The organism is Saccharospirillum alexandrii (assembly GCF_043641555.1).
GTDB classification, from domain to species: Bacteria; Pseudomonadota; Gammaproteobacteria; order Pseudomonadales; family Natronospirillaceae; genus Saccharospirillum; species Saccharospirillum alexandrii_A.
Map to the genome: position 1 here is coordinate 350,430 of NZ_JBHZRJ010000004.1, position 56,881 is coordinate 407,310.

53 protein-coding genes and 1 riboswitch (1 of these 54 running past the window's edge) are annotated in these 56,881 nt (G+C 56.8%); of the genes, 28 read left to right on the plus strand and 25 right to left on the minus strand.

Going from position 1 to position 56,881, the window contains the following annotated elements:
- Positions 1 to 468 carry the 5' portion of a 2,5-didehydrogluconate reductase DkgB gene (dkgB, locus tag ACHUE7_RS16120; protein ID WP_394170898.1) on the minus strand. It extends 348 nt beyond the left edge of the window, so 468 of the gene's 816 nt are visible here — the first part of the coding sequence; its start codon is at positions 466 to 468; its stop codon lies off the left edge, out of view.
- A gap of 149 nt (positions 469 to 617) precedes the next feature.
- Here dkgB and ACHUE7_RS16125 point away from each other — a divergent pair, with 149 nt between their 5' ends.
- Positions 618 to 1,112, plus strand: a complete 495-nt coding sequence (locus ACHUE7_RS16125; protein WP_394170900.1) for a c-type cytochrome — start codon at positions 618 to 620, stop codon at positions 1,110 to 1,112.
- A 7-nt stretch (positions 1,113 to 1,119) separates the two neighbouring features.
- On the opposite strand, the gene ACHUE7_RS16130 is transcribed toward ACHUE7_RS16125, so the two are convergent.
- On the minus strand, positions 1,120 to 1,929 hold the full coding sequence (locus ACHUE7_RS16130; protein WP_394170901.1) for a hypothetical protein: 810 nt from the start codon (positions 1,927 to 1,929) through the stop codon (positions 1,120 to 1,122).
- 195 nt (positions 1,930 to 2,124) lie between these two features.
- On the opposite strand from ACHUE7_RS16130, the gene ACHUE7_RS16135 reads away from it, so the two are divergent.
- Together ACHUE7_RS16135 and ACHUE7_RS16140 are read left to right on the plus strand one after the other, a co-directional pair.
- Complete coding sequence (locus ACHUE7_RS16135; RefSeq protein ID WP_394170902.1) at positions 2,125 to 3,156, plus strand: YjgN family protein; 1,032 nt, start codon at positions 2,125 to 2,127, stop codon at positions 3,154 to 3,156.
- Between the two features lie 54 nt (positions 3,157 to 3,210).
- Complete coding sequence (locus tag ACHUE7_RS16140) at positions 3,211 to 4,236, plus strand: M48 family metallopeptidase (protein WP_394170903.1); 1,026 nt, start codon at positions 3,211 to 3,213, stop codon at positions 4,234 to 4,236.
- A 330-nt stretch (positions 4,237 to 4,566) separates the two neighbouring features.
- On the opposite strand, the gene ACHUE7_RS16145 is transcribed toward ACHUE7_RS16140, so the two are convergent.
- The 6 genes from ACHUE7_RS16145 to ACHUE7_RS16170 form a co-directional block, all read right to left on the minus strand.
- Positions 4,567 to 7,041, minus strand: a complete 2,475-nt coding sequence (locus ACHUE7_RS16145; protein WP_394170904.1) for a heavy metal translocating P-type ATPase — start codon at positions 7,039 to 7,041, stop codon at positions 4,567 to 4,569.
- Between the two features lie 162 nt (positions 7,042 to 7,203).
- On the minus strand, positions 7,204 to 8,397 hold the full coding sequence (locus tag ACHUE7_RS16150) for an amidase (RefSeq protein ID WP_394170905.1): 1,194 nt from the start codon (positions 8,395 to 8,397) through the stop codon (positions 7,204 to 7,206).
- Between the two features lie 29 nt (positions 8,398 to 8,426).
- Positions 8,427 to 10,019 carry a gamma-glutamyltransferase family protein gene (locus tag ACHUE7_RS16155; protein WP_394170906.1) on the minus strand — a complete coding sequence of 531 codons (1,593 nt, stop codon included), beginning with the start codon at positions 10,017 to 10,019 and terminating at the stop codon, positions 8,427 to 8,429.
- 25 nt (positions 10,020 to 10,044) lie between these two features.
- Complete coding sequence (locus ACHUE7_RS16160; protein WP_394170907.1) at positions 10,045 to 10,881, minus strand: ABC transporter permease; 837 nt, start codon at positions 10,879 to 10,881, stop codon at positions 10,045 to 10,047.
- On the minus strand, positions 10,878 to 11,696 hold the full coding sequence (locus tag ACHUE7_RS16165; protein ID WP_394170908.1) for an ABC transporter ATP-binding protein: 819 nt from the start codon (positions 11,694 to 11,696) through the stop codon (positions 10,878 to 10,880). Before ACHUE7_RS16165 ends, ACHUE7_RS16160 begins: the two co-directional genes overlap by 4 nt.
- A 65-nt stretch (positions 11,697 to 11,761) precedes the next feature.
- The gene (locus ACHUE7_RS16170; protein WP_394170909.1) at positions 11,762 to 12,766 is read right to left on the minus strand and encodes an ABC transporter substrate-binding protein; all 1,005 of its coding nucleotides are present in this window, start codon (positions 12,764 to 12,766) and stop codon (positions 11,762 to 11,764) included.
- 361 nt (positions 12,767 to 13,127) lie between these two features.
- Here ACHUE7_RS16170 and ACHUE7_RS16175 point away from each other — a divergent pair, with 361 nt between their 5' ends.
- Entirely contained in the window at positions 13,128 to 15,017 is a 1,890-nt protein-coding gene (locus ACHUE7_RS16175; protein WP_394170910.1) for a putative bifunctional diguanylate cyclase/phosphodiesterase, read from the plus strand.
- A 239-nt stretch (positions 15,018 to 15,256) separates the two neighbouring features.
- Here ACHUE7_RS16175 and ACHUE7_RS16180 read toward each other — a convergent pair whose 3' ends face one another.
- Positions 15,257 to 16,000: a hypothetical protein gene (locus tag ACHUE7_RS16180; protein ID WP_394170911.1), complete on the minus strand. Its 744-nt coding sequence runs from the start codon at positions 15,998 to 16,000 to the stop codon at positions 15,257 to 15,259.
- 208 nt (positions 16,001 to 16,208) lie between these two features.
- Here ACHUE7_RS16180 and ACHUE7_RS16185 point away from each other — a divergent pair, with 208 nt between their 5' ends.
- The 4 genes from ACHUE7_RS16185 (at position 16,209) to ACHUE7_RS16200 (ending at position 21,351) form a co-directional block, all read left to right on the plus strand.
- A complete protein-coding gene (locus ACHUE7_RS16185; protein WP_394170912.1) occupies positions 16,209 to 16,946 on the plus strand; it encodes a response regulator in 738 nt (245 codons plus the stop codon).
- Entirely contained in the window at positions 16,943 to 19,501 is a 2,559-nt protein-coding gene (locus ACHUE7_RS16190) for a PAS-domain containing protein (RefSeq protein WP_394170913.1), read from the plus strand. The genes ACHUE7_RS16185 and ACHUE7_RS16190 overlap by 4 nt, the downstream gene beginning before the upstream one ends.
- A 51-nt stretch (positions 19,502 to 19,552) precedes the next feature.
- A complete protein-coding gene (locus ACHUE7_RS16195; RefSeq protein ID WP_394170914.1) occupies positions 19,553 to 21,010 on the plus strand; it encodes a phospholipase D-like domain-containing protein in 1,458 nt (485 codons plus the stop codon).
- A 101-nt stretch (positions 21,011 to 21,111) separates the two neighbouring features.
- Positions 21,112 to 21,351 carry a TIGR02647 family protein gene (locus ACHUE7_RS16200; protein ID WP_348474319.1) on the plus strand — a complete coding sequence of 80 codons (240 nt, stop codon included), beginning with the start codon at positions 21,112 to 21,114 and terminating at the stop codon, positions 21,349 to 21,351.
- A gap of 33 nt (positions 21,352 to 21,384) precedes the next feature.
- On the opposite strand, the gene ACHUE7_RS16205 is transcribed toward ACHUE7_RS16200, so the two are convergent.
- Positions 21,385 to 21,849, minus strand: coding sequence for a 6,7-dimethyl-8-ribityllumazine synthase (locus ACHUE7_RS16205; protein WP_394170915.1), 465 nt, complete (start codon positions 21,847 to 21,849; stop codon positions 21,385 to 21,387).
- Positions 21,850 to 21,939: 90 nt separating this feature from the next.
- A riboswitch (FMN riboswitch) is annotated at positions 21,940 to 22,118 on the minus strand.
- A gap of 90 nt (positions 22,119 to 22,208) precedes the next feature.
- Positions 22,209 to 22,847, minus strand: coding sequence for a DUF502 domain-containing protein (locus ACHUE7_RS16210; RefSeq protein WP_394170916.1), 639 nt, complete (start codon positions 22,845 to 22,847; stop codon positions 22,209 to 22,211).
- A gap of 172 nt (positions 22,848 to 23,019) precedes the next feature.
- On the opposite strand from ACHUE7_RS16210, the gene ACHUE7_RS16215 reads away from it, so the two are divergent.
- Together ACHUE7_RS16215 and ACHUE7_RS16220 are read left to right on the plus strand one after the other, a co-directional pair.
- On the plus strand, positions 23,020 to 24,096 hold the full coding sequence (locus tag ACHUE7_RS16215; protein WP_394170917.1) for an AbrB family transcriptional regulator: 1,077 nt from the start codon (positions 23,020 to 23,022) through the stop codon (positions 24,094 to 24,096).
- A 278-nt stretch (positions 24,097 to 24,374) separates the two neighbouring features.
- Positions 24,375 to 25,826: an ice-binding family protein gene (locus ACHUE7_RS16220; RefSeq protein ID WP_394170918.1), complete on the plus strand. Its 1,452-nt coding sequence runs from the start codon at positions 24,375 to 24,377 to the stop codon at positions 25,824 to 25,826.
- Between the two features lie 191 nt (positions 25,827 to 26,017).
- On the opposite strand, the gene ACHUE7_RS16225 is transcribed toward ACHUE7_RS16220, so the two are convergent.
- The 6 genes from ACHUE7_RS16225 to ACHUE7_RS16250 all read right to left on the minus strand — a co-directional run bounded on the left by ACHUE7_RS16225 (position 26,018) and on the right by ACHUE7_RS16250 (position 33,587).
- Positions 26,018 to 27,742: a PAS domain S-box protein gene (locus tag ACHUE7_RS16225; protein WP_394170919.1), complete on the minus strand. Its 1,725-nt coding sequence runs from the start codon at positions 27,740 to 27,742 to the stop codon at positions 26,018 to 26,020.
- A gap of 197 nt (positions 27,743 to 27,939) precedes the next feature.
- Positions 27,940 to 28,629: a response regulator transcription factor gene (locus tag ACHUE7_RS16230; RefSeq protein ID WP_394170920.1), complete on the minus strand. Its 690-nt coding sequence runs from the start codon at positions 28,627 to 28,629 to the stop codon at positions 27,940 to 27,942.
- Positions 28,630 to 28,636: 7 nt separating this feature from the next.
- The gene (locus ACHUE7_RS16235) at positions 28,637 to 30,007 is read right to left on the minus strand and encodes a sensor histidine kinase (RefSeq protein ID WP_394170921.1); all 1,371 of its coding nucleotides are present in this window, start codon (positions 30,005 to 30,007) and stop codon (positions 28,637 to 28,639) included.
- 20 nt (positions 30,008 to 30,027) lie between these two features.
- Positions 30,028 to 31,479 carry a TrkH family potassium uptake protein gene (locus ACHUE7_RS16240; protein WP_394170922.1) on the minus strand — a complete coding sequence of 484 codons (1,452 nt, stop codon included), beginning with the start codon at positions 31,477 to 31,479 and terminating at the stop codon, positions 30,028 to 30,030.
- A 149-nt stretch (positions 31,480 to 31,628) separates the two neighbouring features.
- Positions 31,629 to 33,089, minus strand: coding sequence for a DHA2 family efflux MFS transporter permease subunit (locus ACHUE7_RS16245; RefSeq protein WP_394170923.1), 1,461 nt, complete (start codon positions 33,087 to 33,089; stop codon positions 31,629 to 31,631).
- 45 nt (positions 33,090 to 33,134) lie between these two features.
- Complete coding sequence (locus ACHUE7_RS16250; RefSeq protein ID WP_394170924.1) at positions 33,135 to 33,587, minus strand: MarR family transcriptional regulator; 453 nt, start codon at positions 33,585 to 33,587, stop codon at positions 33,135 to 33,137.
- 281 nt (positions 33,588 to 33,868) lie between these two features.
- Between ACHUE7_RS16250 and ACHUE7_RS16255 the strand changes: the two genes are divergently transcribed.
- The 4 genes from ACHUE7_RS16255 (at position 33,869) to ACHUE7_RS16270 (ending at position 37,785) form a co-directional block, all read left to right on the plus strand.
- On the plus strand, positions 33,869 to 34,888 hold the full coding sequence (locus ACHUE7_RS16255; protein WP_394170925.1) for a sugar ABC transporter substrate-binding protein: 1,020 nt from the start codon (positions 33,869 to 33,871) through the stop codon (positions 34,886 to 34,888).
- A gap of 80 nt (positions 34,889 to 34,968) precedes the next feature.
- Entirely contained in the window at positions 34,969 to 36,063 is a 1,095-nt protein-coding gene (locus ACHUE7_RS16260) for an ABC transporter permease (protein ID WP_394170926.1), read from the plus strand.
- A complete protein-coding gene (locus ACHUE7_RS16265; protein ID WP_348474308.1) occupies positions 36,060 to 36,833 on the plus strand; it encodes an ATP-binding cassette domain-containing protein in 774 nt (257 codons plus the stop codon). Before ACHUE7_RS16260 ends, ACHUE7_RS16265 begins: the two co-directional genes overlap by 4 nt.
- Before the next feature lie 22 nt (positions 36,834 to 36,855).
- Positions 36,856 to 37,785 (plus strand): substrate-binding domain-containing protein, encoded by a 930-nt coding sequence (locus ACHUE7_RS16270; RefSeq protein ID WP_394170927.1) that lies wholly within the window; start codon positions 36,856 to 36,858, stop codon positions 37,783 to 37,785.
- A gap of 7 nt (positions 37,786 to 37,792) precedes the next feature.
- Here the strand turns inward: ACHUE7_RS16270 and ACHUE7_RS16275 are convergent, their stop codons facing one another.
- Both ACHUE7_RS16275 and ACHUE7_RS16280 read right to left on the minus strand, forming a co-directional pair.
- Positions 37,793 to 38,338, minus strand: a complete 546-nt coding sequence (locus tag ACHUE7_RS16275; RefSeq protein ID WP_394170928.1) for a hypothetical protein — start codon at positions 38,336 to 38,338, stop codon at positions 37,793 to 37,795.
- A 192-nt stretch (positions 38,339 to 38,530) separates the two neighbouring features.
- A complete protein-coding gene (locus tag ACHUE7_RS16280) occupies positions 38,531 to 38,863 on the minus strand; it encodes an HU family DNA-binding protein (protein ID WP_213678812.1) in 333 nt (110 codons plus the stop codon).
- A gap of 631 nt (positions 38,864 to 39,494) precedes the next feature.
- On the opposite strand from ACHUE7_RS16280, the gene ACHUE7_RS16285 reads away from it, so the two are divergent.
- A complete protein-coding gene (locus ACHUE7_RS16285) occupies positions 39,495 to 40,799 on the plus strand; it encodes an HD-GYP domain-containing protein (RefSeq protein WP_394170929.1) in 1,305 nt (434 codons plus the stop codon).
- A 270-nt stretch (positions 40,800 to 41,069) separates the two neighbouring features.
- On the opposite strand, the gene ACHUE7_RS16290 is transcribed toward ACHUE7_RS16285, so the two are convergent.
- From ACHUE7_RS16290 to ACHUE7_RS16300, 3 genes are all read right to left on the minus strand, one after another.
- Positions 41,070 to 41,396, minus strand: coding sequence for a DUF3301 domain-containing protein (locus tag ACHUE7_RS16290; RefSeq protein ID WP_394170930.1), 327 nt, complete (start codon positions 41,394 to 41,396; stop codon positions 41,070 to 41,072).
- Between the two features lie 69 nt (positions 41,397 to 41,465).
- Positions 41,466 to 42,152, minus strand: a complete 687-nt coding sequence (locus ACHUE7_RS16295) for a response regulator (RefSeq protein ID WP_394170931.1) — start codon at positions 42,150 to 42,152, stop codon at positions 41,466 to 41,468.
- Positions 42,149 to 43,774, minus strand: coding sequence for an ATP-binding protein (locus ACHUE7_RS16300; protein WP_394170932.1), 1,626 nt, complete (start codon positions 43,772 to 43,774; stop codon positions 42,149 to 42,151). Before ACHUE7_RS16300 ends, ACHUE7_RS16295 begins: the two co-directional genes overlap by 4 nt.
- A 272-nt stretch (positions 43,775 to 44,046) precedes the next feature.
- On the opposite strand from ACHUE7_RS16300, the gene ACHUE7_RS16305 reads away from it, so the two are divergent.
- The 4 genes from ACHUE7_RS16305 to ACHUE7_RS16320 all read left to right on the plus strand — a co-directional run bounded on the left by ACHUE7_RS16305 (position 44,047) and on the right by ACHUE7_RS16320 (position 47,414).
- Positions 44,047 to 45,024: a Bug family tripartite tricarboxylate transporter substrate binding protein gene (locus ACHUE7_RS16305; RefSeq protein WP_394170933.1), complete on the plus strand. Its 978-nt coding sequence runs from the start codon at positions 44,047 to 44,049 to the stop codon at positions 45,022 to 45,024.
- Complete coding sequence (locus tag ACHUE7_RS16310) at positions 45,021 to 45,467, plus strand: tripartite tricarboxylate transporter TctB family protein (protein WP_394170934.1); 447 nt, start codon at positions 45,021 to 45,023, stop codon at positions 45,465 to 45,467. The genes ACHUE7_RS16305 and ACHUE7_RS16310 overlap by 4 nt, the downstream gene beginning before the upstream one ends.
- Positions 45,467 to 46,993, plus strand: a complete 1,527-nt coding sequence (locus ACHUE7_RS16315; protein ID WP_394170935.1) for a tripartite tricarboxylate transporter permease — start codon at positions 45,467 to 45,469, stop codon at positions 46,991 to 46,993. The genes ACHUE7_RS16310 and ACHUE7_RS16315 overlap by 1 nt, the downstream gene beginning before the upstream one ends.
- A 226-nt stretch (positions 46,994 to 47,219) precedes the next feature.
- Complete coding sequence (locus ACHUE7_RS16320; RefSeq protein ID WP_348474299.1) at positions 47,220 to 47,414, plus strand: (2Fe-2S)-binding protein; 195 nt, start codon at positions 47,220 to 47,222, stop codon at positions 47,412 to 47,414.
- A 43-nt stretch (positions 47,415 to 47,457) separates the two neighbouring features.
- On the opposite strand, the gene trhA is transcribed toward ACHUE7_RS16320, so the two are convergent.
- Positions 47,458 to 48,108: a PAQR family membrane homeostasis protein TrhA gene (gene trhA / locus ACHUE7_RS16325; RefSeq protein ID WP_394170936.1), complete on the minus strand. Its 651-nt coding sequence runs from the start codon at positions 48,106 to 48,108 to the stop codon at positions 47,458 to 47,460.
- A gap of 298 nt (positions 48,109 to 48,406) precedes the next feature.
- Here trhA and ACHUE7_RS16330 point away from each other — a divergent pair, with 298 nt between their 5' ends.
- Positions 48,407 to 49,366 carry a carbohydrate kinase family protein gene (locus tag ACHUE7_RS16330; protein WP_394170937.1) on the plus strand — a complete coding sequence of 320 codons (960 nt, stop codon included), beginning with the start codon at positions 48,407 to 48,409 and terminating at the stop codon, positions 49,364 to 49,366.
- Positions 49,367 to 49,538: 172 nt separating this feature from the next.
- On the opposite strand, the gene ACHUE7_RS16335 is transcribed toward ACHUE7_RS16330, so the two are convergent.
- Positions 49,539 to 49,709: a tyrosine-type recombinase/integrase gene (locus ACHUE7_RS16335; RefSeq protein ID WP_394170938.1), complete on the minus strand. Its 171-nt coding sequence runs from the start codon at positions 49,707 to 49,709 to the stop codon at positions 49,539 to 49,541.
- 13 nt (positions 49,710 to 49,722) lie between these two features.
- On the minus strand, positions 49,723 to 50,127 hold the full coding sequence (locus tag ACHUE7_RS16340; protein ID WP_394170939.1) for a site-specific integrase: 405 nt from the start codon (positions 50,125 to 50,127) through the stop codon (positions 49,723 to 49,725).
- Between the two features lie 586 nt (positions 50,128 to 50,713).
- On the opposite strand from ACHUE7_RS16340, the gene ACHUE7_RS16345 reads away from it, so the two are divergent.
- The 8 genes from ACHUE7_RS16345 to ACHUE7_RS16380 all read left to right on the plus strand — a co-directional run bounded on the left by ACHUE7_RS16345 (position 50,714) and on the right by ACHUE7_RS16380 (position 56,660).
- Complete coding sequence (locus ACHUE7_RS16345; RefSeq protein WP_394170940.1) at positions 50,714 to 51,133, plus strand: hypothetical protein; 420 nt, start codon at positions 50,714 to 50,716, stop codon at positions 51,131 to 51,133.
- A gap of 81 nt (positions 51,134 to 51,214) precedes the next feature.
- Complete coding sequence (locus ACHUE7_RS16350; RefSeq protein WP_394170941.1) at positions 51,215 to 51,694, plus strand: hypothetical protein; 480 nt, start codon at positions 51,215 to 51,217, stop codon at positions 51,692 to 51,694.
- 93 nt (positions 51,695 to 51,787) lie between these two features.
- Positions 51,788 to 52,969 carry a hypothetical protein gene (locus tag ACHUE7_RS16355; protein WP_394170942.1) on the plus strand — a complete coding sequence of 394 codons (1,182 nt, stop codon included), beginning with the start codon at positions 51,788 to 51,790 and terminating at the stop codon, positions 52,967 to 52,969.
- 71 nt (positions 52,970 to 53,040) lie between these two features.
- Entirely contained in the window at positions 53,041 to 53,433 is a 393-nt protein-coding gene (locus ACHUE7_RS16360) for a hypothetical protein (RefSeq protein ID WP_394170943.1), read from the plus strand.
- A 143-nt stretch (positions 53,434 to 53,576) separates the two neighbouring features.
- A complete protein-coding gene (locus tag ACHUE7_RS16365) occupies positions 53,577 to 54,644 on the plus strand; it encodes a hypothetical protein (RefSeq protein ID WP_394170944.1) in 1,068 nt (355 codons plus the stop codon).
- Between the two features lie 133 nt (positions 54,645 to 54,777).
- On the plus strand, positions 54,778 to 55,299 hold the full coding sequence (locus ACHUE7_RS16370) for a RipA family octameric membrane protein (RefSeq protein ID WP_394170945.1): 522 nt from the start codon (positions 54,778 to 54,780) through the stop codon (positions 55,297 to 55,299).
- An 88-nt stretch (positions 55,300 to 55,387) separates the two neighbouring features.
- The gene (locus tag ACHUE7_RS16375; RefSeq protein ID WP_394170946.1) at positions 55,388 to 55,801 is read left to right on the plus strand and encodes a zinc-ribbon domain containing protein; all 414 of its coding nucleotides are present in this window, start codon (positions 55,388 to 55,390) and stop codon (positions 55,799 to 55,801) included.
- A gap of 535 nt (positions 55,802 to 56,336) precedes the next feature.
- On the plus strand, positions 56,337 to 56,660 hold the full coding sequence (locus ACHUE7_RS16380) for a DUF6678 family protein (protein WP_394171079.1): 324 nt from the start codon (positions 56,337 to 56,339) through the stop codon (positions 56,658 to 56,660).
- Positions 56,661 to 56,881: the final 221 nt, after the last annotated feature.

Genomic DNA, 56,881 nt, shown 5'->3' on the forward strand with positions numbered 1-56,881 from the left:
CACCTGGTTGGTGAGCAGGCTGCCGGGGCCCAGTATCTTCAGGGCCTGGTCGATCTGAGCGGTGGTGAAGTTGGAGACGCCGATATGGCGGGTCAGGCCCGCGTCCTGCACGGCCTTAAGCTCACCCAGATAGACTTCCATGGGCACATCGTCTTCCGGGGCGGGCCAGTGAATCAGTAACAGGTCGACGTAATTCATGTTCAGGCGCGCGAGGCTTTTCTCGACGCTGGGGCGAAACAGGGCTTTGCTCAGCTGGTCTACCCAGACCTTGGTGGTCACAAACACTTCGTCCCGGCTGACCGGGCTGTCGGCAATGGCTTTGCCAACGGCGGCTTCGTTTTCATACATCTGGGCGGTATCGATGGTGCGATAGCCCAGCGCCAGTGCCGTGGTGACCGCCTGGTGAGAGACGTCGTCTTTCAGTCTGTAGGTGCCCAGACCGGGGTTTTTCAAGATGGCTTCCGACATTTCAGGCTCTCCGGCGTTACAATAGCAACCAATAAATAATGCGACAGATTGGTAGGGTGGGGGTGGTTTGCTGTGCTTAAAGGGTCGATCAGCCGCTGGCACTTCATATGGCCTGTCCACAAGAAGATAACGACATCATACGGGTGGTTATGAAGAAGCTGGGAATATTGATCGCAACGCTGAGCCTGCTGGGCTGCAACACGGGCAGCGAGTCTGAGGTGGAAGGCGCTGAAGCGGGACTAGCACTAACCGATGTAACACTGGAAGGCAAAGCGGGGACCGGTCGCTGGTACACCCGGGCCCAGGTTGAACGGGGTCGTGAGACCTTTGAGGAGTATTGTGCGGCTTGCCATGGTGCTAACGCCGAAGCGACCCCGAACTGGCGCACGCTCGATGCCAATGGCAATTATCCGCCGCCGCCACTGAATGGCACCGCGCACGCCTGGCATCACCCGCTGGCGGTGTTGTCGATGGTGATCGAAGAAGGAGGCGAACCGCTTGGTGGTGTTATGCCCGCCTGGGGCGATACGCTGAGTGAGGCCGAAATTGTTGAGGTGATTGCCAGCTTTCAACGTTACTGGCCGGATGAGATTTATCAGCTCTGGCTGGAACGCGAACGCGCCAGTCGCGGGCTGACGCCTTGAAGCGGCGTTAAAAAACCACACTGATCCGTATGGCCAACGGGATGCCCCGGTAAAAGTGCGTAATGTCATTGCTGAACCCTTCGCCACTGTAATCTTCCGAGAAACGAATGGTTGGCAGGGCAATAAACTCCGTCATGATCGGCCCCGCATGGGATTGCAGCGACAGCGGCGTACTGATGCTGAAAAAAGCGAGGCTGTCGCTTTCAATGCGGTCGCTGCCATCGATCAGTGGGTTGGCGTAGTCCCAGAGCAGCCAACCCGAACCAAAACCGCCACCGGCCTGCAAAGACAGGTGCTTGAACAGGGGCCAGCGTTTGCCCGCGGTCAGTTGCCAGCCGATAACACCCGGGTCTTCCAGAGTGTTGCCTCGTTCGTGATCAAATTCTGCGTCGAGGTAATAGGCAGACAGCGTGAGCTCCATCCCATCATCAAACCCGGCAGCGCCAATTTCATAACCGTGGCGACTGTGATAGGTGGATTGTTGGCCGATTTCCGGGAAATAACGGCCAACCCAGAACCGGCCCGAGTCGAATTCGGGTTCGTTCCAGCCTGAATGACCATCTATTGACCGTTCCGATGGGTAACCACCGGAATTGAGGATCAGGGTAGCTTCGGTGTCGGCATACCAGCTTGTGGATGGTTGTGACAGGTGGGTGATGTCGCGGTCGTCAGGGTTTTCCGACTGAGCCAGTTGACCGGCCTCACCAATACTGGCCGAGCGGATTCGCTCTGGTTGTGAGGTACAGGCTGTCAGCAAGGTGCCAAGCAGCACCAGGCTGAAACGAGCGTAACGGGATCCAAGGTAGGCGAACGCCATGACAATTTCCCTGAACAGTAGTGGTTGAGATCCATACAGTTGGGGAACTATACAACAGAGTGTTGTTCGCCGGTTAGCGGGTGTCCGCTTTATCTAGATTGTGTAAAGAGGTAAAGTTTCGGTTCGTTCCAAGAAGGAGCGGCAGGCATAAACGCCTGCGCAGCGAAAATAACAGATAACGAACAAGGAAACGTTATGACGAGCCAGTCCCAGACCGACACTCCGGTCACTTCCCGATCTTCTCTCAAGCCCATTCCCGTTGCCTTTAATGGCCGTGGCGGCGAATATTTCGGCATCTGGATTGTTAACATCGCGCTGACGGTGCTGACACTGGGTATTTACTCCGCCTGGGCCAAGGTCCGTAACAAGCGGTACTTTTATGGCAACACCGACGTTGCCGGTGCTTCCTTTGAATACCTGGCCACCGGTGGCCAAATTCTGAAAGGGCGCCTGATCGCTGTGGCGGTCTTTGTGGTCTTTTCTTTGCTGTCGAGCTTCATTTCCCCGGAAGTGTACGGCCTTTTCATGCTGGCTTTCATGGCGGCGATGCCCTGGCTGATTAACGCCGGCCTGCGATTCAATGCCCGATATTCCGCATACCGTGGCGTGCGTTTCCGCTTCACCGGCACCTACTGGGCTGCCTGCAAGGCGTTTTTTCTGTACCCGCTGCTGGGCATGATCACGCTGGGCATCATGATGCCGCATGCCATGCATTATGCCGCCCGGTATGTGGTTACCAACCACGCCTACGGCAACAAAGCCTTCAAGTTTGATGCGACGGTCAAGCAATACCAGTCGGTTGTGCTGGGCTTGGTGATCGGCATTATCGCGTCCATTGCGTTAATCGCCATCGGTTTCAGCCAGGCGTCTATTGCTATGATTGGGGTGGGTTACCTGGCTATTTACGGTTTGTCTCTGGCGTTCAAACCCTTGTTGTTCAATGTGTACTGGAAGGGTGTGAATCTGGAGAAAAATCGCTTTGAGGCCAATATGCCAGTCGGTCGTTTTATCTGGGTGTTTATCAGCAATTCGATTGTGGTAGCGCTCACTCTGGGTCTGGCCTTTCCCTGGGCCCAGGTTCGGCTGGCGCATTTGAACGCGAATTCTCTTACCTTCCTGCATGCCGGTAACCTCGGTAGCATCGCGGCCAGCCAGGCAAAAGAAATGTCGGCTGTCGGTGAAGAGCTGGGCGAAGTCTACGATGTGGATGTTGGCTTTGGCATCTAACGGACCTGTTGCAGGTCGCCGATGGCGGCCTTCAACTCCAGGCAGACTCTCACTATGACACAAACCTTCAGTGCCCACTTTTACCCCGAGGGTTTTGCCGACAGCCAAACCGTCACGGTATTGCTGGATGCCAGTGGCTGGCTGAGTTTTCAGGCGTTCGACAAAAAATACCGCTGCCCGTTCAACCGGGTTACGGTCAGCGACCGGCTGGGCCGGTCCCCGAGGTTTCTGACATTGCCCGAACTGGGCAGGCTGGAAACCCGCGACAACGACTTTGTTGATAGGGCATTGCGCCACTTTGGTCACAAGGGCGAACGTACCCTCTGGTTACCAAAGCTGGAGCGGGCGCCCTTGTGGATTCTGGGTCTGTTGATTGTGGTTGTTGTGACCGGCTGGGCTACCTACCGGCATGGCATTCCGGCTATGGCCCGGGTTACCGCACCGCTGGTGCCCGACAAGGTACGGGAGCTGGCGGGTAATGAGGCGCTGGGCTGGATGGAGCGCGGCTGGCTAACCCCCTCCCAATTGAGTGAAGAACGCCAGCAGGCACTTCGCGGGGCGTTCGATCGCCATTTTGGGGACCAACTGACCGGTCTGAACGTCCGTGTGTTGTTCTATAACAGTGATGCCTTTGGTGCCAATGCCTTTGCCCTGCCAGACGGCACGCTGGTATTCACCGATCAGTTCGTGGCGCTGGTCAATGAAGCCGAATTCTTGGCGGTCGCCGCGCACGAAGTCGGCCATGTCCGTCACGACCATGGCATTCGGGGCATCATCAGTTCCTCTGCCCTGGTCGCCGCCACCTTACTGATTACCGGCGACAGCGAGGCTCTCTCTGAAATCATCGTCACCGCCCCCTACGCCCTGGCGCAGCTCTCCTATTCGCGTGATATGGAAAGGGAGGCCGACACAGCAGCAATGGAATTGATGCAGGCCGCCGGTCTAGACCGACAGGCCTTCGCATCAGCCCTGCAGAAGATGATGGACAGCCACGGCGCCAATGAAGAAGGCTCCAGAGCCTGGGAAGAATACCTCTCCAGCCACCCCGCGACCGACGAGCGAATCAAGCGCTTCGAGTAGAGTTTTAGCCTGCCTGAAACCCAAGTTCGGAGTTTGGGTTGGTTTTGTTGCCAGGAGTTCATGTCAGCCACCGGGTATGTCTATTCGGGTGGTGCGACACATCGCTCGGCGTAGACCCGTCCATGGCGGTCCGACGTCTCGGGCCTAGATCGCAGCGTCCCTGCTGCGAACTACCCCGGATAGACATACCCGGCACCTGACACTCGGTTTTCTGCAAATTCCAAATTCAGTTAAAAGAATAATGTTCGTCAGGCCCAACAATCCGAAAGTATTCAGTTGCATCGGTACTTCTGAAAGGGTTGGCCCCAGTTAACCCAATCACCAAGTCGTTTATTCCTTGTCGAGCGCCGCATCCAGCTTAAGCGTACGCAACCTCAACGCATTACCTATCACTGAGACCGACGACAAACTCATGGCGGCTGCGGCGATCATCGGCGACAACAAGGCGCCGAAGATCGGGTAAAACAGACCGGCGGCGACCGGTACGCCCAGCGTGTTGTACACGAACGCAAAAAACAGATTCTGTTTGATGTTGCGCAGTGTGCCATGGGCCAGGGTGCGCGCACGCACGATGCCGTTCAGGTCACCTTTTACCAGGGTGATGCCGGCGCTTTCCATTGCCACATCGGCGCCAGTGCCCATGGCTATGCCGACATCGGCGGCGGCCAGGGCGGGTGCATCGTTCACACCATCGCCTGCCATGGCCACGGTTGCGCCCTGCTTGCGCAGTTCTTCAACCAGTTTTTGTTTGCCTTCGGGCGAGACGCCGGCACGTACTTCATCGATGCCCAGTTCACTGGCGACTGCCTGAGCGGTGGTTTCGTTGTCGCCGGTGGCCATGACCACGCGCATGCCTTGTGCCTGCAGGGCGCGAATGGCGTTGGCGGTGGTTTTTTTGACCGGGTCCTGTACAGCGATCAGGCCCGCCAGTTTGCCGTCGACGCCCAGGTACATGACCGTTTTGGCGGCTTTGCGCATTGCGTCGGCTTGTTTTTCAACGTCGGTTAAATCAATGCCTTTGTCGTCGAAAAGGGCGGCATTACCCATTAACAGGTCATGGCCGTCAACACGTCCGACAATGCCCTGGCCGGTCACCGAATCGAAGGTTTCAGGCTCTTGCAGTTTGGCTTCACGCTGCTTGGCTTCGGCCACTATGGCCTCGGCCAGCGGGTGTTCGGAGCTGCGTTCCAGGCTGCCGATCCAGCCGAGCAGGGTGGTTTCATCCTGGTCGTTCAGGGCGACCAGGTCGGTGACCTTGGGCTTGCCTTCAGTCAGGGTGCCGGTTTTGTCAACGATGAGGGTATCGACCTTGGCAAACCGCTCCAGTGCTTGGGCATCTTTGATCAGCACGCCCGATTGAGCGCCGTGGCCAGTGGCGGTCATGATCGACATCGGTGTTGCCAGCCCCAGGGCACAGGGGCAGGCGATGATCAGAACGGAAACCGCAGCAACAATGGCGTAGGCCATGGCCGGGTCTGGCCCGACCAGCGACCAGATGATGAACGCGATAATGGCGACGAGCACGACCGTCGGTACGAAGTAGCTCGCCACCCGGTCGGCCAGGCCCTGGATCGGCGCGCGCGAGCGCTGGGCCTGGGCCACCATGGCAACGATCTGTGACAGCACGGTTTCGGAGCCAACGCGTTCGGCGGTCATGATCAGGGTGCCTGTCTTGTTCAGGGTGCCGCCGGTGAGTGGATCGCCTTTGGTTTTTTCCACCGGTACCGGTTCGCCGCTGATCAGGGATTCATCCACGGAGGACTGGCCTTCGGCGACTACGCCATCGACCGGGATACCGCTGCCAGGTTTGACCCGCAAGCGGTCACCGCTTTGTACCTGGTCGAGCTGCACTTCCTCGTCGTCGCCGTTGTCGTTAATGCGCACGGCGGTTTTGGGGGCAAGATCGAGCAGAGCGCGAATGGCCGAGCCGGTGCGTTCGCGGGCTTTCAGTTCCAGCACCTGGCCGAGGAAGACCAACGCCACAATGACGGCAGCGGCTTCAAAATAGACCGGTACGTGGCCCGATTCCATGCGGAAAGCCGCGGGGAAGGCACCGGGCACCAGCGTGGCGACAATGCTGTACGCGAAGGCAGTACCCACCCCGAGACTGATCAGCGTCCACATGTTGGGGCTGCGATTGATGATGGAGTTCCAGCCGCGCACAAAAAATGGCTGAGCGGCCCAGAGTACGACCGGGGTGGCCAGTATCAGTTCCAGCCAAATAGCGGGCCCTTCACCCAGCCAGCGGCGAAACGGCAGCCCGATCATCGGACCCATGGTAATCAGCAGCAACGGGACCGCTGCGATCACGCTGATCCAGAAGCGTCGGGTGAAGTCGATCAGCTCGGGGCTGGGGCCGGTGTCTTCCAGTGAAGGGGTCATCGGCTCCAGAGCCATGCCGCATTTCGGACAGGTGCCGGGGCCTTCCTGCACGATTTCCGGGTCCATCGGGCAGGTGTATTTTGTGCCTTCGGGCATGGGCTCGGGCGCTTCACTCGGGTCGAGGTAGCGCTCCGGATTGTCCTCGAACTTGTGCTGGCAGCGTTCCGAGCAGAAATACTGTGCCTTGCCTTCATGCCGCGTCATGCCTTTGGGGCGGTCGCGCCGCACGGTCATGCCACAGACCGGGTCTTTGGCAGTCTCGAAGCCTTCGGGGTCGTTATCAAATTTGGTTTTGCAGCCAGCGCCACAAAAATAAAAGTCGTGGCCGTCGTGCTCGCTGTGATGTTTGGCGGTATCGGGCGATACGGTCATACCGCAGACCGGGTCGCGCAATTCCACGGTGTTGGTGTGTGCCTGGCTCATGGTCTCTCCTTCAAAGTGCAGTGTGCACAAGGATGTATGAGAGACAGGCTAGACCTTCCAGTGGTAGGAAGGTCAAGTATTCAGACGATTAATTTCCTGTGGATGTTCAATCTTCCCAAGGCCCTTTGGCAGGCTCAGCGCGAAAGGGGCTTAAAAAGGGGCTTAAACAGCAGGCACCGGCCCGGGTGCCTTGCGCAGATGACTGGCAAACGCCAGGTTTCTGGCCAGCCTGAGAAGGTGACGGTCGCTACCCGGTGGGCCGATCAGCGAAAACCCGACCGGGCCGCGAACATCGCGTAACCAGGGCAATGACACTTGCGGCAAGCCAGCCACACCCGCCACGGCGGTCAGACACAGGGTTTGACCGCGAATAAAGTCGACTTCTTCAGCGGGTGCCGAAATGGGTAGGGCTGACGCTGGTACGGTGGGCATGCACCAGATCGTATCGTCGCCGATCAGATCGCGAACGCGCTGGCGCAGGCCATTGAGGTTGGCCTGGGCGGCTTGGGCTTCCTCTGCAGTGATCTTTGCAGCGGCTTCAAAGCGCTCCGCGACACCCGGGCCAAACACGGGCTTGTTGGCCGTTATCCATTCACCGTGGGTTTGCCAGGCCTCAAAGGCTTGTACCACCTGAAACACCCGCCTGTAGCTTTCCAGCGAACCGATCGAGATGGACCGGGACACTGGCAAGCCCAATGACCGAATGGCCCCGCGCGCCTTGTGGGCCATGATGGAGTCCAGCAGTTCCATGCCATCATTGAGCAGGGCCACCTGGCTTGGAATCGGGGTGTCGGTGTCGGGTAACAGGGCATCGCCCACCGCCATCAGAATGTCGGCGCGCTGTGCCAGCCAGCCGACGGTATCAAACTGCGGCGCCAGGCTGCCCACACCGTCTCGGCTGACGGCCCCATGACTGGGGCGTATCCCGTACAGCCCACAATAGCTGGCTGGAATGCGGATTGAGCCACCGGTATCGGTGCCGATGGCGAAATCAACCAGTCCCTGGGCCACGGCCGAGGCGGATCCGCTGGATGAGCCGCCGGGGGTCGCATCTGGCACGGCCGGGTTCGGGGCAACCCCATAATGGTGATTATTGCCCGCCAGACTGTAGGTGAGCTCGTCTGTCTGGGTTTTACCTATCAGTTCAGCGCCCTGTGCCAGGCATCGGTCGATGCAGGCGGCATGGTGGTCAGCGACGGGGTGGGTGCTGGCCCACAGCGGGTGGCCCATGCCCATGGTGGATCCGGCCACGTCCATAACGTCCTTAACCGCGAAGCGCAGACCGGTTAAAGGCCCCGGGTGCGTGGGCGCAGCATGAACGGGGTCTTCAGTGATAATAGCGCTACAACGTTGCATGGCATGTTCCTCTGTACGATCCAGACGAGTCATAACGTTGCCACCAGCCCGTCGGCTCTGGGGTCGGCGGCTCCTTCGATCACCCCATCGGGGCGGTGCACCAGGGCGCCGGCGTGGCCCAGGGTGTCGCTGAAGGCTTCATCGAGTACTTCAACGTCATGTCCGGCGTTGCGTAATTGGTTGATCAGCGTCGGGTCGAAGCGGTTTTCCAGCTTCAGGCGGGTGTCGGTGTCGCCCCAGGTCCGCCCCAGCAGCCAGCGCGGTGCGGTGATCGCCTGCTGCAATGGCTGCCCGAACAGGGCATAGCGGCAGAACACCGCGGCCTGTGTCTGCGGCTGGCCTTCACCACCCATGGTGCCGTACACCATCGTGCGGCCGTCATCGAACTCGGCCAGGGCTGGGTTCAGGGTATGGAAAGGGCGGCGGCCCGGGCTGAGCGCGTTGCGGGAGGCCGGGTCGAGCGAAAAGCTGGTGCCCCGGTTTTGCCAGGTAACGCCAGTGCCCGGTACGACGATGCCCGAACCGAATTCCCAGTAGATGCTTTGAATGAAGCTGACCGCATTACCGGCTTTGTCGATGCAGCCGAGCCAGACGGTGTCGCCAGGCTTGGTTGGGTTGGGCCAGGGGCGCGCGCGGGTCATCGACAGGGTTTTGACCTGTTCGTTCAACGCCTCGGGTGTGAGCCAGCGTGCGGGCGAATCCGTCAGCCAGTCGGGGTCAATGCACTCCAGGTCACGCACGGTGAATGCGGCCTTGGTGGCTTCAATCAGGCCGTGCAGGTGGTCAAAGCCTTCGCCTTCGGTGATGTTCAGCCGATCGAACAGACCCAGAATGATCAGCGACGCCAGCCCTTGCGTCGGTGGTGGCAGGTTGTATACCGTGCTGCCGCGCAACTGGGTATGCAGTGGTTCGACCAGACGTGCCCGAAACGCCTCAAGGTCCGCACGCCGCACCGGACTGCCGAGTGCTTCCAGGCCTTGCGACAGGGTTTGGGCGAGGTCACCGCGATAAAAGTCGTCGAGCCCGGCGCGGCTGAGTTGGGCCAGTGTGTCCGCCAGGTCGGGCTGATACAGGATGTCGCCTTCGGAAGGTGGCTGGCCGTTATTGAGGAACACCTCGGCAAAACCGGGCTGCTGAGCCAGTTGCTCAAATTTGGCGCGCGTTAGCGCAGCCTGGCTCTGGCTGACCACGATGCCTTCACGCGCCTGCTGTTCGGCGGGGGCGAGTAAGCGAGAGACCGGGGTATTGCCACCGAGTTGATGAGCGACCTTTAATGCCTGTTGCCAGCCGCCGATGGTGCCCGCCACGGTCAGGGCCGCACGTGGTCCGCGGTTCGGGATGGTGGTTTCGCCTGCGCCCGTGTAAAAATCAATGTCGGCCGCTTGCCCCGCCGGACCGCAGGCATCGATGGCGATCGGCGTGCCATTGGCCGGTTTGATCAGCCAGAAGCCATCGCCGCCCAGCGCATTCATGTGCGGGTACACCACGGCGATGGAGGCCGCGGCGGCCACCATAGCCTCTACCGCGTTGCCACCTTCCTGCAGGACATCCCGCCCGGCCTGAGCGGCGCTGTGGTGGGGCGCGACGCAGGCGCCACCGAGTGTGCGTTTGGTGTGGATCATTACGGCTGGCTCCTTGCCCGGTTACTCATTGTTGAGCGCTCTGAGCGCGGAAGGCCCAGCCCGTCATGCGTTTTTCGATGACCACGAACAGGGCATACATCAGCACCCCTTCAATGGCCAGCGCCAGCAAGCCGGCGAACACCAGCGGTACCTCGAAGTTGGCCTGGGCCATCAGCATCATGTGGCCAAGCCCGGAATTGGCGGCCACGGTTTCGGATACCACCGACCCGACAAAGGCCAGGGTAATCGCGACTTTCAGCGAGCCGAAGAAATGCGGCATGGCGCCGGGTAAGCCGACTTTCAGCAGACGGTCCAATTTGCTGGCACCCAGGGCGCGCAGTATGTCGTCCATTTCCGGTTCGGTGGTGGCCAGACCGGTGGCGACGTTGACCACAATCGGGAAAAACGAAATCAGAAAGGCGGTGATGATCGCCGGTACCGAGCCGATGCCGAACCAGAGCACCAGAATCGGCACCAGGGCAACCTTGGGTATCGAGTTAAAGCCGACCATCAGCGGGTACAGCCCGCGATAAAGCCGGCGCGAACCGCCGACGGCAACGCCCAGTATTAATCCGAACACCACGGCGAAGCCAAACCCGGCCATGGTGGTCCACAGGGTTTGAATGGAGTTAATCATCAGGGCGCGCTGAAATTCGACCGCTGCCTGGGCAATTGCCGAGGGCGGTGGCAGAAAATACACGGGCAGTGAAAAGAGGTGACATACCGCTTCCCAGATCACGAAAAAGCCGATGATGATCCAGAACGACATCGCTTCTTCGCGGCGAAACCAGCCGAGCCAGTGTCGCACTCGTGACGGGCGCGGTGTGGTGGTTGCCGGCGTTGACGGGGTGCTTGTGGTCATGATGTGGCTCCCAGCACGGGTTTAGCAGCAGCCTGGGCTCGGGTGCCGCGAATGTGTTCCCGCAGGTCGTGCACATGGCTGACAAAACCGGGTTCAAAGCGAATGTCGAGGTCGCGCGGCTGGTCAAAGGTGATGTTCTGGCGCACCAGCATGCGTCCCGGCCGGGCACTCATCACATAGACGGTGTCAGAGAGGTAAACCGCTTCGGTCAGATCGTGGGTGACCATCAATACTGTAAACGTTCGGTGCTGGCGCAGCGTCTGCAACACCAGCCAGAGTTCTTCCTTGGTAAAGGCATCGAGTGCGCCGAAGGGTTCGTCGAGCAGCAACAAAGGCGGTTCGTGAATCATGGCGCGACACAAAGAAGCCCGCTGGCGCATACCGCCAGACAACTCCCAGGGGTACTTGCTGCCCATGCCCTCAAGGCCAACAGCGGTCAGCAGATCTTCTGCCTGGCGCCGGTACTGGGGCTTGCGGTGGCGAAAATCCGACTTGGTGGCGGGGGCCACTTCCAGCGGCAGCAGGATATTATCGAGCGTGGTGCGCCAGGGCAGCATAATGGCATTCTGAAACGCCATGCCGACCTGACTGCGCGGCCCGGTGACCGGTTCGTTGTCGATCAGAATCTGGCCTTCCTGGGGTGTCAGCAAGCCGGATAGCAGCTTCATAAAGGTTGACTTGCCACAACCGCTCGGGCCGACAATGGCCGCGAATTCGCCACTGTCGATGTGCAGGTCGATGCCATCCAGCACGATCTGTTCCGGGGCCATACCACCGTAGCCAAGGCGTAAACCTTCTATATCAATCACACTCATACTGCGGGCCTGTCGTAAATGAGACCAGGGCGCCGAGGCGCCCGTTTTGTTTGGGTAGCCTGTACTTATTGCAGCATCCGCTCTTCAGCGCTGGGCAAAAAGGCATCGGTGAAGATGTCGTCGACATCGGGTTTATTGTTGAAGTTGTAGGCAATGCCGATCTGATCGATGGCTTCGCGCATCCGCTCGGGGTCGATGTCGCCCATGCCATTGGCGATGACGGCATCGGTGAGGATGTTGTCGTCGATCGACATGATCAGCCGCTCCAGCTCGACTTCTTTGCGGGCAATGCTGTTGTGGGCCATTACGTATTCAACGGCCGCTTCCGGGTCGGCGATGGTGTCGCGCCAGCCGCGAATGGTGGCACGCAGAAACGCGGTGACCGCTTCGGGGTTCTCTTCAGCAAAGGTCGGGTTAACGATGATGGCATTGCCGTAGAGTTTCAGGCCGTAGTCGCTCATCAGCATGACGCTGATGTCATCGGCGTCGACGCCCTTGGATTTCAAATTAATGTAGGAGGAAAACGAGAAGCCGGTAATGGCGTCGACATCGCCCTGGGCCAGCATGGGTTCGCGCACCGGAAAGCCGACGTTTTCGATGGTGACCTGGCTGGCATCGATGTTGTTGGCCTCAACAAAGGCAGGCCACTGGGCGAAGGCGCCGTCGGTGGCTGGTGCGCCCAGGGTTTTGCCTTCAAGGTCGGCCGGTTCCATCACGCCCAGGCTCTTGCGCCCCACAATGGCGAACGGCGGGGCGTCGTACACCATCATAATCGCCTGAACCGGTACGTCAGAGTCCTGGTCGCGGAACTTAATCAGTGAATTGATGTCGGCAAAACCCAATTGGTAGGTGCCCGACCCAACCCGGGGGATGGCCTCCAGCGAGCCGCTACCGGTATCAATGCTGACGTTCAGTCCCTCTTCTTCATAGTAGCCACGGTCCATGGCCATCAGGTAGGGCGCTGCAGGGCCTTCGAATTTCCAGTCCAGTGCAAATTTGATATCGGTCGCAGAAGCGGCCGTGGCGCTAAGCAGTGCAACGACGCTGGCAACCAGAGATGCTTTGTTCATGGTGTTCCCCTGTGTGTGGCTTTAGGATTGGCCGGAGCCGGTACAGGGATATTGCAAAGGGCAGGCCAGTTGGCCGAACAATCATTCAAATCGGCGTAAGGCTGAAACAATCGTTTCAAAAGCCGGGTATCATGGGGCTTTACCGGCGTGGCCTTGTCACAGATACCTTCACTGCGCACCAAGTCGATCACCCTGCACCAGAACGCGCACCGTTTTGGCGCGGTGCCTGCTGTTCTGTTGCATTAACAAAGGTTCTCCGGGAATAACCACCCGGTGCATCCACGAACCAGGCATTTCAAGCTAGACTGTTTCAGTAGGGCTCAATCAGCCCGTTTCTTTCACAAGATTTCTGTTGGGTGGTATGGCATCAGAACATAATTCAGATCAGGCAGGTCGGTCGCCACTGGTCAGACAGCTTCATCATGAACGTCTCAACCAGATGTTCTGGGCCTTGCAGATATTCCTGCTGGTTGCGACCGTACAGAGTATGTCACTCGGCCGTGTTTCCTCTGCACTGGCCATGGCGGTCGCAGCGGGACTCTTGTTCCTGAGCCTTTGGCTGGTACGCCAGCAACATTATCAATTGGCCGCCACCTGGATGCTCGGGCTGATGACCGGCCTGTGTTACTACTTTCTATGGAGCAGCGACGGCCTGCGCGATGAAGCCGTGCTGGGTTACCCCGGCATTCTGGTCGTTGCGAGCATCATTGGTAACCGGCGTATTTTTATTGGTTTGCTGGCGGTTATGATTGGTAGTTTGCTGGTACTTGGTGGCGTCAATTCGATGGGGCTGCATCAGACCCGACCGGTCGAGAGCAACATCAACGTGGCTATTTTGCTGGTGTTGATCCTGTTGACGACAGCCTACTGTATTCGCCTGCTGGTCAACGACATTCGCCATCTGGTGACAGAGCTGAACGAAGAAAACCAGCGACGCCGTGAATCCCAGGCTCAGGTCGAGGCGCTTGTGAATCATGACAGTCTGACCGGTTTGCCCAATCGCATGCTGGCCGCCGAGCAGTTTGAACTGATGTTGCGTCACAGTGAGCGTGAAGGTCAGTCGGTGGCGCTGTTATTTATCGATCTGGATAACTTTAAACCCATCAATGATTCACTCGGCCACGGCGCCGGCGATGAATACCTGATTCAGATTGCCCAGCGCCTGGTGGATGAAGTGCGTACATCGGATGCGGTCTCACGCTTTGGTGGCGACGAGTTCGTGGTGCTGATGCCCGACCTGCCACCGGGAGAGTCCATCATCTCCCGGGCGGATGAACTGCTGCAAACGCTGCGCGAACCCATGATGCTGCAAGGTCACGAGCTGACCACCACGGCCTCGATTGGCATTGCCATCGCGCCGGCCGATGGTACCGACTTCGCTACTTTGCTGAGCAAGGCCGACATGGCCATGTACGAATCGAAGCGCGCCGGGCGCGACGGCATTCGCTATTACAACACCAGCATGAACAACGACGCCCAGGCTCAGGTCAAACTCATTTCAGATCTGCGCAAGGCGTTACACGGCAATGAGCTTTCGCTGCACTACCAACCCAAAGTCGATCTGAAAACGGGCAAGCTGTGCGGTTGTGAGGCCCTGTTGCGCTGGCAACACCCGACGCGCGGGAATGTGCCTCCCATCGAGTTTATCAGCCTGGCTGAACGGTCGGGTCTGATCATTGAGATCGGCATGTGGGTGATGCAACAGGCCACCGGGGCACTGAGCCGGTTTGATTCGGTCGGCCTGCCTGGGCTGACCATGGCGGTTAATGTGTCGTCATTGCAATTCAAGCGCGGTAACCTTGACCGGGTGGTTGAACAGGCTTTGACGGAATCCGGCATCGAGCCTCACCGGCTGGAAATTGAAATCACCGAATCGATGCTGATGGAACCCGGGGACGACATTGATCACACCTTTCACCGGTTGCAGGCGCTCGGCGTTACGTTCTCGATTGACGATTTCGGGACCGGCTATTCCAACCTGGGATATCTGAACAAGATGAAGATCGGCACACTGAAAATCGACCGGTCCTTTGTGTCGCAGCTGCAACTGAGCCCGCAAGACACCGCCATCGTCACCGCCATTATTCAAATGGCCAACAGCCTCAACCTCACCACCGTAGCCGAAGGCGCCGAAACCCAGGCCGAAGCCGAATTACTGGCCAGGCTCGGCTGCACTCAAGGGCAGGGGTATTATTGGGCCCGGCCAATGCCGGAAGCCGATTTTATTAAGTTTGCGCTGTCGCGCGGGTAACAGGCACCTGCTCTAGTTTCTTAAAGAACTCATATTAGAGGTCTCAAGTTTCGGAGTTCGGGTTACTTCAGAGGTGATCGTCCGCGACGGCTACCGGTTGTGCCTCTGCAGGGTCGGCGTCAATCCGTCCATGGAGCCTAGGCCGCAGCATCCCTGCTGCGGACTCCCCTGCAGAGGCACAACCGGCACCCGCCGCTCGTATTGTGCGAACTCTGAAACTTGAGAGTTGATTTCGGCGGCTATGAGCACTCAAACTCATTAAGAGATCGCCAGACAAGCTCTGCGATGGCCCGGTAGTCCACGTCGTAAGGCTCCAGTGGCTTGGCGTTGTGACCATTCTCCTGATGGGAGGGCGCCTGATATAACCGGTGCGTTGAGTTGAAAATGGTTGTTTCAAACTGCGCCCAACTGGCCCCGGCACTGAACACCGGGTTACCACCGTTGTGGCATGAGCTGCATTGACTCTGCAGAACATCCTGGACCTCGGTATTGTAAAACGCCTCATTACTGATGCATTGCCCCAGCGTCAGGTCGCGCTCAAAGGTCACTGTTTTCCAGTCGCCGCCTTTTAGCGCCGTCAGTTCAAACTGCTGCTCGCCCCCTGTCTCGATCATGACGGGCAGAGACTGGTCCAGGTAATCTGCACACTGAGTAAAGGCCGGGAATACAATGCAAGAGTCGCCCGTATCCCATTCTTCAATCAATTCATCGTTCAACACAAGTTGCACGGTGGCTTCCGTCGGTATGCGTATATCCAGCACGGCCTGAGTCGGCCCCGGGTTAGCCTGGGTGTAGCTGAGCGATCGCACTGCCAGCGCCAGCTCAACGGTGCCGCTGTCATCAGTATCGACGGGGTCGGACGTATCGCCGGAGTTGTCGCTGGCGGTTTCCGGTTGGCAACCTGCGACCAGCAAGGTGAGCAACGCAGTGCACGGGGCCAGCCTTAACGGGGCCAGTCGGGAGCGGATTGCAGGGGTTGTCATGACATCATTCAGCTTGGGAGTAATGGCCTAGAATGGCATGATGCCGGCTTTACATCTGCGACCGGCTCCACACTTCGCGGCTTTCCCCCCAAGGGTTTGGGGCCGTGTTTGAAATACTCTGTTAACATTTCAGTGCGTCACTGAGTGGCGCGAACGCGCGTACACAGACTCACCTGGCACCATAATGATAAAAAGCCCGGAGAAACCGATGGCCGCAACCCCCCAGGCGCATCACATTGCCATCGTCGATGACGACCCGGACATCTTGCAGGTACTGACCGACACCCTGACGCTGGAGGGCTACCGGGTTACGCCGGTCCAAACCGGGCAGGCGCTGCTGGGCCTGCAAGCGCAAGACCCGGCCGATCTGATATTGCTCGATTTGAAGCTGGAGCACGAAAGCGGCTTGCGCGTGGCGCAGGACATCCGCCGCGATTCGCCCGTGCCGATCATGATGCTCACCGGCAAGGGCGATGAGACCGATCGCATTCTCGGCCTCGAAGTCGCCGCCGACGACTTTATGATGAAGCCGTTCAATCTGCGCGAAATTGTCGCCCGGGTGCGGGCCCTGCTGCGGCGCAGTACCCAACTGAGCCAGACCCCCAAATCACTGGTGCAACGGGTTTCCGAAGGCCTGGTGTTCGATGGCTGGTGCCTCGACCTGACGCGGCGGACGCTGCTGAACCCGGCGGGCGAGATGGTCGACCTGACCTACGGCGAGTTCAATCTGTTGAATGTGCTGCTATCGTCGGCGAACCGTGTGCTAAGTCGTGATTATTTGCTGGAAAAAACCCACGGCACTCAAACCGAATCCTTCGATCGCACCATCGACGTTCTGATACTGCGCCTGCGCCGCAAGCTCGAACCCAACCCCAAGGCGCCGCACTACATCAAAACCGAGCGCGGCATCGGCTACCGTTTTGAGGCGACGGTCAAACGGCTATGAACCCGCTGCGCTGGACGTTACACGCGAAAGCCCTGGCTGCCTTTGTGGTGGGCCTGGTGCTGTTGCTGACGCTGGTCAGCTTTTCCTGGCGCGGTCTTAGCCAGACCCGGGATGCGGTGAATGAGTTCGAAGGGTTACTGATTCCGGAAATACGCACTGCTCTGAGCCTCTCCGATGAAGCGGCCCAGATTGTGGCGCTGGCGCCCTACCTGGCATCGGCCGGGCGTCCGTTTCAACTGCAAGCCGAGCGGCAGCGTCTCGAAAGCCGATACCAGCGGGTGTTTGCCCTGTCGCAACGGTTGCAAAACCCGGACGTTCGCGCTCGAATCCAGGCCATTCTCGCCAACATTAAAGCCGATCTCGACGCGCTGACCGAGCGGGTATACGACGAACTCTTTATTCGCGAAGACGTGCTGGCGGCTCAGTTTCAGGTTGATCAGCAGGCGCGCTACAGCACTGAGGCCGGCCATTCCGTCACCATAGAACCCTGGTTGCCGTTGCAGCTGTTTTACCGGGCGATTACCGACCCGGCCGACTATAACCGCCAGACCCGGGAGCGACTGCGACCGCTGGTGCTAGCCGTGGCCGAGCCCGAGGCCTACCTCGACTGGCTGGAGCTGGCCACCGCTGAATACCAGACGTTGCAGGGCATACAGCAAAACAAGGCATTCCTGCTGGCCCGCTTGCGCGCCCACTCGGAGCGCCTCACTGAGCAGACCAACAGCTTCGCTGCCGATATTCAGCAGGTGGTGGTGCGTCAGCAAACGGCGGTGACCGACCGGGTAAACGCCTCCCGGGTGCTCACCCTGGGCTTGTCGCTGGTGGTGATGCTGGCGCTGCTGGTGTATTACCTGAACAATCGCCGGCTGATTCGGGACCTGGCTACCGTCACCGACGACATGATGCAATTGTCGCGGCGCGAGGAGTCGCCGGCGCAAATTCCCGTTCATCGCCAGGATGAAATTGGAGATCTGGTGCACGCCTACGATGTGTTCCGTGAGCACGCCCTGCAAGCTGAACGCACCAGCGCCGAGCTGGATACCCAGAAAACGCTGCTGGAAACCATCCATAACCAGATTCAGGACGGGCTCAGTGTGTTTTCCCGCGACGACCGGCTGGTGATCTGGAATCGGCGCTACCTGGAGATTTTCGATTTCAGCGACGGCGACCTGCAGCCCGGCATGGCGCTGGACGAGGTGCAGGCACTGATGGCGCGCAAGGCGCATCGCAACCTCAGCGTGCAGCAGGAAACCGTCGACATGCCGACCATGAACGTGCAGCGCCACCAGAGCCAGCAGAACTTTGAACGCCATTACGACGATGGTCAGATCATCGAGTTTCGCAGCCAGCCGATGCCCAATGGTGGCTTTGTCACCCTGTACCGGGACCTGACCGAACGGCGCATGGCCGAACAGCAATTGCAGCAGGCGCAAAAAATGGACGTACTGGGCCAGCTGACCGGTGGTGTCGCGCACGATTTCAATAACCTGCTGGCGGCGTTGTCGGGCAACTTACAGTTGCTGGAGCAAAGTGGCGCGGTCAGCGACGCTGGCACACCCTATTTGCACCGCGCGCTGGATGTCAGCGAACGTGGTGCCCAGCTGGTTCAGCGGTTACTCGCCTTCAGCCGCAAGCAACGGCTGACGCCCGAGGTGGTCGAACCGGACCGGTTGATCGAGGGGCTGACTGAACTGCTGGAATATTCAGTTTCTGGCCCGGTTACGCTCACACTTGATCTGGCGGCCCCGGGCCGGAGTCTGTACATCGACCCCTCTCAGCTGGAAAACGCCCTGTTGAATCTGGTGTTGAACAGCGTATCGGCCATTCCCGGCAAGGGTGCCATTACGGTTCGTACCCGCTACCTTGAACAACAGGATCGGCTGGAACTGACGGTGACCGATACCGGCCAGGGTATTCCGGTGGCGTTGCAGAAACGCGTGCTGGAACCCTTCTTCAGCACCAAACCAGTGGGTCAGGGCAGTGGTCTCGGGTTGTCGACCGTGTATGGGTTTGTGCAGCAGAGCGGTGGGCAGTTCACTCTGCAATCCTGGCCGGGGCAGGGTACAACGGTGTGCATGAGCTGGCCGGTAACCACTCAGTTGAGCACACCTGGCGCCAGCGTCGTCGAACACTCGCTTACCTTCAAGGCCAGTCTTACGCTGGTGCTGGTTGAAGACGATATCGCCGTTCGCCAGGCGCTGGCCGATTTGTTGCTACAGCGCGGTTACCGGGTCATGGCGTTCGAGCATGGCGAACAGTTCATCGACTGGGCGCATCACAGCGACGAAACTGCCGGGCTGGTCCTCTCCGATGTGAACCTGGGTGGCTTGCTGAACGGGCTCGACGTGGTAACCATGGTGCGCAAATACTGGCCCGACGTGCCCTGCCTGCTGATGTCCGGCCTGCCGCGCGAACGGCTGGAAGACGACCTGGGGTTTGCCATCGAGCATCCTTTGTTGCAAAAGCCCCTGTCTCAAAGGCATATTGACGCCTTGTTTCCGCCCTTGTCGGCAACTGGCCAGCGGTCAGAGCCGATACAGAGCCGGAAGGACTGACACCCGGGAAACGCATGGATGATGCACGCCCGGATCTGAAGGAGTAGCACCATGGTGGGCGTACCCAGGGCAGGAGGTCGTATCGCAATTGCACTGTTAGTGGCTGTTGGGCTGGTTTTGCTGGCAGTGGGCATTTACCACAGCGTTAAACCCTTGCCACCCGGCCTCAACGTTGACGGCCCGCTGCGGCCGGTCAGCGATGTGCGGTTTTTATCCGATACGTCTTACATTGGCACCGACGACCAGCGTCATCTCGAACAAAGCATCTTCGATGAAGTCTTCGCCATGATCGACGCGGCCGAACGTTTTGTGCTGATCGACATGTTTCTGTTCAACGATTTTCAGGGTGAGGTGCGGGAAGAGCACCGCGCGCTGTCGGCCGAACTGACCGAGCGACTGATCGCCCAGAAGCAGCGCTTCCCCGAGCTTGAGGCTCACCTGATCACCGACCCGATCAATACCGTCTATGGCGGTCAGCGTGCCAGGCACCTGGAGCGGCTGGAACAAGCGGGCATCACCGTGACGCTGACCCGGCTGGAGGCCCTGCGCGACAGCAACCCGGCCTATTCTTCCATCTGGCGTACCTTTTTATCGCACTTTGGAACCAGCACCGGAGACAGGCTGGCAAGCCCCTTGGGCGATGGCCGAATATCACTGCGAAGCTTTCTGATTTTGCCGAACTTCAAGGCCAATCACCGCAAAGTGATTATTGCCGACCAGGGCGGGGGTAACGACTACGCGGCGCTGGTGACCTCGGCCAACCCCCATGATGGCAGCAGCGCCCACGGCAACGTTGCCCTGCGCTTTTCCGGGCCTGCCGTACAGGATTTGCTGACAACCGAGCAGGCCGTGCTGGCTTTTTCGGGCGGCCCGACGGTACAGTCGACGCTATCAACCCGGGCCCCGGCCGACGCAACGGACGCCGGGTTAAGAGTGGTCACTGAATTGGCCATCAAACACGCGCTGCTGGAGACCATCAATGGCGTTAACGCCGGCGATCAGCTCGACATCGCCGTGTTCTACCTGTCAGACCGCGACATCGTCAACGCCCTGCTGGCCGCGCACGACCGTCAGGCCCAATTGCTCCTCCTGCTCGACGCCAACAAAGACGCCTTCGGCCGCGAAAAGAACGGTATCCCCAACCGACAAACCGCGCTCGAATTGCACCGGGCCGGCATTCCCGTGCGCTGGTGCGAAACCCGGGGCGAACAGTGCCATTCCAAATTCATGCTGGCCCGGCACGCCGATGGCGAGGCCACGTTGATTGTCGGCTCCGCCAACTTTACACGCCGCAACCTCAATAACCTCAACCTGGAAACCAATGTGGTATTAACTGGCAGAACGGCCGAGTTAACCGCTCTGGCAGACGCCGCCGACTGGTTTGAATTGCGCTGGAGCAACACCGACGACAAACGCTTCAGTGTCGATTACGGAACCTACGCCGACAACCGGGTCTGGCCGCAACTGGTGTACCGGTTCATGGAGGCCAGCGGGATCAGTACATTCTGAGGTTTCCGGGATAGGGGCGCGATAGGTAACGCGCCAGGATTGTCGAATCAGGAAAACTCGACTAAACATAAGCTTATGCCCGAACAACAATAGGAATCGCCATGCCCTTCTCCGACGACCACCTCGCCGAGCTGAATTTGCTTACCCAGTTTCGGGCCTCTTCATTGCAGGAAGGCATAAAAGTGCATAGCCAGGAGGCCGACCCGGCACTGGTAGCCGCTGCCGAACGCCTGCATGGCAAAGGGCTGATCACCCATAAAGACGGCGGCTACCTGACCGACCTCGGGGTCGAAACAGTCGACCACACTCGAAAGTTGCTGGGCATTCTATCGAGTCAGTAATGCAACGGCCCGAATGGTTTCGGGCCGTTCAGGTTAACCGGTGATCGCCCGCAGGCTACCCAGGGTGGCATGGCAGGCCTGAGCCGCTTCCTGACCCTTTTTCACGAAGTGCTCGCGGAAATAGCGCTGGTGTTCCTCGTGTTCGTGAAAATGGTGCGGCGTCAGCACCACGCTGAAGACCGCAACATCGGTATCCAGCTGCACTCGCATCAGCCCATCAATCACCGCCTGGGCGACAAAGTCATGCCGGTAGATGCCACCGTCGACTACCAGGCCACAGGCGACAATGGCGTCAAAGCGTCCGCTTTTGGCCAGGTGCTTGGCGTGCAATGGAATTTCATAGGCACCGGGCACGCGCAGGTGTTCGACCTCGGCCGAGGTGTCCAGTTGTTTCAGTTCAGATTCAAACGACGCGCAGGCCTGTCCGACAATGTCGGCATGCCAGGAGGCCGCAATAACGGCGACGCGGGTAGTGCGGTTGGGGATAGACTGATTCATGGGTTTCCCTCACGATTAGGGTGATGGCCAGAATCAGGGCGCGCGAGTACGCAAAGACCACCGCGCAGGGCGCGGCAGCGATTGGGTGGTTCGCGATCTCTCTCATCCGGACTCTAACCGTCGGCTCTGGTTTCACACCAGATCTGCTGACCTCGCCGTGACGCACCGGCTTTCATCCGGTTCACCGCGAGCGCTCGCGGGCTCCTGACCTGCATTGCTGCCAATCAGATACCGCCGGTGGGGAATTTCACCCCGCCCTGAGAACGCTGCTGGCGCCTTAGCGCCAGACGAGCGGCAGTATACTGAAAAAACACAGAAGCGCACCATCACCCAAGCGCTGGGAGCCAGCGTTGTCGAAATCAGTCCGGTGTGGCGTTAGGTCTGATACCGGGCGAGGCCGATTCCTGCTCTGTGCTCTTATACAAACCGGCCGTCAGCATGAATTGCATCGCATCTTCAAACGGCCAGTCCACATAAATCAGGTCGGCCTTGCGCACCAGCAGCGTTACCCCGGCGATCTGATAGCTGACCTGCATCAGCACCGGCACCCACTCATCGGTTTCGTTGTGTTTTTCCAGCGCCTGACCAACAGCCCTGGGGACATCGTTTGCCGTCACAAAGCCGACAATGTAGGTGTCGTTCGCCTGTTTAACCAGAACGGTTTGCCGTTCTTTGGTTTTCTCCGGGTCGGTGCTGATCAGCGAGGCCATGTCTTTAATGGCCCCATATACGGTCTTCAGCAGCGGAAACCGGAGAATCTGGTCTTCCAACTTTTGGTACAACCAGACGATCGGACTGACACTGAACGCCAGGCCGATGATCAGCAACAGGGTCAGCACCAAAACAAAGCCACTCCCTGCCCAGGGTTGGCTGATGCCGACCAGGCGAAGCAGTGCGAGCCCGAAATTATTGAGCCCGTCGCCGATCGTCCAGAACAGCCACAAAGACAGCGCCAGCGGCAGGATCCTGAGGACTCCACGGGTGATGGTTTTGCGCATTTATGTGCTCCTGTGTTCAGGTTGGCGTTTCAGGGTCGTACACTCTTAATCAGAGCAGAGCCTATCAGATTGAATGCCAGCTATTGGCCTTCGGAGTTTAACGCTGCGTTTTATTTCGAAACCCTGCCTGCCACTCTATACTGCGCGCGACTATTAATCCTGCCGGAGCGCCATGAGCCCCAGTCATCCGACCCGATTGAACACCGCGCTGAATCTGCTGCTGACGCTCGCCATCGCTGCCGTCGGTGCCCTGGTGTTCAATGCGCTGTCCTGGCCGTTACCCTGGATGCTGGGCAGCCTGACAGCGACGCTTGTCGGCAGCCTGCTCGGTTTTACTCCCCATATTCCAATTCGGCTGTTCACCGCCATGCTGCTGATACTGGGCATCTATGCCGGTGCCGCTCTTGACCCGAGCCTGGTGTTTACCGTCTGGCACTGGCCCCTGTCGCTGATCGGCATGGTGTTGCTGGTTATTGCAACAACAGCGGTCAACCATTGGTACTTTCGGCGTTTTGCCGGGTTCGATAGCACCACGGCGCTGTATGCCTCGGTGCCCGGAGCCCAGTCGCTCGTGCTGATCATGGGTGCACGCAGTGGCGCCGATGAAAAGCAGATGCTGATCCCGCAAATAACCCGGGTGCTGGCTGTGATCTATTTCGTGCCGCTGATTCTGGTGAGCCTCGGTGACCTGACCGGGCTCGATATCAATCGCATTCGCTCAGTGTCAGCCGAAGCCTGGGCATTGCCCGCCTGGCAGTCCGTTGTGTGGGCTTTGGCTGCCATCGCCCTGGGTTTGTGGATCGCCAGGCGACTGCGCTGGCCACAACCGCTGATGCTGGGACCGTTAACCGGGGTTGCGGTGCTGCAAATTACCGGCCTGACCGACCTGAGCATTCCCGGCCAGGCACTGGTGCCGGTGCAGTTTGTGCTCGGTACCTATCTGGGCACCAAGTTCGCCAAAATTCGCTGGCGCACGGCCGTCATTCTTTCGGGTCACAGCCTGGTTGCCCTGTTGCTGACGGTGACTCTGGTCGCGCTGATGACAGCACTTCTGACGCTGCTGACCGACATTCCGGCGGCGGCTATTTTTCTCGCTTTTGCTCCCGGCGGTCTGCCCGAAATGGTGCTGATTGCCGCAACGTTGAATGCCGACCCGGCCTTTGTGGTGGTGCACCACGTGGTGCGGTTTCTGATTATTGCGATTGCACTGCCCTGGGTTGCTGAGCAGTTAGGAGGACGAAGCCGGTAAGGGCACTTGGTTGTCGGCGATTGCATGCAACAGGGTAAGATTTGGAACACCGGTACAATAAATAAAACAGTTTATTCGCTCAGTTAAGCGTATAACGGTACTAAGCTGCATCCCAGTGGCCTTTTCAAACGCGCAATAGCGCATTCAGATAAACCTCTGTGTTTTCTTACTGGTCCAAACCAGTGCACTAGGCTTTCGAGAATGAGTACGTGTTGCTCACACTCCCCCAACCGGTTGAACATCTTCTGTGTTACCGGTTCCAATAAGCAGGCTACATTATGGGTATTCTACAAAAATACTCGAAGACCTTTCTAACCCTATTCGCGTCACTTTTCGTCGTAACCCTGGCCGCCTGTGATGGCAGTAATGGCGACCTCGATACCACGACAACCGTCATCGCTTCTCTGGCCGTAACCTCCAGTGCACCAGTCGCCAATTCAACAACGGCGGGTACCAATACCAAAGTTGTCGCGGTGTTTAACCGGGCGATGAAATCCGAAACCCTGACACAAAGCAGTTTTACGATGCAGGGCGCGGGCGAATCCGATGTTGTCGGTGCGGTAGCGTACAATGCCGATACCCGGACAGCGACCTTTACCCCGAATGGCAATCTGACCGCGAGCACAGTCTACACCGCTACCATAACCACAGCGGTAGAAGATGACATGGATAACGTATTGCTGAGCGATTACGTCTGGAGTTTTACAACGGGTTCATCCGTTGATAACGCGGTGCCGACACCGTCAACCATCAGCCCTGCAGATCTCTCGACCGATGTGCTGCGCAACACTAAAGTGAGCGTGATCTTTAGCGAAGCGATAGACCCGCAGACGCTGACCTCAACCAGTTTTGAACTGTCAAAAAATGCAGGCATTGACGTCGTCTCCGGCGATTTACTGTACGTGAACCCAAAGACGGTAATGATCATACCCGATGACAATCTGGAAGCGAGCACCCTTCATACGTTGACGCTGAGTACCGCTATTCTGGACCTGGCCGGAAACGGCCTGGCACTTTCGGAAACCACATTCACAACCGGTACTGAGGTGTCTTCGAGCCCTGCGATGGTCGATTTGGGTACAGCCGCGAACTATGTGATACTGGCCAAGACCGGCATATCCACAACCGGTACAACGCACATCACTGGTGATATCGCCGTCAGCCCTGCAACGCGCACAGCGTTAACCGGTTTTGGAGATACACTCGATTCGAGCGGTATATTCTCCACCTCGCCACTGGTGACCGGCGAACTCTTTGCATCGAATATGACCACGCCAACTCCTGGCGACCTGACCACAGCGGTCAGCAATATGGAAACCGCCTATACCGATGCGGCTGGCCGCGTTAACCCGGACTTTACCGAATTAGGCGCTGGTGAGATCGGTGGTCTGACGCTGGACCCGGGTTTGTACAAGTGGGGCACTGGCGTACTGGTAACCTCTGATGTCACCCTGACCGGCACCGCGACCGATGTCTGGATCTTCCAGATTGGGCAAGACCTGAAACTGGAAGACGGCAAGGCGGTTGTACTCACCGGTGGCGCAGTGCCCGAGAACGTGTTCTGGCAAGTGGCGGGTGAAGTGACCTTGCAAGCCGGCGCGACGCTTAACGGCGTTGTGCTTGGCCAGACGGGTATTATCTTGAAGTCGGGTGCGGTATTTAACGGTCGTGCTCTGGCACAGACCGCTGTGACGCTGATCGCCAACGACGTCAACGAACCTGCGCAGTAAGCACTGAACAGACAGGGACGTCACGGCCACAGGTTATTTTCTGCGACCGAACACAAAAAACCGCGACGTTGATCGCGGTTTTTCTTTTTGTAGCATAATAGAAAATTTGTATCAGTGAATCTTGGCGACCAGTTGAGTGTCAGGTGCCGGATAGGCCTACCCGGTACCTGACACGGATGCAAGGAACGCGGTCAACCATCAATCTTGTTCAAAGACGCTGCCAGTGCTTCAACGCGCTGATTGGTCTCATCCACCAGCGTATCAATCTCACCGGCCGACGCACTCGACTTGCTGGCCAGGGTGCGCACTTCATCGGCTACAACCGCAAAGCCTCGTCCGGCTTCACCCGCACGGGCCGCTTCAATCGCCGCGTTCAGTGCGAGCAGATTGGTCTGGTCGGCAATGGCATTAATGGTTGAGACGATGCCGCTGATTTTGTTACTGACCTGCAGTACCGATTCCATCGCTTCCTGGGTCTCGCTCAGTGCCTGATAGCGATCGGTGATGTCGATGCCAAACAAAACATAGCGGCGCACCTCGCCCGAGAACGTCTTCAGTGCGACAACCTGATAGTCCAGCGCCAGGGGTGGCAGGCCAGTCAGATCGACGGAATCCTTACCGCTGAATTCACCTTTCGTACGCAGTGTCTTAATGTTGTCCGCTGTTAGCTTCGCCCACAGTGCTTTGGCAACCTGAGACACTTTCTCCTTGTTGCCGTATTTGGCATGAATCAGTTTATTGGCAGAAATAAAGCTGCCATCCGGGTTGAATTCCATGGTTACCATCGACCGTTCAATGGCTTCCAGGCGACGGGTAAAATCGACTGTCTCCTGCTTGCTTTGGGTAATGTCGGCCTCGACCGAAATAAACCGCTCTATGCGACCGCGCTCGTCGAACACGGGCGCAATGGAAAGCGACACCCAGTAAGGCGTACCGTTCTTGTGGTAGTTCAGAATCTCAACATAAAAGGGTTCCAGCCGGTCGAGGTGTTCGCGAATCTTCTTAACGGTCTCAGGATCGGTACCTTCACCCTGAAGCATGGGCCCAGGCTTTTTACCGCGTGATTCGGCCAGGCTGTAGCCCGTCAGTTTTTCAAAACCGGCGTTGATGTATTCGATACTGCCCTTGCTGTCGGTAATAATGATACCGCTGTTAGCCTGGTCGGCGACCAGCGACAGCATTTCCATTTTTTCCCGTTTTTCAACTTCCTCGGTGACGTCTTTTATAAAGGCCGTGTAGGTTATGCGACCGTCGAATTCGATCTTGCTGATGGCGGCCTGGCCCCACAATTCGGTGCCGTCTTTGCGCACTACCGTGAGTTCACGGTAGCTGCCGACTATGCGATTTTCACCGGTACTTCGGTTGCGGTTGATGAAACCATCGTGCTGCGACTGCAGGCTTTTGGGTACCAGCATTTTTACGTTGTTGCCCAATACCTCGGAGCGGCTGTAGCCCCACACCGCTTCGGCGGCCTTGTTGAAAAAGGTGACGTTGTTGTGCTCGTCGATCGACACCACGGCGTCCATCGCCTGCTCCAGCGTCTGGTTCATCATTTCCCGGGCGTAGCGCTCACGGCTGATGTCCCGCACGAACAGCGTGTGCTGGACCGTCCGGCCCGACTCGATCTCGGCTGCCTCCAGTTGCACCCAGATGGCGTGGCCGTCTGCCGCCTTAATCTGTGCTTCAAGCGGGGTGTCGGTAGAACTACTCAGGCGTTTCAGCGCGTCTTTCGCCAGCAACTGGGCTGCGGGTTTGCCGAGCACGGCATCGCGGCCCAGGCCCCAGAGTCGTTCTGCTGCCGCATTGAAGAAAACGACGGAGTGTTGCGCATCCAGCGTCAGAATGGCCTGGGGAGCCTGTTCGAGTGCCAGGGTGGAGCGGGCGCTGGAAAACCAGCGAGATAGAAAGCGAGCCATGGTGAATACATCCTCTGGTGGCACCGTCCGTGTGCACAAACCACACGCGGGGAAAACAGCCTGGAATGAACCCGGCCCTGTCATAGCGTGTCGGCTGACCGGGCCGTTCCTTTAGGACGGGTGATACGGAAGCCGGCTAACTTTGGGTTCGGATACCTGCAAATTAAGACCGGTGTTGTTGGCTGGGAGGCCGCGTATTATCGCCTGTCCAGAAAGCGGTAACCGATGCCGGGTTCGGTTTCCAGGTATTCCGGGTTGGCTGCATTGTCGCCAAGCTTGATGCGCAACTGGCGAATCACATTACGCAGGTATTGGGAGTCGTCTTTGTGACTGCGGCCCCAGATTTTTTCCAGCAGACTGGTCTGGGTGATCAGCCGGCCGGGAGCCTGCACCAGGTGCTGCATCACCGCCCATTCCTTGCGGGTGAGGCTGATGCTCTGGCCATCGAGCGTCAGTTCATGCCGGTCGGGGTTAATGCACAACCGGGTGTCGGAATAGACAGCGTCGGCCGGGTCTTCCCGGGTGCCGGTGCGTGAGGCGAGAATGCGGCGCACCCGGGCCAGCAACTCATTCACGCTAAAGGGTTTTACCACATAGTCTTCAGCGCCCATATCGAGGGCCGCGACTTTCTCCATCTCCGTAGAGCGAACCGACAAGACCAGCACCGGCTGCTGACTTTGCGCCATGAGCTGACGCAGCACCTCTTTGCCATCCAGGTCGGGCAGGCCGAGGTCCAGAATCACCAGGTCGGGTTGGGCCAGCACGGCCTGAGCAATACCCTGGGTGCCGGTCTCCGCTTCAATCACATCGTACCCCTGAGACGCCAGGCTGATGCGCAGAAAGCGGCGGATCTGGGCTTCATCGTCAATGATCAGAATTCGGTTCATTGCTGGGTTATTCCTGGTTGGGCCGGGTGGCGGTGTCTGCCCCGACAGACGCTATGGGCAGCGTCAGTCGCAGGCACAGGGTGAAACCGTCCGGGGGCTCTACAAAGGCGGCTTCACCACCGTGGACCCGCATCATGCCCCGGCAAATGGTGAGGCCGAGGCCCGAGCCGGTTGAATAGCGGTCGCCCCGGCTGAACGAATAGAATTGCCCGAATACGGCCTCCCATTGGTCACGCGGCAGGCCAGGGCCCTGGTCGAGCACATCCATCCAGACGGTACGGGCGTCTGCGCCAGCGTGAACTTCAACGCGACCGTCTGAACCCACGGCTTTCAGTGCGTTGTCGAGCGCATTAAACAGCGCTTGTTCGACCAGCGCTGCATGTACCCAGACAGAAGGCAGCTCACCGCTTGGGTGAAAGCTAACCCCGGGTGAGGGCTTTGCGGCGGCCAGGCGCCGGTAAACCACGTGGTAGAGTTCGTCGATCGAGATCCACTGGCGGTTCAGGGTCAGCTCGCCCTGGCCCAGGCGGGTCATGTCGAGCAGGTTCTGAATGTACTGTTCCAGACGTTCGCTTTCGAGAATGATGGAGTTCAGCAGCTCCCGGCGGTCGTCTTCGTTCAGGTCGGCTTGCAGGTCGCGCAACGAGGTGGCCGCGCCCATCATCGTCACCAACGGTGTTTTCAGATCGTGCGAGACGGAAGACAGCAACGCATTGCGCAACGACTCTTCATCGGCCCGGCGTTCAGCGGCTTTGCGTTCCTGCCGGGCTTCGCGGCGCTCCTGATACGCCAGCCATTGTTCGCCCAACGCCCGCACCATCGATTGCCAGCCCTCGGGCAGGTTATGGGTCAGCTCCGGGTCGCTGTTTAGCCCGCGCGCACGGGTTAACGGATCGGTCTGGCCTTCATTCAGGGTCAGTGCCCGGGCATCGCCGAACACCTGCTGTGAAAAGGTCGCCAGGTGATCTGCATCGGCCCTGGTCGGGTCGTCCTGAAGGTGTTTGGTCAGGGCCAGTTGAGCACTGACAAAACGCTGCTGAAACGATAACTGGTCGACCTGGTGGCGCAACCGGTAAGCCAGGCCGCCGGTCATTAATGCGAAAACGACGTACAGGGCGGCGGCGACTATTTCTTCAGGCTCGTGCATTGCCAGGCTGAACACCGGCTGGGTAAAGGCGTAGTTGAACAGCAGCAGGCCCAGTCCGGCGCTGGTCAGCACGCCGCGCCAGTCGGTCAGCAGTGCACTGAGCACCACGGCCATCAAATACAGCAACAGCAAGGTGGTATGCGCTAGCCAGGGCAGCGGCAGTAACCCCAGGCCGGTAATGGCCAACGGGATCACACCATTGCACAGCGGCCACAGCCAGGCCTGTTTCATCGAACCCCTCCGGTTTCCCATTACCAGCGCCAGAAGGCCGGTGTGAATAGAATCAGCAGGGCCATATATTCAAGCCTGCCCAGCAGCATGGCAAGGCAGAGGATGGCCTTGGCGGTATCGGGCAGGGTGGAAAAGTTGCTGGCTGGTCCAATCACCTGGCCAAAACCCGGGCCGACGTTCATCAGCGCCGTGAGCGCGGCAGACCCGGCGGTCACCACATCCAGGCCAGTCAGCGTCAGTGCTATGGAGAAGAGCAACAGGCTGACCAGCATCACAAACAAATACGCCAGCGAGGCCACCAGCACGCCTTCACCGACCGGGCGATGGTTATAGGTGCGCTGAAAATGACCGGAGGGATGCAGCGATTTGAACAAATGCTCGCGCAACAGCAATCCGAGTAATTGAAACCGAAACAACTTGGTGCCACCGGAGGTAGAGCCTGAGCAGGCGCCACTGAACATCAGAAACACAAACAGCATCAGCGAGAAACTGCCCCAGAGGGTGTAATCTTCGGTGGCGTAGCCGGTGGTGGTGACGACGGAGGTAATGTTGAAAACCGCGTGGGTCAGGGCGTGAAAAAACGACTCGCTCGATCCGGTCAGCAATCGATGTACTGTCATCGCCAGTGCGGCGGCGGCCACCAGTTTGAACAGCAGCTGAACCTGGGCATCGCGCGCTATGTGCCAGGCGCGGTCATGCAGCGATTGCACATACAGCAGAAATGGCAAGCCGCCCAATAACATGAAACTGCTGCCCGCCCATACCAGGGCACTGCTATCAAATTGCCCGAACGACGAATCAGAGGTTGAGTAGCCTCCGGTCGCGAGACTGGTTAACGCATGGTTCAGAGCGTTGAAGCCGGTCATCCCCAATGCCCAGTAGACAGCGGCAGCCAGAGCGGTGAGCAGTAGGTAGACCACACCAATTTGCGTGGCCACTGTGCGCACCCGGGTATTCTGAATATTGGACCATTCCGAACTCTCGGTTTTAAACAGGCGCATGCCGCCGACTTTCAAGAACGGCAATACCGCTACGGCCATTAGAATGATGCCGATGCCACCGACCCACTGCGTCAGCGAGCGCCACAAAATCAGGGTGCGGGGGCCATCGTCGAGCCCGACCAGAATGGTTGAGCCGGTCGTGGTTACCCCGGAGACACTCTCGAACAGAGCATCAATAAAGCTTAATTCAGGCCAGCCAAGGTACAGCGGCAATGCGCCGGTCAGGCACAGCAGGCCCCAGTTAACCGCCGTCACCAGAAACATCGGCTTTGCTTTCATGCGAATCGAAGGCCCGCGCGAAAGCAGCATGCAAACCAGGGCAACCGCCAAACAGACCAGCGCACTGAGCACCATGGCGCGCACTTCCTGAGCGGTGGACCAATCGGCCAGCAGCACTGTCAGCCCCATCAGGCAGCCCCAGATAAGCATGATGAAGGTGGCAATTTTCAGGGCGGGTTTTACGGCGCTCACGGTGCTTGTCCACAACGATTAATACATCGCTAATGGTAAGGATCACGCTATAACAAAGCTGTAATACCCTCTGGCGCCGCGTAAGAAAAGCATAAGGTTTGCATGTCATCGTGGGCTCAGGGGCGAGCCCGATCAGTCAGATAGTCAGGTTACGCACCGGAGGCTTCATTGATTGCACGTTGCTCCCGGCGGCGTTCGCGCAGCACGTGATGGCGTAGCCAGACCGTAGTGGCCAAGCCCAGCAGCCCCAGGCCGAAGGCAACCCAGAACGCCAGGTGAATGCCGGCGGCGATGGCGGCCGGTGAATCCGGGTTATCGAACAGGGCGGCGCGACCGCTTAGCACGGTGACCAACATAGCGGTGCCGATGGACGCTCCGACCATGCGCAGTGTGTTGTTCATAGCCGCCGCGTGAGCGATCAGAGGCACTGGCAACGAGTTTATGCCTGCTGTGATCAACGGCATCATCAATAAGGTGGCCCCCATCATTTGAGAGATTGAGGCGGCAACCAGCCAGGTCGGGTGACCGTTATCCGGCATGGTCGCGAGAATGAACATGCCGATACTGAGCAACGTGAAGCCGGCGATGGCCAGAACCTGAATGCCAAAGCGGTCGAACAGGCGCCCTGCCAGCGGCGAAATAATGCCCATCAGTACAGCACCGGGCAGCAGAATCAGACCGGCATCCAGCGCCGACATGCCCCGTACCGACTGCACATAGAGTGGAATCATGGTCTGTGTGCCAATGAGCAAGGTGAACACCAGCACCGATAAAAAGGTGGTTATGGTAAAGGTGTGAGACTGAAACACATTGAAGTCCAGCAGCGGCTGTTCAAGCCCCCGTTGCCGGTGAATAAAAGCCACCAGTGACACCGCGCCAACCAGCAAGCTCACCAGCACACTGGCGCTGTCCCAGCCGGCCGATCCGGCCATGCTGAACCCGAACAACAGTCCCCCCCAACCAAAGCTCGACAGCACAACGGACAACGAGTCGATGCGGCTGGCGCGCTGGCGGGTCACGTTTTTCATGAACATCAGCGTTGCCACTATTACCAGCAAGGCAATGGGCAAAATCAGCACGAACAGGTAGCGCCAGGAAAAGTGGTCGACCACCCAACCTGACAATGCCGGTCCTATTGCCGGGGCAAAGGCGATCACCAATCCCACCAGCCCCATGGCCGCCCCGCGTCTCTCAATCGGGAACATGATCATGATCAGCGTCTGGATCATTGGCATGATGATGCCAGCGGCAGCCCCCTGAATGATGCGGGCGATCAGCAGCACAGTGAAGGTCTGGGCGACGGCGCCAAGCAGGGTGCCCAGCGTGAAAATCACCAGTGCGGCAATGTACAGCGTTCGGCTGGAGTACTTATCCATCAGTGCGGCGGTGATGGGAATCAGCAGGCCACTGGCCATCATGAAGCCGGTGGTAAGCCACTGCGCCAGACTGGGGTTGGCATCAAAGTCTTGCATGATCGGTGGAATGGCAACCAGCATCAGCGTCTGGTTAAGCACAGAGACGAATGCGCCGGCGATCAGAATGACGACAATCAGCGTCCGGTTGTAGGCGGGTATGTCGTCGTTTTGTGTCTGGGTTGTGTGTGCGGTCATCGGGTGTCCATTCGGTTAACGGTTGCTGCAGGCTGCACGGGTGGCTCAGGAGGCGTTGCCGGCCGCGTTCAGGTTGCCGGCCAGTTGCTCAAGCACCGACAGACAGGTGTCGATGTCGGCCGGGTCAATGCCCTCGAAGATCTCTTCGCGCACGCTTTCCACTACGGCTTTGATGCGCTCCAGCGAGGGTTCGGCTCGTGGCGTCAGGTGAATCGTCTTGCAGCGTTTGTCGCCGTTGATTGAGCGTCGCTCGACCAGTTGTTCGTTTTCCAGCCAGTCCAGAGAGCGCACCAGGGTGGGCCCTTGAACGCCGAGCAGGTCGGCCAGTTCTTTCTGATGCATCGGGTGCTCGGCTTTGTGCAGAGTCAGCAACAGACGCCAGCGCGATTCTGTCAGGCCATGCGGTGACAGGCGCCGGTCTACTTCGGCCCGCCACAGTCGGGCAATTTGCCCGAGGCGGTAGCCCAGTCGTTCGCGGTTGTGTTTCAGTTCGGTCATCAGCGACAGCGGTTACAACATGAACTGCATAGGATACGCCCATTTAGATAGATAGCTACCTATCTAATGAAACGAAGCGTTACCGCACCGCTCTTCTTACCCGGTGTTGCACCCCGGCGGACGCCTTTATTTCAATTGTTTCAGCCTGCCCCGCCGGCCTGAAATATTTCATTAGTCTGGCTCCGTAGAGTGACTCGTTAAGGCATGGCCAATCCCTGGCTGGCCTGAACAGCTATCGCAATGGATCACTCACTCAATAACAACAAGAGGCAGTACAGATCATGAAGGCATCACTCAAAACTCTGACTCTGGCCATGGGCCTGAGCATCGCGTCCGGCGCGGCCATGGCCGACGACATTCTGATCGGCCTGATCACCAAGACCAACACCAACCCCTTTTTCGTTAAAATGAAAGAAGGCGCCGAGGCGCAAGCTGCCCAGCACGGCAATGTTGAATTGCGCTCCTTCGCCGGCCGATTCGACGGTGACAACGACTCCCAGGTTCAGGCCATCGAAAACCTGATCTCCGCCGGTGCCAAAGGCATTCTGATTACTCCGAACGATTCCGAAGCCATCGTGCCTGTGGTACAGCAAGCGCGTGACGCCGGCATTGTGGTGATTGCGCTGGACACACCGCTGACACCCGCCAACGCGGCCGACGCCACCTTCGCCACCGACAACTTCAAGGCCGGTGAACTGATCGGCCAGTGGGCACAGGCGAAAACCGGGAACCCGGACGATGCCCGCATTGCCCTGCTGGATTTGAACTCCTCTGAAATCTCCGTCGATGTGGCCCGCAACCAGGGCTTTTTGCAGGGCTTCGGGGTTGACCTGAACGATCCGCAAGACATCGGCGATGAGGAAGATGACCGCATCATCGGCAACGACGTGACCCAGGGCTCTGAGGAAGGCGGACGCCGCGCGATGGAAAACCTGATGCAGCGCGACCCGGGCGTCAACCTGGTCTACACCATCAACGAACCGGCCGCCGCCGGGGCTTATGAAGCCTTGAAAGCCGTGGGTCTGACCGACCAGGTGAACATCGTCTCGGTCGATGGCGGTTGCCCGGGCGTTGAAAACGTCGCCGCCGGTGTCATTGGCGCCACCTCCATGCAGTTTCCGCTGAAGATGGCCTCTTTGGGTGTCGACGCCATTGTCACCTACGCCGAAACCGGTGTGAAACCCGGCGCAACCCCGGGGCTCGGTTTCTTCAATACCGGCGTGACGTTGGTGACTGACCAGCCGGTAGAGGGCATCGAGTCAATCTCGTCCGAAGAAGCACTGGATCAGTGCTGGGGCTGATGCCTGCTGGCGCAGCATTCCACTAACTATCCGTGCGGGCCACGCCGTTGTAATGAGCGGCGTGGTCGCCGGGAGGCGTTATGACTGAACACACCACTCAAGGCTCCCAGCCACTCAACCAGCAGGCCGACCATGAACGGGTCACCGACTCGGTGGGAGGCTCCATTGCGATGCGCAGCGACGAGGTGCTGGACTGGCCACGCCGCATTCACCGCTTCTTCCACGCCAACCCAACCGCCGCACCGGCCATCGTGCTGATTGCCGCGGTACTGGCGTTTTCCCTGATCGCCGGGGAGCGTTTTCTAACGCCCTTTAACCTGTCGCTGGTGCTGCAACAGGTCACCATCATCGGTGCCCTGGGCGTGGGCCAGACGCTGATCATTATGACCATGGGCATCGACCTGAGCGTGGGTGCCATCATGGTATTGTCGAGCGTCGTCATGGGTCGGCTGGCGGTGGATTTCGGGTTGCCACCCTCGATGGCGTTACTGTTGGGCCTGTTTTGCGGCGCGGTCTGCGGGGCCATCAACGGCACGCTGGTTACAAAAATAAAGCTGCCGCCCTTTATCGTGACGCTGGGCACCTGGAACATCTTCTTCTCCCTGAACCTCTGGTACTCGAACAGCCAGACCATTCGTTCGCAAGACATCGAAGCCGTGGCGCCGCTGTTGCAGTGGGCCGGTAACTCCTTCTCGGTGTTCGGCGCGCGCATCACCTTTGGTTCGCTGATGATGATCGCCCTGGTCGGGCTGGTCTGGTACGCCCTGAACTGGACCGCCTGGGGCCGCCATGTCTACGCCACGGGCGACGACAAAGACGCCGCTGAACTGGCCGGCATTCGAACCCAGCGCGTGCTGATGTCGGTCTACATCGTCGCCGGTGTGATCTGTGGTCTGGCGGCCTGGCTGATGATTGGCCGCATCGGTTCGGTCAGCCCCCAGGTGGGCACCATGTCGAACCTCGACAGCATTACCGCCGTGGTGATTGGCGGTACGTCCCTGTTCGGCGGGCGCGGCTCGATCGTCGGTACGCTCATTGGCGCACTGGTCGTGGGTATTTTCCGCAACGGTCTGGCACTGGCCGGGGTCGATGTGCTCTGGCAGGAATTCACCGTCGGCCTGCTGATATTGGTGGCCGTGGGCATCGATCAATGGATACGGAGGGCTTCCGCATGAACCAGCCAACCCCGGTTTTACAGGCCAAGGGCCTGGTCAAACGCTTTGGTCGGGTGACCGCACTCGACGGTGCCGACTTCGAACTCTACCCCGGTGAAGTGCTGGCGGTGATTGGTGATAACGGCGCGGGCAAGTCGTCGCTGATCAAGGCACTCTCCGGCGCCCTGGTGCCGGATGCTGGCGAAATCCGCATGAACGGCGAGGTCGTTCAGTTCAAGAACCCGATGCACGCGCGCAGCCTGGGTATTGAAACCGTCTACCAGACGCTAGCCGTATCGCCAGCGCTGGGCATCGCCGATAACCTCTTTCTCGGCCGCGAGTTGCGCAAACCGGGCATACTCGGGTCGGTGTTCCGCATGCTCGATAAAGCAGAAATGCGTCGGCAGGCCACCGAGCAGTTGAGCCAACTGGGCCTGCTGACCATCCAGAACATCAACCAGGCCGTGGAAACACTCTCGGGTGGGCAACGCCAGGGGGTAGCGGTGGCACGATCGGCTGCCTTTGGCAGCCAGGTGGTGATTCTCGATGAGCCAACGGCTGCGCTGGGCGTGAAAGAATCGCGCCGGGTACTGAACCTGATTCGCGATGTGCGCGATCGGGGTTTGCCTGTGGTGCTGATCAGCCATAACATGCCGCATGTCTTTGAAGTGGCCGACCGCATTCACATTCACCGTCTGGGCAAGCGTGCCGCCGTGATCAAGCCGGATACCCACAGCATGTCGGACGCGGTGGCGATCATGACCGGTGCGGTCGAGGTTGATGCCGCCTGAACCCGACACGAGGAATCACACAATGAAACGCACGCTGGTCATGGTGTTGTGTCTGGGCAGTCTTTGGCTGGCGGGTCAGTCGGTGGTCAGAGCCGATACCGATACCCTCCGGGTAGGTGTCAGCCTGGCGGACCTGGGCAACCCGTTTTTCTACGCCCTGGCGCAGCACCTGCAAGATGCCGCCAACGACCAGTCGTCGCAGCCGGTGGAGATGACGGTTGTCTCCAGCGCTTACGATCTGCAGCGGCAACAGGCACAGATCCGGCGTTTCATCGACGACCGGGTGGATATCATTCTGCTCTCTGCGGCCGATTCCGTTGGCATTGAACCGGTAATCCATCAAGCGCGCCAGGCGGGCATTACCGTCACCGCGGTGGACATCGACGCCCAAGGCGCCGACCTCAGCGTCACCACGGACAACGTTCAGGCCGGCATGGTGGCTTGTCGGTATCTGGCTGAGCGAATGGGCGGGGCAGGGGACCTGGGCATCATCAATGGTGCCAGTGTTTCTTCAGTAACTGATAGAGTCGCTGGCTGTCGGGCGGCACTGCAGGAATACCCTGGTATTCGACTGGTCAGTGACCGCTTCAATGCCGGTGGCACTTTCGGTGGTGGCCTCGAAGCCATGACTTTTCTGTTAAGCCAGCACCCCAGCATCAACGGTGTCTTCGCCATCAACGACCCCAGTGCTTTGGGGGCCGCGGAAGCCGCAACGATGGCTGGCCGGGAAGATGTGCTGATCACCTCTGTCGACGGCTCCGACCAAGTGCTGGCGGCGCTGGCGGCCAATCATCCGAACTTGATTGGTACGGCTGCTCAATCCCCCGAAGAAATGGCACGGCGCGCCATTGAAGTGAGCCTGGCGCATCGGGCAAATCGGTTGCAGAGCCCGCGCAGCATCCGGATTCCAACGCATCTGATCACCCGGGAATCGTTGCCTGTAGAACCCTGACCCAGGGTCAGCGTTGTGGTCGCTGTTCCCAGGCAAGCTTCACGGTTTCGAGCTGTTCGTTGTCTTGCAGCAGGGAGAAGAAAGACTGTTTGGGCATTTCCAGTTCGCCGAGATGCGCCCGGTCCCAGTCGACCCAGGTCAGGCCTTTGCTGATCTGGTGCGCGTGGTGTACGCCTTCTTCGAAGCTGTAGCTGGTCATGCCATCCTCAGTAAGCTGAGTAATACCCCGCACTTCCAGCCGGCCCAGCGTCAACTGGTTGCCCGACTCCATGACCACGACAAAATCACCGGCCCGCATTTGCAACAGCGACCACAGTAACGACGGTACGCCACTGAGTGCACTGGCGGTTTCTGTCCAGCGTTTGTCACGCGCGTAGGCAAGATTGCCCCGCACCTGCACCAGGGTTTTGAACTGACGTTCCCAGCCGGGTTTGTCTTTCAGATACTTTTCCAGGGAGCCGATTTCGGCCCATCCCAGGGCGACGCATTGGCGGCGCTTGAGCTCGTCGTAACTGCAATGCACGCTAGAGGTGATTAACCACCAGAGATTCATAGGCGTGATCCTAGGGTTATTTTTTATTGTTCCCAGGCAAAAACAGCATAAATGCCTGCATGGGGAAACCATGCACCTAACTGCGATTTGATGCAATAACAACCTGAAAAGAGCCTGCCCATTGGTCGCAGACAGACACAAAAACGCCCGGCTAACCGGGCGTTAAGTCAAAGCCTTGGCGCAGACATCGCCTTAGGCGTTGGTCATGTCTTTCAGCTTTTTCAACGGACGCACTTTTACGGCGGTGCTGGCTGGCTTGGCAGCGATCATGATTTCTTCGCCGGTGAAAGGGTTCACACCCGGGCGTGCCTTGCGGGCCGGTTTTTTGACTGACTGAATTTTCATCAGGCCGGGCAATACGAATTCGCCGCAGGCGCGTTTTTTCAGGTGACGCTCCATCAGATCCGACAGTTCGTCGAGCACAGCCTGGACGTCTTTTTTGGTCAGTTCTGTGTTTTCGGCAATCTCGGTGACGATTTGAGTCTTGGTGTAACGTTCTTTGATGGCAGTGGCTTTTTTAACCATGAATGCATCCTGATTGGTTATCGGTAAAGGTGATGAATGACACAGGGTCATTGAAGCTGAGGCTCACCGAGCCCTTGGCTGGAGCAAGACTTTAGCGCATTGCGGGAGCATTGAATACGCCGAACCTGGCTGTTTTTACCGGTTTTTTGCCTGTTAATCGCATTTGAGGTGAAAAACCACAGTGAATTGTGAGGCGGGGTTGGGGTGGGCGGCCAACCCGGTCGCGATGTGATCAGTCCAACCCGGCTTGCGTGAAGCCGGTTGCGACCGGTGATCGGGACCGGGCTGGCCATAGTTCGACTGTCGGTGAGCGACGCCCGGTTGTCGAGGGTTTTTTGGCACAAAACGCTGCTACTTTAGTCGGATTGTTGACTTGTAAGGCTTCTTGCGGGAACGCCAGGTTACATTCCTCGACTGATTTTCAGGGCAATCACTGCTATTGTTGTAACCGTTTTCAGGTTGCGTTTAACCGGGAAGCAGGGAAGTCTGTAAGGCCCGAACACGATGTTTGGCAAGTGAACCTTGTTGGGCTGGAATGGAGCAATACTTGTTCAATGGAGAATCCGAACACTATGTGCGCAGTGTTAACCCGTGCGTTTTCCGTTGGGAACGGTGACGAGCCTGACTGTTCATGAAAGAGCCGTCACGCCCCATTACACAGGATGCCGAGCCCTTGTGGGAACATCAGGCGAGGATACATCCGGCCGAATTGCTGGTCGGGCATTTTGTGGCGCGTATGGATCGCGACTGGAGTGAATCGCCCTTTCTGATGCAGGGCGTGATGATTGAAACCCCCGAGAACAAAGCCTGGTTCGAACGCCATTGCGCCTGGGTGGTGGTCGACCTGAACCGCAGCCTGCGCAAGGTGCTTGCGCCCCGGCGCCCGCCGTCGATCAGCCCGGGCAAACCGCTGACGGCGTCGCTGAATGTCTCGGCCGCCGCCAGCAACGCCAAACACCCCATCAACCGGTTGCGTCATACCCGGGTCACCCAGCCGGCCATGAAAGCCGCTCTGCGCGGCTACGTAGGGCTCGATCAGCAAGCGCGCCGGTTAATTCACACCATCACCCGGGGCGGGCCGCTCGATCTGACGGGCGCGAAAAGTGCCGTCTCGGCCCTGGCCACCACGCTGGATAAAAACCTCTCGGCACTGGTTTGGCTGACGCGCATCAAACAGCAAGACAACTACACCGCCCAGCATTGCATTAACGTCGCTATTTTATCGATGGGCCTGGCCCGTGCCCTGGAATGGGAAGACAAAGACGTCGAACACGCAGGTCTTGCCGGCTTGCTGCACGACCTGGGTAAAATGCGGGTCGATCACGATATTCTGAACAAGCCCGGGCGACTCACGCCGGAAGAATTCGATCATCTGAAACGGCATTCGCAACTGGGCTACGACCTGCTTAGAACTGACAAAGACGTGCCCGCTGACGTGGCAGTCGCCGTGCTCGATCACCATGAACGGCCGGATGGCCGCGGCTACCCGAACGGTAAAAAAGCCGGCGAATACAGTGCCATGGCCGCCCTGGTTGCGGTGGTCGACGCCTACGATGCCATCACCTCGCACCGTGTTTACGATGCCGCCCGTTCCCACCACGAAGCCCTGAGCATTCTCTGGCAGCAACGCGAAACCCAGTTCGAAGGCACGGTGGTTGAAGCCTTTATTCAATTCATGGGCTGGGTCACCCCGGGCACTCTGGTGCGCATGACCGACGACTCCATTGCCGTGGTACTTCAGGCCCGCATGGGCCAGCGCCTGTTACCCGTGGTGCAGATTCTGATTCCCAACGACACCGGCTATCTGCTCGGGCCACGCATCGACCTGGCCAAACTGACCCCCGAAGATGACCAGGTGCCGCTGCGTATTTCTAAAGTGTTGCCGGATGGTGCTGAAGGTGTCGACCTGCAGAGTCTGTCGCTCAGCATGTTGTAGCTGGGGTTTCAAGTTTCGGAGTTCGAATGAGCCGCGTCGCCATGAGTCCGCAACGGATGGCAGGGCCGCCTCTGCGGGGGCGCTGTGAATACGTCCATGTAAGCTTAACTTCGGGATATGAATCCCATCCATGGGATTCACCCTTCGGGCTCGCTGCGCTCATGCTAAAACGCTCCTGGCGTTTTAGTCCATGCCTCAGATACCCCCGCAGAGGCGGCCCTACCACCCGTCGCTAATCGTATGCGAACCCCGAAACTTGAGCCGGGTGGTTTAATGAAGCACCTTGTCTTCAACGTACGGCTGCCAATGCACTGACTCCAGTCGCCGCCCGCGTAAAATCACCCAGCCCAGAAACCGCCGGTCTCCTACCGTACTGAATTCAAACTGATACATGCGCTGAAAGGCGATGATGCTCTCAGTCGATCGGGCGAGGCGCATGCGGCGCAGGTAAATGCTGTCGTCGAGCATTTGTACGCCTTCTTTTTTGGCCGCGCGGCGGGCATGGTGCAGGGCAATCTGGCGCAGGCCGAGGTGGTGCCAGATCCAGGCGCCGGCGATGATCACAAACAACAGGATCAGTAGGGATTTGCCGTCCACAGGGGTCTCTTCAAATGAGGGTGTGGGCGTCAGTATACGGCATCGGCAACGGGGTTGCTCAATTGGGGTTTAGCCGTTCAGGTGGCGGTAACGACGCTCGGGCCTGCCCACGGTGCCGTAATTCACCTCGGCACTGAGTTCGCCAGTGCTGACCATGAATTCCAGGTAACGTCGGGCCGTAGTGCGCGATGCGCCAATGCGCTGGCCAACGGCATCGGCACTCCAGTCGCCGGTTTCCACGACGTGGCGAATCTTGTCGAGCGTTAGTGCATCGATGCCCTTGGGTAACCGCACCGGTTCATCGACCGGATTTTCCGCGTGGCCCCTGGGCAAGAGTAAATCGACTTCCTTTTGCGCCACATTGTGCAGGCTATCGAGTGTATCCAGGTGGGCGCGAAAATGGTTCAGTGCCTCTTCCAGGCGTTCGTACACCAGGGGTTTCAGAATGTAGTCGAACACGCCGCCGTGCAGTGCGCTGCGTACCGTGTTTACCTCGCGCGCGGCGGTGATCAGAATAATGTCGGTGTGGCTGTTGCTGGCGCGCAGTTCGCGCAGCAGCGCCAGGCCATTGCCGTCCGGGAAGTGAACATCGAGCAAGACGAGGTCGGGCGTTAGCACATCGATCTGGTCGCGGGCATCCGCCAGGGTATGCGCAATGCCAACCAGTTCAATCGCGTCCATGCGCTCGATAAAGCGGCGCTGAATTTCGGCGACTTGACGGTCGTCTTCGGCAATCAACAGTCGGATCGTTCTCATTGCGCGGCTCCCGCCGGGTTAAGGGGTTGCTTGGGCAAATACAGTGTAAACCGGCTGCCGCCGGTTGCCAGATTTTCGACCGTGACCGACCCGCCCCAACGTTCAACAAACTGACGTACCAGGTACAGGCCAAAGCCGTGGCCGCTGTCCGGTTTGCTGGTGACGCCTTTTTCAAACATTCGCGCTTCCTCTTCCGTACTGATGCCCGGGCCCTGGTCTTCCACTTCAAAAATCAGGTCCAGGCCGAGATCCGTCATGCTCAGTTGCACCTGGCCGCCTTCGCCACGGTGACGGCGCGTAGCTTCGAGTGCGTTATCAATCAGGTTGCCGAGCACGCTGACCAGCTGGTCTCTTGGTAATTGGACGGGCACGTCGGCCATGTGGCTGTCCGGGTCGATCACCAGGGTCTGTCCCATTTCCCGGGCGCGGTTGTATTTGCCGAGAATGCAGCCGGCCAATACCGGATCGGGCACGGCATCGAGCAGCAAGTGAATCAGCGTTTGGTGGTCGTGCACTTCACTGCCGATTAACGCCATGGCCTGCTCGGTGGCGCCAATTTGAATCAGCCCGGCAATGGTGTGCAGCTTGTTCGAATATTCGTGGGTCTGGCTGCGCAGGGTATCGGCGTATTGCTGAATGCGAGTGAGCTGGCGGCTGATCTGATCGAGCTCGTCGCGCAGCCGGAAACTCGACACAACACCGATGATGTTGGCGCCCTGTTTTACCGGCAGCCGGTTTACGATCATGTGTCGGCCCTGCAGCCAGATTTCCTGGTCGAACTCCGGCTCGCCCCGTTCCAGCGCGGCCATTAAACCGCTGTCGGGCAGTACCTCGGCAATGGGCCGACCGGCCAGGGGTTTATCCGATTCCAGCCCCAGGCTATCGACCGCGGTGCGGTTAATGGTGGTGATAATGCCTTCCCGGTTCACCGCGATGATGCCCTCGCGCACCGACTGAAGCGTCGCGTCCCGCTCTTCAAACAGCCGGGCAATCTGCTCCGGCTCCAGGCCAAAAATGGCGCGTTTGAAGCGCCCGGCAATAATAATGGCCACCGCCACACTGCCGACCAGCATCACCGCCATGACCAGATACAACACGAGGTTATACCGGGCGATGGTCGAGCGTACCTGGTCCAGCGAATAACCGACCGAGACAATGCCAATGATGTCCTCGCCGACCATATCGTAAATGGGCGCCTTGCCACGCATCGACAGACCCAGGCTACCGAGCGCCTTGTTGACGTAGCCCTGGCCATCGATCAACGCGATGGAGCCGTCGTCGCCATCATCGTCTGCCATTGAGTAGCCTAGCCGTTCCGGGTTCGGGTGCGCCAGTCGAATGCTGTTGTGATCCCCAATCACGATGAACAGGGCATCGTTGGTGTTGGCCAGTTTCTGACTGAGTTGGTTCAGCGACTCGACATCGCGCGTCTGCACGCCGCGAATGATATCCGGTGTGGCGGCAATGGTTTTGGCCACGTTCAGGGCGCGCTGACCGATCTGTTCATCCAGCGAGGCGCTCAGGTAGTACCAGGCAAAGCCGCCGATGATGCCGGTTTGAATGGCACTGACCAGACCCAGCACCAGAATCATTCGGGTCTTGAGTTTCAGTCGTTTAAACACGAGAAGGGGTTCTGCCTGTGAGTGCGCATAGTCGCTTCCGGTGCGGCCGGAAACGGTGTTTTTTTATAGTCCCGCTAGCCTAACCGAGCTGACGCCTGATTTCGCGTGATCTTTATGAACAAAACGTCCTTTAAGTGCGTTAAAGGCATTACGACCACAATCTGGTCAATAAACACCCACGCGCCTAGCCTCTGCTTCGAACCGGCACAACACGCTCAGTGTGTCCGGGAATCACAGTAGAAATACAACAACAAAAGCAGAGGAAGACCATCATGAATTTCAAGCAATCCTTGTCTTTGCTGGCCGCTGCGGCGTTCAGCGTATCCGCTATGGCCTGGGAACCCAGTGGCCGAGTTGAATGCATTGCCCCGGCTGATCCGGGCGGCGGCTGGGACTTTACCTGCCGCAGCGTGGGTAACGTGCTGGAAGAGCTGGGTATGGTGACGGGTTCGGTACAGACCACCAACATGGCCGGTGCTGGCGGTGGCGTTGCCTTCGCACACACCATCAGTAAGCGTAACAGTGACGACAAACTCCTGGTCGCCGCTTCAACCGCAACCACCACCCGACTGGCCCAACAGCAATTCCCGGGCATGAACGCCGGCATGGTGAAATGGGTCGGCGCCCTGGGTGCTGATTACGGCATCATCGCCGTCAGTCAGGATTCCGACTATGAAAACCTGAACGACCTGATGGACGCGGTTAAAGCCGACCCACGCAGCGTCAAGTTCGCCGGTGGTAGCGCCAACGGTGGCTGGGACCACCTGAAAGTGCTGATTGCCGCCAAAGCAGCCGGTGCCGGTTCCTTGCCGAGCATTCCTTACCTGTCGTACAACAACGGCGGCGAAGCCATGACTCAGGTTATCGGTGGCCATGTCGATGCCTTCACTGGCGACATCTCTGAAGCCACGGGCTTTATCGACTCGGGTGACCTGCGCGTGTTGGCCGTGCTGGCTGAAGACCGCTTGCCGGGTAAGTTCAACAATATCCCGACCGCACGTGAACAGGGTATCGATGCTCTGGGCCCGAACTGGCGCGGTTTCTACATGCCGGCTGATGCCGACGACGAAGCCAAGGAATACTGGGTAAACGCCATCGATGAGCTGTATGCCAGCGATGAGTGGAAAGCGGTCATGGCCCGCAATGGCCTGATCCCCTTCCACCCGCCTGCGGATGAGTTCGAGGCCTTTGTTACCCAGCAAGTGGCTGATATTGAAACCCTGTCTCGTGAAATAGGGCTGCTGAGATGACCTCGTTTGGAGACCGCTTTCTGGGTCTCGCCCTGTTCGTCCTGGCCGTCTCGTACGGCTGGGTCGCACAGCAGTGGCCGCCGCCGTTTGGCGGCCACGAGGCCGTCGGCCCCGAGACCTTCCCGACTATTCTGGCCTTCATACTGGCCGGTTCGAGCCTGTACCTGATGTTCAAGCCCGACCCCGATGCACACTGGCCCATGGGCCGCACCGCCGCTGAACTGGTGGGCGCCATGGCCATACTGGTGTTGTACGCCTTCGTGCTGGAGACGCTGGGTTTTGTGATTGCCACAACCCTGGCCGTGGGCACCCTGTGCTGGCGCATGGGCGCGAAGCCGAGAGCCTCGTTCCTGGTCGGTGTGATCAGCGCGGTATCGGTGTTCCTGTTGTTCAACAACCTACTCGAATTGAGCCTGCCCGGTGGCTTGCTGGAGTTTGACTGATGGAAACCCTGCAATTCTTGATGGAAGGCTTCGCCGTTGCGCTGACACCCACCAACCTGATGTTGGCCTTGTGTGGCGCCTTCCTGGGCACCCTGATCGGCGCGCTGCCGGGCCTGGGCCCTGCCAATGGCGTTGCCATTCTCATTCCGCTGGCGTTCACCCTGGGGTTACCGCCAGAGTCCGCGATGATTCTGCTCACCTCGGTGTACGCCGGCGCCATGTACGGTGGCCGTATTTCATCGATTCTGCTCAACATTCCCGGCGACGAACCGGCGATGATGACGTGTCTCGACGGCTACCCCATGGCCAAAAACGGCAAGGCCGCTGAAGCCCTGGCCATTTCCGCCATTGCCTCCTTTATCGGTGGCTTAATCGGCACGCTGGGCCTGATTCTGCTAGCCCCGGTACTGGCCCGGTTTGCCCTAACCTTCGGCCCGGCGGAATACTTCGCCCTGTTCGTACTCGCCTTTGCCACCCTGGGCGGCATTACCGGCAAGAACCCGATGAAAACCGTGGTGGCCGCTACGCTCGGCATCATGATCTCGACCGTCGGCATCGACATTTCGACCGGTACTCAGCGCTACACCTTTGGCGTGCTGGAACTGTACGAGGGCATCGACTTTATTCTGGCCATTGTCGGCCTGTTCGCCATCTCCGAATTGCTGCTGTTCATTGAAGAACGTGCCGGCAAAGGCCGGGCGCTGATTCAGGTGGGCAAGCTGAAACTGAGCATGAAAGACATCTACAGCATTCTGCCGACGACCTTTCGCGGTGGCGTTTTGGGCTTTGTAGCGGGCGTATTGCCCGGCGCCGGTGCCTCTCTGGGCAGCTTCATCAGCTACACCCTAGAGAAGAAAGTACTGGGCAAAAAAGGCCGCTTTGGTGAAGGCGACATGCGCGGTGTCGCTGCCCCGGAAGCCGGGAACAACGGCGCCTCCTCCGGTGCGCTGGTGCCTATGTTGACCCTGGGCGTACCGGGCAGCGGCACCACGGCCGTACTGCTGGCGATGTTGATTTCCCTCAACATCACCCCCGGCCCGCTGATGTTCACCCAGAACGCCGACATTGTGTGGGGCGTGATTGCCGCTCTGCTGATTGGCAACCTGCTGCTGCTGGTGCTGAACATTCCGATGATTGGCGTGTTCGTGAAGGTACTTTCGGTTCCGCCGATGTACCTGCTGCCGATGGTGACGATGATAGCGTTCGTAGGCATCTACTCGATCAGCCACAGCACCTTCGACCTTTACTTCATGGTCGCCTTTGGGGTGGCGGGGTACATATTGCGCAAGCTAGAGATGCCGCTGGTGCCGATTATTCTGGGCATGTTGCTCGGCCCCGAAATGGAGAAAAACCTCGGCCACGCCATGATCATCTCCGATGGCAACTGGGGCATTCTGTGGGGTACACCGCTGGCGGTAGGCCTGTGGCTGGTAGCCGGGCTGGGGCTAATATTGCCTTACCTGATAGGCCCCATCCTGCGCCACCGTATGCGCAACGCCATTAAAGAAGACGCAGTAAGCGACTAAACACGATTGAGACGTGCTGGTAGAAGACCTTTTGGGCCGTTGGAGTAATCCGCGGCCTTTTTTTTGGGGTTTTACAACATCGGGAGAGCCTGCAAGGCAGCGTCAAAAACCCGGCTGGGCGCCCGATACAAAATATTACCACCTGACAGAACATTTCCCTTGTCAATGATAATCCTTCGCATTAGTATTCTGTTAACGATACACAACAGGCACAGAGCAAACCGATATGTACGTATGCTTATGCAAAGGCGTGACCGACAGAGACATCGAAGAACAAGCGATTCAGGGCGCTGACTACAGCGACGTGCGTCGTGAGTTGGGTGTAGCGACCGATTGCGGCGCCTGCGGCCAGCTGTGCAAATCTCTGTTGCGTCAATACGAAGCCGACGCCGTGGCCAACGTAGAATTCAGCGCAGCCTAGGCAGGCTGCGTTACCGCCTTTCTGTTAAAACCCTTCCCTCGCGTTACAAAATTACGAAAAATACCACTGAGAAGAAGTGCAGTACGCTGCCGGCCAGCACGAACAGATGCCAGATAGCGTGGTTGAACGGCCAACTCTTACGCATGTAGAACACCACACCCAGGGTGTAAGACAAACCGCCCGCCACCAGCAGCCACAACCCGGTGGTCGGCAACGCCTCCAGCAGCGGTTTCATCGCCAGCACCACCGACCAGCCCATCACCAGATACAGCGCCACCATCAGCCCGTGAAAACGGCGCAGCTGAGTCAGATGCACCACCGTACCAAACAGCGTTAACCCCCAAACAATGGCAAACAACGTCCAGCCCCAGGGCCCCCGCAGGGTAACCAGGGTGAACGGCGTATAAGTACCGGCAATGAGGTACAGAATGGCGATGTGATCGAGCCGCTGCATGATGCTGCGAATGCGCGGGCTCTGAATGGCGTGGTAGAGCGTAGAGGCGCTGTACAGCATGATCAGCGTAGCGCCGAATATGGCCGTGCTGACAATGTGCCAGGCATCACCATGCAGGGCCGACAACACCACCATGACGACCAGGCCCGCTATAGAGAGCATGGCACCGAGGCCGTGAGTGAGGCTGTTGGCCCATTCTTCAAGTTTGGTATATCGGGGTAGTTCCATCGAACTGGACACGTTTGGTTTCCTGAGAAAAGCAATGCAGTGAGTATAGATGTTATGGCAAAAATGATGAGGCCGAACCATGACTCTGCAATGACAAAGCCAGCATTAAGGCGGGCGGGGCAATAATACTCCCCTGGGGCGAGCACCTGTGTCGGCCCATCATAAACCGGGCAGTTGCCGAAAGGTGGGAAAAGGGTTTATTAACCGTCCCCGGGCTGCAACAATAGCCAAAATGTAATAAAACAACATAACCCCTCCCGGCCCGTTTTTCCCCAAAACCCGGGAGCCCAACCCCCGAGACCGCAGCACTATGAAGCCCATTCTCTGTTTTGGTGAATTACTGATCGATTTTCTGAACTTCAACACCGCACACGAAGGCGGCTTCGCCCTGCCAGAGTTCCGTCAATACCCAGGTGGCGCCCCGGCAAACGTAGCCGCCGCCGTAGGTCGGTTGGGTGCCTCTGCCCGCTTTGTCGGCCAGGTAGGCGACGACCGCTTCGGCCAGTTCCTGACGAACGCCATGAAACAGCTGAACGTAGACATGAGCTACCTGGGCGTACACCCAACCGCCCACACCCCCCTGGCCTATGTATTCCTGGATGACAGCGGCGAACGCAGCTTCGAATTCCTGCGTCACAACTCCGCCGACGTAGTGATGACCCCTTCCGACTTGCCCAACGCGGCATTCGATGGCGCAGGCACCTTTCACTTCTGCTCCAACACCCTAACCGACGAATACATAGCAGAAACCACCCAGGCCGCCATTACCAAAGCCCGCGCCCAAAACGCCGTGATCAGCTTCGACGTAAACCTGCGCCACAACCTCTGGCCCAACCGCCAGGTAGACCCGGCTATGATCCAGCGCTTCCTGCGCATGGCCGACATCATTAAGGTATCCCGTGAAGAGGCGGACTGGATTGAAGCCAATGGCTTTACCGTAAGCGACTGGCTGGCAACCGCCCGGGCTGTATTTGTTACCGACGGCGCGGAAGCGATTGAAATTCTAACCCCCAAAGGCCAATTCAGAGTGAACCCGCCCAAGGTGAAAGCCGTGGATACCACCGCGGGTGGCGATGCCTTCACCGGTGGCTTACTGCTGGCGCTGAATGGACGTGACCTGGAAGCGTTTAAAGAGAGTGACTGGGAAGCGGCGACGAGCTTTGCAGCAGCGTGTGGTGCAGTGGCCGTAAGCCGGCCCGGGGCGTTGCCTGCTTTGCCGGAGTGGGCTGACGTGCAAGAGGCCTGGCCGTTTGGAGAAGCACCGGTGTAAGGCGGGGGTCATTCATCCCCAACACCGCCTTGGGCCATTTGAATGGCCTTGGGGGGCGCGAACGACACCGTTGAAACATAAAAACTTGCCAACTTCGCACCACGGTGCCATGGTAAACAAACAATTTATTTCTGCCTTGGTGTGCCCTGTAACCGGCCGGGCGGTAGCGAATCTAATCGACGTCCACTGGGCTCACCATACCTCTCTCATGTAAGCCCACAACGTGGGTATAGATCTGAGTCGTCTCTAACGAAGAATGCCCCAGAATTTCCTGAATATTGCGTAAATCGGTGCCCTGTCGTAATAGCTCAGTCGCGAGCGGCTTCCATAACTCTGAGGCCACTGCCGTACATCAATTACGCGATCAGGCGGTGCAGCCCGGAAAGATGAGCAATGACCCGTTTAGCTTCGTCCTGTGATAAAACCGTAGGAAGTTTTCTGGGTTTATTAGCCTGCTGAAAGTCCAGTTCGCCGATTTCCTGCTTCAAAAATTCCCTGAAGAGAAAAACCAGGGCGTTCAAAGCCGTGCGTTGTGTATTGATCGCTGTAAAGCGCTCTATAGCCAGATGGCTTAAGAAAGGCTCTATATCACTGGGTTGCATTTCATCGGGGCTGGTATACCCGTGAAATTTGATGAACCGTTTTATCCACAGGCAATAGGTTTTCTCCGTTCTGTAGGCCAAACCGCGAGAGCGTATGAACACTGTCAACCTGTCCAAGAAGCGAGTTGATGTTGAACAAACAGGTTTGGGGACATCCATGGCTAGGGAGCCTCTGAACAACTCCCCCAGGGCTCTGCGCGAGCTAAAACGTTCTGGCACAAGGCGCACTTCGCAGCGCAATGGCCGTAGCCCTTGTCAAGAAGTGCAACGCCGGGGCAGGACGTTTTAGCCGCGCCCTTCGGGGCTTTCCGAGGAACGCTGCCACTGCGTTGGACTCATTTGAAAGGTCTAGACATTCCTGCATAAGTCCGCCTTGTGGCAACGTCCCTCGGATAAGCCAGAGCCCCGGGGGAGTTATTCAGAGGCTCCCTAGTTTCCTTTTCACTAAATAGCTGTATAAACATACAGTTATCGGCCATCAATGTTTGAGCATTTGATCACATAACAAGCCTAAGTCGCGACGCTGATATCTGGATATGCCGGGGATATGCGTCGTCTGAGACGCTGATATAGGAAATAGTCGTCTGAAGCGACGGTTTTGTCAGATTTGATATGCGCTTTGAGACGAGCTGAATTATTACGCCTAGCCCATTGTTGCTGGGTCTTAGCGGTATGGTGTGGTAGGTTTCAAACTTAATTTATCGAAATCAGCGTCGGAAACGACGATGAATAAACTGTTAATGCTATGAAATACACCAAGGCAGATCTCGCAAGAATCCAGATAGATAGAGCTGTTGAGCTGTATCTAAAGCATGGTGACTTAGTATGCGCTTCTACACTCGCAGGCGCTGCAGAAGAAATGCTCGGAAACATAGCCAAAGCGCAGGGTGGAGAATCACTACTTGGGATGATGCATCGCGAGCTTGAGGATGAGTTCGAAAAATTCAACGATTTGTCTACAGCAGTGAATTGGTTTCGCAATGAATTGAAACATAGCCGAGATAACCCGAGCTTACAGGCTGAAGTTCAGTTCACTGAAGCGGATTGTGCCTTGTTGCTGTACAGGGCCATCGTGATGTTTCCGAAGGTCGCGAACCAAACGACCCCGGCTATGCGGCAGTGCTGGAAGTACCTTCGAGAAAATCATCAGCGTTTGTTCGGATGACGGGACAAGCATTAACAAGCCGCGTAAGTCGGACGCCACTGTCGTGGCGCCGCTTCGCTCAGCGTTAGGTGCAATCAGAACATGAGCAAAATTCTGAAATGCCCGAAATGTTCAAGCGAACTTGGCGCTTCTGGAGGGCAATACTGCTGCTGGAATTCCAGTTGTGATTTCCGTTCCTATCGGCCATGGATAGATCCCCCTCAACGACGCGGCGAATTTGAGATCTCGAAAGAACTCGAGAAAATTATCGGTGAGTGTCTGCATGCTGCTTCTGATGGCCCTTTCTTCGTAGACAGCAACGCCAGAGATAATCCGTATTGGGAATACCATACTTTGCTGGGGTTCACGCGAGAAGAAGTGCAACGTATATCCTGCCAGTGGCCCAACGTGGATATATCAGACGAGCACATTTCTGAGCTGATAGGGAATTGTTTCGCAAACTTGATCGGCTATCCGCACAGGTGCGAAAAATACTGGGCAGATTATTTTTCGGTGAATCTAGAGCAACTGATGGGTCATGCGAACTCATGGAAGAATTTAGATGATGGACAAAGCACCTAACCATGCCAGCCACGGCGACGCCTACTACATTGCGGCTTCGCCTCCATTTCGTAGCCGCGCGTGCTGAGCGGCGTTAAGCACCAAGGAGTAATAGTGGAGATTTCAGAGGTGTTTCCCAAGGATAGTCAGCCCCAAAGGCTATACTGTGGTCATTGCCAAGGTCATCTCGACCTACAATTTGCAGATTTCCATGAAATAGTTAGTGGCGTAGAAATTAGTATTGAGGATCTTCCCAAATTGCGCTGCACCAAATGTGAAGTAGATTATCTGCCAGACAAATCCAGATTTGCCATTATCGAATTGCACAAACAAGCATTCGAGAAAAAGAGTGATAGGGTAAGTGTTTCGCGCAACAAGACAGATAAAGATTACGGATATGGGGTTGCGTCTTTCATCTATGATTCTGATGACTATGAATACATCCCAGGCCTAAAAAGGCCTTGGAATATCGGATTCTTGACGCCGGTATTTTTTAATCGTGAAGTATTGATAAAGTACGACGCGTCTCCCGTTTACCGTCTAAGCTTTGCATCAGCGACCTACGGTGAAATTAGACGCGGGGAGAATTTCTCGATCCCGTTCGGCATCAACAAAAATGGTAAAGTTGTAATGTGGCTCGGTGATATTGCCGAGCTACCTGATTCAGAACAATATTATCTTCGCTCAGAAAATGTAGAGTCGGATCACTCAATTGGGTCGGAATTCTATGATGGCCAAATCGAATGCATTTTTACCGAATTATCGAGAGAAAATTCCCTTTTTAAAAGTAGATCAAGGTTTCTAGAGAACTGCTTTAACCAGTTTGATGAAAAGATTGCCCACCTTGATGATGAGGTGCTTGAACTTTCTATTTCTTTTAACGCGCCCGTTGTAGATACCGAAAAGGAGCGTCGGCACGTCGCTGACACCCTCAACAAGATCTATGTTGAGTCCTTTGACAACAAGGCATTGGGTAGGTTGGTAGAGCGTTTGGGTGGCGACCCGAAAAGTTTGGGAAGTATAAAGAGGTTGCAGAAATTTATTGAGTTGTCTTGTCCGGCTATCGATGCAGCTTCGATCATGAGTCCTTTTTATATTCTCTACGATTTTCGCGTTGCATATTCTCATCTAAGCTCCGACGAAAGTTCCCAGCAAAAGCTAGACTACGTATGTGATCGCTTGGGTATTGAGCACTTGTCAGATCTTACGATTATTTATAGATCAATAATTGACTCTCTTCGTGAATCATTCGATAAGCTTTCTGAGGAATTGGAAACCAAGACCGAGAATGCTTAACAAGTGAATCAAGCCGACCGTTTTGCGCTGGCGCTCCAAACGGCGGCTTATTCAAGGCGTTAGAAGGCATTATGTATTTAGCTTGGTCAATCTATCTGTTTTGGTTGCTTCTTCTTTTAGGCTCGTTTGTAGTAGTGGCGAAGCTAAAGGTTTTGAAGTTTTTTGCAGTTTTAATTTTGATCGCTGGCTTGTTTAGTTGTGGTATTTTTAGCTACGTATTTATCCTAAATAACGGCTCAAGTGTGGCGCAACTTTCAGAGAGGAAAGATCTATGGTCTTTATGGTTTGATTTTTGGATTCCATTGTCTTTTTTATCACTGATTAGTTTAGTAAGTTGCCTGGTTTATTTTCTGGTCAGGTTAATTAAGCGAGATAACGTAGAGCAATTGGTATATGTTTTAGTTCTGTTAGGGCAGTCGGCACTTTGTGCATATCACGTTATTTCTAATATGCCAGATGCTTAGGGTACTGCCATCTAACAAACCAAGGCTACTCAGGCCAAAACACCGCTACGCGGCTGGCCTTGGACTCAATCACGCTTCGCGCGATTTCGCCGTAGCTTAGGAACGTTAAGTACCATTAAGAACTCCGAGATTGAAGGAATTAAATGAAGCAAAAAATAAATGGATTTTATGGGCCTTTCTTTGGAGTAGTTGATTACGAGCCAGATAAAATAGACGAAGTATCTATTACTGAACTTACAGTCTGTGGAAAATTCCCTGTTGTTGTACTAGTACAAGAGTCGCTTGATCAAAATGGTAATCCTTTAGAAACGCTACCTATAGCAATAACTTTAGGGACTTATGGGGCAGAACTTCGAACTCTAAAGGTAATCAACTCAGAACAAAGCCGATGGGGAATGACTCTGGCCATTGAAGACATATATGGAGAGTATTCTTATTCTATTTTCGAGTTGAAAATAGTAAGTACAGACCCCGTAAATAAACCACTAAACCCGGAGATATGTGACATTTCGGGAAACGTAAAACATGAAAACGTTGCCATTTTTGCTACGAAGTTTATTCATAAATTTGTAGAGGCATACAAGGGAGTAAATAAGTCTAAAAAGGACTGGATTCCTGAAATTACACCTTCAAGACTAAGTCCGTGGCACAAAATGACAGCCAAGAACTTTGAAGGTAATGAGATTTGGACTATGCAAGTTTACGACCAAAGAGGAACTGGTGTAGGTCTTGGTAACAATTTATCCGATGAACAAATGCAGCTTTTGCAAACTTCATTAAAGCGAAACTATGTAGAAGATAGTGCTACGAAATTTAGGCAGCTGGCAAACAAATATAAGATTCAGAAAGATTACCATTCTTTTTGTGTTTTTGTGGTTATATCTTTCGAGCACTGGGTTTTCAGAGAAATCCGAACAGCCTTACTTTCAAAAGGTAAAACAAACGAAGAAATTGACAATTTTTTTTATCAGGTTGATAAAAAAGGTAAAAAGCGCAACATTTCCAGAGAAGATGCTTTGGCGCTAGCAATTGGAAGTAAAAATTTTAAAAATAACCCTTCTTATATTCAATTTATCGAAAAAGTAGTAGCGCGGCGTGATTCAATAGTACACGGAAGGAAAGAGAATTTGACTGAAAATTGCACAGAAGAAATGGTGAATATAGTCAGTTCTTTAATGACGTTTTTAAGCTCTAAAATGTTTCCTAAATAGGCACTTAACAAACGCATTAAATCGCTCGTAAACTCGCTGGGACACAAACACGGCGGCTGTGTCACTTCGTTCCGATTACAGCCGCCGTATTTGTGCCCTTTATGCGGGCGTTAAGCACCCAATAAGGTTCAGTATGGAAATCGAAGAACAACAAAATGAAGTTGTACCTCAAATGGAAAAGAAAGAGCTTTATAAAATAGCTATCGAGACCAGAAATCTTGAAATTGGTATGTTTTGGCAAAGGTCCAATTATTTTATGGCTCTGAATACAGCTATTGCTATTGGCTTTTTCACTCAAAAAGCTGGCCCCTACGGTATTATCCTTGCAGCTCTTGGCGCTGTTGTTTCACTTCTATGGTTTTTTGTCAATCTTGGGGGTAAGTACTGGCAATCCCGATGGGAGCGCCGTGCATCTATTTACGAACAAGAAGTTGCACCTGATGCTAATCTATTTTCGGCTAGCAAAGGAACTATTCAGCAGGACGTTGAAGAAAGTCTAAACAGAGGTGAGCACAAAGGGTTTCAAAAATGGCTTGATAAAAAAATACTAGATAAGCCTTCAGTAAGTTATCAAATGATGGTTCTTTCTTTTTTCTTTGTCTGCTTTTGGGGTGCGGCAATGGCTGTATATATAGTCGTAGGTAAAAGTGCTTAACAAACACATCAAAAACCGCTCCACTTCGTTGCGCTGGACCTCCCTTTCGGTCGGCCTTTTATGTGGGCGTTATTTGTAAGGTGTTGATATGAAAAGTGGAAAGCAACGCCGTCACGAAATAAAGCAGAAAAGAACTGAGCGAGCTGAAGCACTAAAGCGCGAGCTTGGGGGCAAAGCTTTTTTGGAAGCAAAAGCATTATCAAGTACGGTTGTGCAAGCTGATCATTCAGAATTAGTACACAATAATACATACGGCAGTTTCCCTGATTACTATCATGATGTTGTCTTTAATTGTGTTGAGTGTGGTGAAAACTCGCTTTGGACTTCCAAGTCTCAAAAGTGGTGGTATGAGATAGCGAAAGGATCAATTTGGTCTACTGCTTCAAGGTGTTCTAGTTGCCGTAAGTTGCGGCGAGAAGCTAAAGAAGAACAGAAAAAACATATGGAAGAAATGGCAAGGAAGGAACCTCATCCAAACGAGCAGTTCTTTCGTTCCAAATAACAAAACGCTGTAGCAATACAGCCTTAAATACACCGCTTCGCGGCAGGCTGTGGACTCGCGTTCGCTCGCCGCTAAGCTCTGCGTTAGAGGCAATATGGAACCCGAGTATTTTGTAAAAGCTCTTGAGAATGAGTGCAGGGATTCAGCTGTTGAACGGTGCCTGGAAGATTTTGAGTCACCCCCGGGGCGCAAACCTGAGCCATCGCTTGTTCAGATGTCTGATTGGTTCAAATCATTGTCGTCCGCTGATCGCGATATGGTGGCTAGAGCAATGCGAGAGGCAGCAGATGCTACCTTGTTTGGGGTTTTATGTGTGCTGGATGGAGTTCGACCGATTGAGAATGGACCCGAGAAGTCGAGCTTTAAACTCATTGCGCAGAAGGCCAACGAGGAAACAGTAATATACCCCACGGCCGTGGACTTACATGACCTCAAACAAAGCGACTAACCAGTCATTCAAGTTCGTTCCCGGCCTAGCGGCCGTCCACCGGACGCCCTAGTCGGGCGCCGCTTAATATTGGCGTTAGAGCTAATGATGAATCAGCAACTTGTGGGTTTGGCCAATAACACCAAGTGGAATGAGCTACAGCAAACAATGTCTGGCTATGGCCAAAGGGCTCCCTACTGGAAAACTCAGGCCACTAATGGTTTTGTCTATCCTCCAGATGGCTGGGACGGCGATTGGGCATACCATTTCCGTTTAGGTGAGCACAAATTTATAGAGTGGTGCGAGATGCAGCCGAGAGCTAAAGATGAAGGGCTAACCTTGGCCGAGGTTGTAGAGATTTGCCGTCACATTGGATTTGAAACTGAAGTTTACGAGACCTCTGTGCGAGTGATTGGGTATCGGAGGCTCTAACAATGCAAGTCACGGCGACGTCTACGGGGGCTAAAGGGGCTAAATAGACACCCATCTTAGTGGCACCTGAAGCTGTCTTGTTCTCGGAACAGAAAGAGAGCGTAGTGGTTACTGGTGAAGAGGATCGTAGGCGACTAATTGAAGTGTTTAGCCCCAATAATCATGATTTTCAGGCATAGTAGAACGTCAGGAAGTCCTGATAATGGAAATTTGAAGGGTTG

Coding starts and splice junctions, on each gene's coding strand:
- ACHUE7_RS16255 (WP_394170925.1), top strand. CDS start 33,869: ATGAAGGCATCACTCAAAACTCTGACTCTGGCCATGGGCCTGAGCATC.
- ACHUE7_RS16250 (WP_394170924.1), bottom strand. CDS start 33,587: ATGACCGAACTGAAACACAACCGCGAACGACTGGGCTACCGCCTCGGG.
- ACHUE7_RS16280 (WP_213678812.1), bottom strand. CDS start 38,863: ATGGTTAAAAAAGCCACTGCCATCAAAGAACGTTACACCAAGACTCAA.
- ACHUE7_RS16345 (WP_394170940.1), top strand. CDS start 50,714: ATGAAATACACCAAGGCAGATCTCGCAAGAATCCAGATAGATAGAGCT.
- ACHUE7_RS16230 (WP_394170920.1), bottom strand. CDS start 28,629: ATGAACCGAATTCTGATCATTGACGATGAAGCCCAGATCCGCCGCTTT.
- ACHUE7_RS16155 (WP_394170906.1), bottom strand. CDS start 10,019: ATGATCCACACCAAACGCACACTCGGTGGCGCCTGCGTCGCGCCCCAC.
- ACHUE7_RS16165 (WP_394170908.1), bottom strand. CDS start 11,696: ATGAGTGTGATTGATATAGAAGGTTTACGCCTTGGCTACGGTGGTATG.
- ACHUE7_RS16185 (WP_394170912.1), top strand. CDS start 16,209: ATGGCCGCAACCCCCCAGGCGCATCACATTGCCATCGTCGATGACGAC.
- ACHUE7_RS16200 (WP_348474319.1), top strand. CDS start 21,112: ATGCCCTTCTCCGACGACCACCTCGCCGAGCTGAATTTGCTTACCCAG.
- ACHUE7_RS16135 (WP_394170902.1), top strand. CDS start 2,125: ATGACGAGCCAGTCCCAGACCGACACTCCGGTCACTTCCCGATCTTCT.
- ACHUE7_RS16320 (WP_348474299.1), top strand. CDS start 47,220: ATGTACGTATGCTTATGCAAAGGCGTGACCGACAGAGACATCGAAGAA.
- ACHUE7_RS16195 (WP_394170914.1), top strand. CDS start 19,553: ATGGTGGGCGTACCCAGGGCAGGAGGTCGTATCGCAATTGCACTGTTA.
- ACHUE7_RS16360 (WP_394170943.1), top strand. CDS start 53,041: ATGTATTTAGCTTGGTCAATCTATCTGTTTTGGTTGCTTCTTCTTTTA.
- ACHUE7_RS16380 (WP_394171079.1), top strand. CDS start 56,337: ATGAATCAGCAACTTGTGGGTTTGGCCAATAACACCAAGTGGAATGAG.
- ACHUE7_RS16160 (WP_394170907.1), bottom strand. CDS start 10,881: ATGACCACAAGCACCCCGTCAACGCCGGCAACCACCACACCGCGCCCG.
- ACHUE7_RS16340 (WP_394170939.1), bottom strand. CDS start 50,127: ATGGATGTCCCCAAACCTGTTTGTTCAACATCAACTCGCTTCTTGGAC.
- ACHUE7_RS16130 (WP_394170901.1), bottom strand. CDS start 1,929: ATGGCGTTCGCCTACCTTGGATCCCGTTACGCTCGTTTCAGCCTGGTG.
- ACHUE7_RS16295 (WP_394170931.1), bottom strand. CDS start 42,152: ATGAGAACGATCCGACTGTTGATTGCCGAAGACGACCGTCAAGTCGCC.
- ACHUE7_RS16350 (WP_394170941.1), top strand. CDS start 51,215: ATGAGCAAAATTCTGAAATGCCCGAAATGTTCAAGCGAACTTGGCGCT.
- ACHUE7_RS16265 (WP_348474308.1), top strand. CDS start 36,060: ATGAACCAGCCAACCCCGGTTTTACAGGCCAAGGGCCTGGTCAAACGC.
- ACHUE7_RS16140 (WP_394170903.1), top strand. CDS start 3,211: ATGACACAAACCTTCAGTGCCCACTTTTACCCCGAGGGTTTTGCCGAC.
- ACHUE7_RS16175 (WP_394170910.1), top strand. CDS start 13,128: ATGGCATCAGAACATAATTCAGATCAGGCAGGTCGGTCGCCACTGGTC.
- ACHUE7_RS16210 (WP_394170916.1), bottom strand. CDS start 22,847: ATGCGCAAAACCATCACCCGTGGAGTCCTCAGGATCCTGCCGCTGGCG.
- ACHUE7_RS16370 (WP_394170945.1), top strand. CDS start 54,778: ATGGAAATCGAAGAACAACAAAATGAAGTTGTACCTCAAATGGAAAAG.
- ACHUE7_RS16285 (WP_394170929.1), top strand. CDS start 39,495: ATGAAAGAGCCGTCACGCCCCATTACACAGGATGCCGAGCCCTTGTGG.
- ACHUE7_RS16145 (WP_394170904.1), bottom strand. CDS start 7,041: ATGAGCCAGGCACACACCAACACCGTGGAATTGCGCGACCCGGTCTGC.
- ACHUE7_RS16170 (WP_394170909.1), bottom strand. CDS start 12,766: ATGAACAAAGCATCTCTGGTTGCCAGCGTCGTTGCACTGCTTAGCGCC.
- ACHUE7_RS16270 (WP_394170927.1), top strand. CDS start 36,856: ATGAAACGCACGCTGGTCATGGTGTTGTGTCTGGGCAGTCTTTGGCTG.
- ACHUE7_RS16205 (WP_394170915.1), bottom strand. CDS start 21,849: ATGAATCAGTCTATCCCCAACCGCACTACCCGCGTCGCCGTTATTGCG.
- ACHUE7_RS16190 (WP_394170913.1), top strand. CDS start 16,943: ATGAACCCGCTGCGCTGGACGTTACACGCGAAAGCCCTGGCTGCCTTT.
- ACHUE7_RS16365 (WP_394170944.1), top strand. CDS start 53,577: ATGAAGCAAAAAATAAATGGATTTTATGGGCCTTTCTTTGGAGTAGTT.
- ACHUE7_RS16125 (WP_394170900.1), top strand. CDS start 618: ATGAAGAAGCTGGGAATATTGATCGCAACGCTGAGCCTGCTGGGCTGC.
- ACHUE7_RS16180 (WP_394170911.1), bottom strand. CDS start 16,000: ATGACAACCCCTGCAATCCGCTCCCGACTGGCCCCGTTAAGGCTGGCC.
- ACHUE7_RS16245 (WP_394170923.1), bottom strand. CDS start 33,089: ATGACCGCACACACAACCCAGACACAAAACGACGACATACCCGCCTAC.
- ACHUE7_RS16375 (WP_394170946.1), top strand. CDS start 55,388: ATGAAAAGTGGAAAGCAACGCCGTCACGAAATAAAGCAGAAAAGAACT.
- ACHUE7_RS16220 (WP_394170918.1), top strand. CDS start 24,375: ATGGGTATTCTACAAAAATACTCGAAGACCTTTCTAACCCTATTCGCG.
- ACHUE7_RS16315 (WP_394170935.1), top strand. CDS start 45,467: ATGGAAACCCTGCAATTCTTGATGGAAGGCTTCGCCGTTGCGCTGACA.
- ACHUE7_RS16260 (WP_394170926.1), top strand. CDS start 34,969: ATGACTGAACACACCACTCAAGGCTCCCAGCCACTCAACCAGCAGGCC.
- ACHUE7_RS16330 (WP_394170937.1), top strand. CDS start 48,407: ATGAAGCCCATTCTCTGTTTTGGTGAATTACTGATCGATTTTCTGAAC.
- ACHUE7_RS16305 (WP_394170933.1), top strand. CDS start 44,047: ATGAATTTCAAGCAATCCTTGTCTTTGCTGGCCGCTGCGGCGTTCAGC.
- ACHUE7_RS16150 (WP_394170905.1), bottom strand. CDS start 8,397: ATGCAACGTTGTAGCGCTATTATCACTGAAGACCCCGTTCATGCTGCG.
- ACHUE7_RS16275 (WP_394170928.1), bottom strand. CDS start 38,338: ATGAATCTCTGGTGGTTAATCACCTCTAGCGTGCATTGCAGTTACGAC.
- ACHUE7_RS16215 (WP_394170917.1), top strand. CDS start 23,020: ATGAGCCCCAGTCATCCGACCCGATTGAACACCGCGCTGAATCTGCTG.
- ACHUE7_RS16310 (WP_394170934.1), top strand. CDS start 45,021: ATGACCTCGTTTGGAGACCGCTTTCTGGGTCTCGCCCTGTTCGTCCTG.
- ACHUE7_RS16235 (WP_394170921.1), bottom strand. CDS start 30,007: ATGAAACAGGCCTGGCTGTGGCCGCTGTGCAATGGTGTGATCCCGTTG.
- ACHUE7_RS16225 (WP_394170919.1), bottom strand. CDS start 27,742: ATGGCTCGCTTTCTATCTCGCTGGTTTTCCAGCGCCCGCTCCACCCTG.